Source organism: Dyella lutea (assembly GCF_024158035.1).
Taxonomy (GTDB): Bacteria; Pseudomonadota; Gammaproteobacteria; order Xanthomonadales; family Rhodanobacteraceae; genus Dyella_A; species Dyella_A lutea.
This window is the reverse complement of sequence record NZ_JAMZEK010000002.1, coordinates 340,424-393,272: the sequence shown is the minus strand read 5'-3', so window position 1 is coordinate 393,272 and position 52,849 is coordinate 340,424. Positions and strand designations below refer to the sequence as shown.

Sequence of the window (52,849 nt, the reverse complement as noted above, 5' to 3'; positions counted from 1 at the left end):
CATCAGCCCGAACAGCAAGGCCAGTACGAAGAACGCCACGATCAGCGGCATCGTCAGCTGGCCGGAGATCAGCAGGCCGCCGCAGACCACCGCCGCCAGCAGGATCAGCAGGTTGACTGCGCGCTGGCCGGGAAACACGAAACGCTTGTCCAGCCAGCCCTGCAGCTTGGCGAAGGCGATCAGCGAGCCGGAGAAACTCACCGCGCCGATCAGCGCGCCGATCACCCCCAGCGCGAGCTGGGCCGCGTCCGGCGCCACGGTCGGGTCGGCCGCGAATTTGGCCCCGTCCAGCAGCACCACCGCGCTGCCGGCGAAACCGACCAGCTCGGACGCGCCGATCGCCGCCGCGGCGCCACCGCCCATGCCGTTGTACAGCGCCACCATCTGCGGCATGTCGGTCATCGCCACGCGACGACCGGTCCACCAGGCGGCCGACACTCCCAGCAGCACCGCCACGCCGATCAGCGCGCGGTGATGCAGGCCCGGCAGGGCAAACGTGATGAGCACCGCCAGCAACATGCCGTAGCCGGCCCAGACGATGCCGCCACGCGCGGTGCGTGGCGAACTCATGCGCTTCAGACCGAGGATGAACAGCAGGGCGGCCAGGAAATAGCAGGCCTTGATCAGGGTCGGCAGCCAGTTCATCAGTGGTCTCCCGACTTGCCGCCGCCGGGCTTGCTGGACTTGAACATCTCCAGCATGCGCTCGGTCACCACGTAGCCCCCGGCGGCGTTGCCCGCGCCCAGCAGCACGCCGATGAACCCGATCGCGATACCCAGTGTCGAGTCGGCATGTCCTAGCGCGATCATCGCGCCGACCAGCACAATGCCGTGGACGAAATTGGACCCCGACATCAGCGGCGTGTGCAGGATCACCGGCACCCGGGCGATGATCTCGTAGCCGGTGAACGCGGCCAGCATGAAGATGTACAGCGCCAGGAAACCGTCGATCATGACTCCTCCCCGCCAGCACGATGTGGTTCGGGCATCATACGGGTGGCCGTCAACGTGTGCGAGCGTGCCGCGTTGAGCGGGGAGACCGAACCGATGGAGCCGGACGATGATCTGCCGGGACCCGTGGACGCCGAAGCGATGAGCAGCCTCGCCCAGCCCCTGGCCGACGACCTCCTGGTCGACGGTGCCGACGCCCGTGCCGTGCCCGCCTCGCTGGACGCCTTCCTGGCCCAGGTCGAACGCCGCGCCTTTCGCATGGCCGAGCTGCAGCTGGGTCACCGCGAGGACGCCTTCGACGCGGTGCAGGACGCCATGCTGCGGCTGGTGCGGCACTACCGGGACAAGCCCCCGGGAGAATGGGCCCCGCTGTTCTGGGGCATCCTGCGCCGGCGCATCGTCGACCTGCAGCGTCGTCGCAAGGTGCGCTCGATCGTGGTCGGCTGGCTCGGCGGCGGCCGTGATGGCGACGGCGAGGAACTGCCGGCCTGGGAGCCGGCCGATCGCGCGCCGGGACCACTGGACCGCCTGCAGGACGCGCAGTCCTACCGGGACATGGCCGAAGCGGTGCGCAGGCTGCCGCAGCGCCAGCGCGAAGCCTTCATGCTGCGCGTGCTGGAAGGACTGGACGTCGCCGAGACCGCCCGCGCCATGGGCTGCTCGGAGGGCAGCGTTAAAACCCACCTGTCGCGCGCCATGCACCACCTGCGCGACCAACTGGAGGACTGGCGATGAACTCGCCCGACGATCGCATCGAACAACGCGCCCGTGCGCTGTTCCGGCAGGCCAGCCACTCGCTGGACCCGGCCATGGCCGGTCGCCTCCGCGCCGCACGGCGGGATGCATTGCAGACGGCAACACCCGCACACCGCGCAGCCCGCCTGCTCCTGCTGCCGGCCGGCGCCTTTGCCGCGGTCGCGCTGGCCGCGCTGATGGTCTGGTCGCCGCGCCATCCGGTCCCGGTGGGCGCTCCCGCGACCATGGTCGCTGCGGCGGCGGCGCGGGCACCGGACGACGGTGATTTGCCGCCGGATGCCGACAGTGCCGATCCGGCGCTTTACCAGAACCTCGATTTCTACGGCTGGCTGGCCGCCAACGACCCGTCTCCCGCCAAGCAGCACTGAGCCATGGATTTTCCCCGCCCCCGGTCGCTTGCCGCCTGCCTGCTGGTCGCCATCGGCCTGATCGCCGGGGGACCTCTGACGCTGCACGCCCAGGAGTTTCGCCAGGGCCCCCCGCCCGGCGCACTGGACATGCCGCCACCGTCCCCGCGCCCCTGGCACAGCCTGTCGCCCGAACAACGCGACCTGCTCGCGCCCCTGCACAAGGACTGGAACACGCTGCCGCCGCGCAGGCAGGCGCACCTGCTGGAGAAGAGCGAGCGCTGGCTGACGCTGCCGCCGCAGGAGCGGGAGAAGATCCGCGAGCGGATCGCCCGCTGGCAGGCGATGACGCCGGAGGAACGCCGCCTGGCCCGCGAGAACATGCGCAAGTTCCACGAACTTCCGCCGCAGCAGCGGCGCGAACTCCATGACGCGTTCCGCCAGTTCCAGGCGATGCCGCCGGATCAGCGCGAGGCGCTGTTGCGCCAGTGGCGCTCGCTCTCGATCGAGCAGCGGCAGCAGTGGATCGACCACATGCGCCGTGACGGCATGCGGCATGGTGGCATGCCCCCTCCGCCCCCCCGCCCGGGATCGGGCGGACCGGACCAACCGTTCTGAGCTTCCGCCGACGACTCAGCCGCCGAAGTGGGCCTGGCCGTCGCGGGTCACGCAGCTCTTGGCGACCAGCTCGTCGTCGCAGTCCGGCGCCAGTTCGCCGTCGCGCACCAGCAGCTCGAGGAAGTTGAACACGTTGCGGGCGTACATCTCCGAGGCGTGCAGCGGCGCGCCAGCCGGCAGGTTCAGCGGGCCGAGGATGACCACCCCGCCCTGCTCCACCCGCTCGCCGGGCCGGGTCAGCTCGCAGTTGCCGCCGCCCTCGGCAGCAAGGTCGACGACCAGGGCGCTGGGCTTCATCCCCGCCACCATCGCCGCACTGATGATCTTTGGCGCCGGGCGCCCGGGTACCGCCGCCGTGGTCACGACCACGTCGATGTTCTTCAGGTGGTCGGCCAGGGCCTGCTGCTGCGCCGCGCGCTCCTCGGCCGAAAGCTCTCGCGCATAGCCGCCGCTGCCGGCCGCACTGACGCCAAGGTCGAGGAACCTGGCTCCCAGCGACTCCACCTGTTCGCGCGTTTCCGGGCGCACGTCGTAGCCCTCGGTCTGCGCGCCAAGCCGGCGGGCGGTGGCGATCGCCTGCAGGCCGGCCACGCCGGCGCCGATCACCAGCACGCGCGACGGACGGATGGTGCCGGCCGCCGTGGTGAGCATGGGAAAGAACTTCGGCGCCGCCTCGGCGGCGATCAGCATCGCGCGGTAGCCGGCCACGGCTGCCTGCGAACTGAGCACGTCCATCGACTGGGCCCGCGTGGTCCGCGGCAGCAGCTCCAGCGCGAACGCGGCGAGTCGCCGCGCGCCCATCGCCGCCAGCCGCGCCGCAGCACCGTAGGGACGCAGCTGGCCGACCACCACCGACTGCTCACGCAGCGCCGCCACCGCGGTGTCCGTCGGCGGCAGCACGCAGGCCAGCACGTCGGCTGCGGCACAGACCTCGGTCGCCGGGGCGAATGTCGCCTCCGGATACGCCGCATCGGGGAAGCCCGCCGCAGCACCGGCGCCGTGCTCAAGCAGCACCCGCCAGCCGCGGCCATGCATCTTCTTCGCCATTTCCGGCGTGATCGCCACGCGGCGCTCGCCGGCAGCGGTTTCGCGCAGTGCGGCCACGGTGATCGGCATCGTGCACTCCCCCAGGGAAAGGTCCGGGCATCGTAGTCCGGCGCCAGGCGCTTGGCGACCCTGCCCGCGGATGCCGATCGGCAGGGATGAACCGGTCGCCCCGGGCGCAGTAGACTGGCCCGCCGCCGGTTGCCCGGAAGCGTCCGACGGGGTCACCGCGGAGACCCTGATGGATCCAGACCAGCTGCCTGCCGACGAACTGCTGCAAGACGCCCGCGCCGCCCGCCTGCTTGCCTACGCCCCCTACTCGCGCTTCCGCGTCGGCGCGGTGGTGCTGACCCGCGACGGACGCCGTTTCCGCGGCTGCAACGTGGAGAACGCCGCCTACGGCCTGTGCAACTGCGCCGAACGCACCGCGCTGTTCAGCGCGATCGCCGCCGGTTGCCGCCCCGGCGACTTCGCTGCCCTGGCGGTTGTCGCCGATACGCCCGGGCCGGTCAGCCCCTGCGGCGCCTGCCGCCAGGTGATGGCCGAGCTGTGCGACCAGGCGATGCCGGTACTGCTTGGCCACCTGGGCGAGCGCGTGCAGCGGGCCACCGTGGCCGACCTGCTGCCCGGCTCGTTCAGCCTTCCCCACACCCACGAGTGATGCCATGACCGACACCCCTGCCGACGCGCTCGCCCTGCTGCACCGGCGCCACTCGCCGCCGTCGCGCCAGCTGGGTGAACCGGCGCCCGATCCGGCCACGCTGCATGCCCTGCTGGAGGCGGCCGTGCGCGTGCCGGACCACGGCAAGCTGGTGCCGTTCCGCCTGATCGCCCTGCGCGGCGAACACAAGCTGCGCTTCGGCGAACGGCTGGCTTCGCGGGCGATTGCGCGCAACCCGGAACTGTCCGAGGCCAAGCGCGAAAAGGAACGTACGCGCTACACCTTCGCGCCGCTGGTGCTGGTGGTGGTCTGCCGCATCGACACCACCAGCAGCGTACCGCCGATGGAGCAGCAGCTCAGCGCCGGCTGCGTGGCCTACAACCTGCTGCTCGGCGCCGAGGCGCTGGGTTTCGGCGCACAGTGGCTCACCGGCTGGGCCGCCTACGACAGCGAGGTCGCCGCGTTGCTCGGGCTGGGCGAGCACGAACAGGTCGTCGGCTTCGTGCACATCGGCACGCTGCAGGCCGAAGTCCCCGACCGCGAGCGGCCGCCGGTGGACGACCTGCTCGGCGAATGGCGCGACCCGGTGTGAACGCGCCCGCCGCCCATCCGCCGGCGCAGCTGGTCGACGGTAGCCTCTACGTGTTCCGCGCCTGGCACTCGATGCCGGACGAGTTCCACGACGTCGACGGCCACCCGGTCAACGCTGTGCACGGCTATACCCGGTTTCTGTGCGAACTGCTGGAGAAGACGCGGCCGGAGCGCGTCGCGGTGGCCTTCGACGCCTCGCTCACCAGTTCGTTCCGCAATGCGATCTATCCCCCCTACAAGGCCAACCGCGAGCTGCCGCCGCCGGACCTGGAGCATCAGTTCGTGCTGTGCCGCGAAGTGACCGCGGCGCTGGGCGTAACGGTGCTGATCGACCACAGCTTCGAGGCCGACGACCTGATCGGCAGCGCGCTGTGGCACCTGCGCGGTCACGGCATTCCCAGCGTGATCGTCTCGGCCGACAAGGATTTCGGCCAGCTGCTCGGCGAACACGACCGGCAATGGGACTTCGCCCGCAACCTGCGCTGGGGCCCGGAGGGCGTGCACGAGAAACTGGGCGTGCACCCGCACCAGGTGGCCGACTACCTGGCCCTGTGCGGCGACGCGGTGGACAACATCCCCGGCGTGCCCGGCGTGGGCGCCAAGACCGCCGCCGCGCTGCTGGCGCACTTCGGCAGCCTGGACGCACTGCTGGATCGGGTCGACGAGGTGGCGTTCCTGCGCCTTCGAGGCGCCGCCGCGTGTGCGGCCCGGCTGCGCGAGCACGGCGAGATGGCGCGGCTCTATCGACGGCTCACCCGCATCGCACTGGATGCGCCGGTGGCCGACCACGTGGATGGCCTGCGCCGCGCACCGGTCGACGCAACCACGCTCGACGCCCTGTGCGAGCGCCTGCGCTTCGGCCCACTGACCCGCTCCCGGTTGCGCGCGCTGGCCGACGACTGAGGCTTTCCCGGTGCGCGGCACCGACGGCCGGTATCGGGCTGCTTCACGGTCAAACGGAACTCGTGGGAGGGGCTTCAGCCCCGACGCCCGCCAGCGGAAGCGTCGGGGCTGAAGCCCCTCCCACTGCGGCGCGGCGGTGGTTGAGCGCAGCGCTGGCGCCGGGCACCATGCGCGGATGAATCCCGACACCCTGCCGACGCCACCCGACGCCCACGCTCCCGTGGAAACCCTCTACCAGGGCCGCTGGCTGACCCTGCGCCAGCGCGGCCGCTGGGAGTACGTGGAACGCAACAACCCCGGCGGCGCGGTGATCATCCTGGCGGTGACTCCAGAAGACCGGGTGCTGTTCGTCGAGCAATACCGGGTGCCGATCCTGCAGCGGACCATCGAAATGCCGGCCGGCCTGGTCGGCGACCTTGCCGAGCAGGCCGACGAAGGCGCGCTGATCGCCGCCGCGCGCGAGCTGGAAGAGGAGACCGGCTACCGCTGCGGCCGGATGGAGTTCATCCACGAAGGCCCGTCGTCCTCGGGCATGAGCACCGAGATGATCGCCTTCGCGCGCGCCTGGGAGCTGGAGAAGGTCGGCCCCGGGGGCGGCGACGAGAGCGAGGACATCATCGTCCACGAGGTGCCCAGGGCCGAGGCAGGCGCCTGGCTGTTCGCCCGGGCGGCCGAAGGCTATTCGATCGACCCCAAGCTGTTCGCCGGACTGTGGTTCCTGGAACATGGCGGGCTACCCGAAAGCATCACACGGAAAATGTGATTCGCATCACACAAGTTGCGCGATGGAGGCTAAAGATTTCCCGCGCAGCGCCGATTCCCTCAGCAACTGTCTCCATCCATCCCCGAGGGAATCCCGCTCATGAAGACCCTGCTCGCCTCCGCCGTGCTGCTGCTGGCCCCGCTGGCTGCCCATGCCGCCTGCGCGCCGACCGATTTCGCCATCCAGGACTTCAAGGTCGCCGCCTCCGGCGCCGGGATGGGCACCCGCATGATGATGAAGGGCCAGGTGGTCAACCACTGCGCCGAAGCCGCCGCCGCCCAGATCACCATCGCCGCGAAGGACGCCAACGGCAACGTGATCCAGGAGAAGAAGGGCTGGCCGGCCGGCACCACCAACATCGCCCCGGGCCAGACGGTCGACTTCGACCTGGGCCGCCTGTTCCGCTACTCCTCCGACATGGCCACCTACACGGTGAGCATCGCCTCGGTGCGCACCTGGTAAGACGATCCAGTCAAACCCACTGCCGGAAAACGGGGGCCTCAGGCCCCCGTTTTCTTTTGGCGGAAGGCCACGCGGCCGCCAGCGGGATCCAGGCACACCACGTGGCGGGCGAAGAATCCGGTGCCCAGCACCGCATCCACGTCCGGCGCCGGGAACTGGCGCAACATGAATTCCTGCGGGCCGGCCGGCTGGCCGGCCACGTCGAAACGATCGAAGGTGTAGCGCCTAAGCAGGTCCGCGTCCTTGACCCGACCGGCGATCGCCGACGGCCGCAGCACGTCGGCGGCGGCGCCGGTGTCCCACTGCACCTGCAGCGGCCCGTGGCCGGTCCGCACCTCGGACACCATCACGCCATTCTCCAGGCGCAGCGGGCCGCCGGCGCTGCCGCACTCGGCCTCGAAGACGCCCTTGGCCGATACCGGATAGAGCCGCAGCTCGCCAGCCGACTCGTCGAACACCATCTGATAGCGGTGCAGCAGGCCGAAGCCGATCAGGCCATCCTGCGGGTAACCCGCCTTGCCGGCATCCCCCGCCAGCTCGTTGCCGTCGAACTGCGTCGCCGTGAGCGCGCCGGCCTCCAGATCTGCGGCGCGGAAGATGCGCGACGTGAAGACATGCCCATCGGCATCGCGCCAGGATTCGCTGTCGCCAGTGAACGTCACCGGCAGACGCGCCAGAACGGCGGTCTTCAGGCCCACCACCTGGTAGTTGCCCACATCAATGAACAGGGTCACAGGCTTGCCGCCGATCGTCGCCTGTGTGGTGGGTAGGCCATGCTCCAGCCGTATCGGCACGCGCATGGGGTCGGGCAGCGGCGTGCCCGCCTGGGCGGCACCCAAAACAAAGGCCAGCATGAAGCCGGCCTTGCGGATGGTTGACGGCATCGTGTTCCTCCCTGGACGCGCGTCGCCGGGCGGCAGGCCCTCCCTGCCCCGACCGCGAAGTCCCGGCACGATGCCAGAACCGGCCCGGCGCCACCAGCGCCGGAACCGTCTCAATGCAATACGAACAGCTTGTCGAAGCCGGCGACCTTGAAGGTGTTGCGCAGGTCGCTGCCGGCGTTGACGATGCGGATCTCCGCCTTGTCCGAACCGGCGTGCTCGCGCAGCAGCAGCAACATGCCCAGCGCGGAGCTGTCCATGCTGGTGACGTCGCTCATGTCGACGATATAGCTGCGCGCGCGCACCTGGGCACCCAGGCAGGCGTCATGGAAGTCACGGTGCACGGAGAAGTCGAAACGCTCGCCCAGCTGCAGGGTCAGGCTGTCGTTCTCGCTGTCGTGGTGGACGGTCAGGCTCATGGCTTATTACCTCAGAACAGTTCGATTTCGCCGGCGTCCATCGAGCTCTGCAGCGCCGGGCCGCGCGCACGCAGGCGGGCCTTCTCGCGCTGGATCGCCAGCCGGCTGCGCACCTGCTCGGCGCGCTGGGCGATCGCATCGTCCTCCACGCCGCCGCAGGCCAGGTCCTCGATGTCGCGGGTGCTGTCGGAGATCACCTCCTGCAGCTCGACCAGGCGGGTGCGGGTCTGGTTGATCAGCTGGCTGAGGATGTCCTCGAACTGCAGCGAGCGGATCGTGGTGGACACGTCGCTGCCCAGGCCGCGGTTGATCTCCACCACCTGGTCGGCCACCGCACTGGTGCGCGCGTCGGACTCGGTGACGTGGCTCATCATCGCGTCGATGCCGCCCTTGGCGGACAGCGCCACGTTGAGGTCCTGCGAGGCCATCGTGCCGACCAGGCCGCGCAGCTGCTCCATCGCGCCGCGGGCGCGCTCGACGTGGCTGCCGATCTGGTCGTTGAACTGGTTGGAGTGGCTGGCCAGGTTGCGGATCTCGCCAGCCACCACCGCGAAGCCGCGGCCGGCCTCCCCCGCGCGCGCCGCCTCGATCGAGGCGTTCAGCGCCAGCAGGTTGGTTTCCTCGGCGATGGTGTTGACGTTCTTCAGCAGGCCGAACACCGCGTCCATCTCCTTCGCCATGCCGTCGATGCGGTAGACGATGCGCAGGCTCTCTCGCGACATCTGCACGATCATGCCGACAAAGTGTTCCAGCAGGTCGGAGGTGCGGCCAGCGAAGTCCTGCACCGACACCTCGCCGTTCTGCACGTCGATGATCTGCTTGAGCAGTGACTGCTGCTGGCCGGTCTTGCGCGACAGGCCGTCAAAGCCGCCGCCGAGTTCCAGCACCGCGTCGCGCAGCAGGTCCATCGCCTGGTGCAGCTCGCGGGTGGCGTGGCCGAGCTCGTCGACCAGCGCGCTGCGCACGTCCTCCAGCGCCTCGCGCACCGGCTCGACGTGGGCCGGCGAGGCGGCTTCCACCTCGGGTGCCGGTGGCACGCGACGACTCTCGACGATCCACACCGCGGTCAGCAGTACCACCAGCAGCGGCGCGAGCCAGGCCGGATGCCAGAACAGGCTGACCAGCAGGGCCACGATGCTGGCCGGCAGGCCAACGGCGAGGCGCGAATGGAATAAGCGGAGGATGGCTTGCATGGGATTGGGCTCGATCACGCGCCGACGGCGCTCTTGAGGGGTTGGCGCGCCATCTGCAGCAGGCGCGCGGCGATTTCGTCCAGCGGCAGCGCCTCGCGCGCCGCACCAAGTTTCCAGGCGGCGCCGGGCATACCCCACACCACCGAAGAGGCCTCGTCCTGCACCACGGTGCGGGCGCCGGCCTGGCTGAGCTCAAGCAGGCCACGGGCACCGTCGTCGCCCATGCCGGTGAGCAGCGCGGCCACCGTGGCGGCGCCGGCGCTGGCCGCCATCGAGCGGAACAGCACGTCGACGCTGGGCTTGTGCCGGTTCACCGGCGGGCCGTCGTGCAGGCGGCAGACATACTTGGCACCGTCCCACATCACCAGCAGATGCTGGCCGCCGGGCGCGATGTAGGCGTGGCCGGGCTGGATCGGCTGGCCGTCCTGCGCCTCGCACACGCGCATCGCCGAGCAGTGGTCCATGCGCGTGGCGAACGGGCCGCTGAAGGCGGCTGGAATGTGCTGGGTGATCAGGATCGGCGGCGCGTCCGGCGGCATCTGCTCGAGCACCACGCGGATCGCCTCGGTGCCGCCGGTGGAGGCGCCGATCGCGATCAGCGGGCTGCCGCCACGGGTACCGGCGCCCTGCGCGCGCGGCAGCACCGCATCGGCCGACAGCCGCGGCGGCACGTCGAGCTTGCGCACTTCGGTGCGCACGCGCGGCCTGGCGCCGGCGGCGGCGATCACCTTGGCGCAGATTTCCTGCGCACCCTCGGAGAACGTGCTGGCCAGGTCGCTGTTCGGCTTGGTGAAGAAGTCGACCGCGCCCAGCTCCAGCGCGCGCAGCGTCACCTCCGCGCCCTGCTCGGTCAGCGAGGACACCATCACCACCGGCATCGGCCGCAGCCGCATCAGGTTCTCGAGGAAGGTGATGCCGTCCATGCGCGGCATCTCCACGTCCAGCGTGAGCACGTCGGGGTTGAGCTGCTTGATCTTCTCGCGCGCGATCAGCGGGTCCGGCGCGGTACCGACCACCTCGATGCGCGGATCGCTCGAGAGCATGGTCGACATCAGCTTCCGCACCAGCGCGGAATCATCGACCACCAGGACGCGTACTCTTTCCATTGTGTCCGTTCTCTCTGCCTGCTCGTAAACCTGTCGGTACCGCACAGTGCTTGTAACCGTTTGTTGTTGCGCGCGACGCACGGTCGGTTCCGTTCGAAGCGAGCGTCATTCCCGCGAGGCGCTTCAACAGCCCAAGGCTGGTCAAGCGGAAACCCGCCTTGATCTTGTGGCGCCTCCAGGATGGAATCCCGCTTTCGCCGGAATGGCGTCCCGGATGGGCGAGGTCCTGCCGGCCGGCCAGAAAAACCGGCCTCAGAACAGCTCGACCTCTCCCTTTATCGGATCGTTTGCCAACTGCTTGAGGTACTGCTTCTCGCGATCGACCAGAGCCGCCTCGTCGCGACCGCGCATCTGCCGCACGCGCGCCTTGCCGGTGGTCGGGAAGAACTGCACCTGGCGCGGATAGATGTCGCCCAGGTCGGACGCCGCCACCGGCAGTCCCTCGGTTTCCAGGTAGCGCTTGACGAAGGCGATGTTGCGCTGGCCCACGTCGGTCATCTGGGTCAGCACCCTGCCGCCGCCGAAGATCTTGATTTCCCAGTCCTCGCGCCGGCCACCCGCCTTCAGCAGGGCGTTGATCAGGTGCTCCATCGCGTCGTTGCCGTAGCGGGCGGCGCGGCCGACGGTGGCCGACCAGCTGTCGCGCTCGGCGCTGCGCTCGCCGGTGGGCTCGGGCAGCATGAAGTGGTTCATGCCGCCGAGCCGCAGGCGTCGGTCGTAGATGCACGCCGATACGCACGAGCCGAGCACGGTGGAGATCATCTCGTCCTGCCGGCTGATGTAGTACTCGCCCGGCAGCACCTTCACGTTGTAGCGCGACAGCGACGGGTCCCAGAAACGGCGCATGTGCTCGAAACCCGGCATGACCCAGCCGGGGTCGAAATGACTCAGCGCCGGAACGACGGTGGCGACCTGGGCGACAGCGCTCATGTGCGCTTCCTGTAGACGGTGCGTCCGATCAGTTCGAAATCATTGCTCAGTCCGTGCATCGACTCGGAGTGGCCCAGGAACAGATAGCCACCGGACGGCAACATGCGTGCGTACCTGGTGAACAGCTTTTCCTTGGTCGGCTTGTCGAAATAGATCACCACGTTGCGGCAGAAGATCGCGTCGAACGGCCCCTGCATCGGCCAGTCGTGCAACAGGTTCAACGGCAGGATAGTGACCAGCTCGCGCAGGCGCGGGTGCACCGAAGCCAGCCCGTCGTACTCGCCCTGCCCGCGCAGGAACCAGCGCTTGCGGCGCTCGTCGCTGACCCCGCCCAGGCGATCGAAGGCGTACACGCCCCGGCGCGCCTGCTCCAGCGCCTGCGGCGACAGGTCGGTGGCGAGGATCTTCGCGTCGATCTTGGCGCCGGTGCGCTCGAGCGCCTCGGCCAGCACCATGGCGATGGCGTAGGGCTCCTCGCCGGTGGAACAGCCTGCGGACCAGATCCGCAGCCGCCCGCCGTCGCGACGCTTCTGCTCGATCCACTCCGGCAGCAGCTTCTCGATCAGCAGGTCGTAGTGATGCATCTCGCGGAAGAACGCGGTGACGTTGGTGCTGATCGCGCTGGCCAGCTCGCCCAGCTCGGAGGCCGGGTCGTGCTTGAGCAGCTCGCAGTACTCGCTGAAATCGCGCAGGCGCAGGGCGCGCAGGCGCCGCTGCAGGCGCCCCTGCACCAGTTGCCGCTTCTGGTCGCTCAGTGCGATGCCGCACTGGTCGTAGACGAACTGGCGCAGGAAGGCGAACTCGGCATCCTGCAGCGTCGGCCCGTTCAGGCCCGCCGCCGAGGAGCCCGCCGAGGCGACGCGATCATCGGTCATGACGGGCGCGGCCATCGATCAGAACTCCTTCCAGGCGCCGGAGTCGGCCGCCTCGGGCGAGCGCGGGGCGGCCTTCGGGGCGGCCGGCGTGCTGCGCACCGCCGCGAACACCGCCTCGGCCTCGGCCGCCACGGCCTTGGCACGGCTGGTCACCGACGGCGCCACCTGGCCGATCGACTCGTCGAGCTGGAAGAAGCCCACCTGCTGCGACAGCTCGCCGGCCTGCTCCTGCATGGCGCGGGCGGCGGCAGCGGCCTGCTCCACCAGGGCAGCGTTCTGCTGGGTCATTTCGTCCATCTGCATCACGGCGTGGTTCACCTGGTCGATGCCGGCGGACTGTTCGGCGCTGGCCGCGGCGATCTCGGCGACGATGTCGGTCACCTTCTTCACACTGTCGACGATCTCGGCCAGCGACTTGCCGGTCTGGTCGACCAGCGTGGTGCCGTTGTGCACCTTCTCGGCGCTGTCCTTGATCAGGCCCTTGATCTCCTTGGCCGCATTCGCGCTGCGCTGGGCCAGGTTGCGCACCTCGGTGGCCACCACCGCGAAGCCGCGGCCCTGCTCGCCGGCGCGGGCCGCCTCGACGGCCGCGTTGAGCGCCAGCAGGTTGGTCTGGAACGCGATCTCGTCGATCAGGCTGACGATGTCGGAGATCTTGCGACTGGACTCGTTGATCGCCTTCATCGCGACCACCGCCTGGGTCACCACCTCGCCGCCGCGCTCGGCCTGCTCGCGGGCCCCGCGGGCCAGTTGGTTGGCGTGGCTGGCGTTCTCGGCATTCTGCTTCACGGTGGAGGTCATCTCCTCCATCGACGAGGCGGTCTCCTCCAGCGAGGAGGCCTGCTCCTGCGTGCGCTGGCTGAGGTCGTCGTTGCCGCGGGCGATCTGCTGCGCGGCCGTGCTCACCTCACCCGATCCGCTGCGCACTTCGCTGACGATCGAGGACAGGCGCAGGTCCATCGTGCGGAACGCGTCGAGCAGTTCGCCCAGCTCGTCCTTGCGGTTGACCTGGATGTTGTGGCCCAGCTTGCCCTGCGCGATCTCGCGGGCGATCTTGCCGGCGTAGGCCAGGGTGCCGATGATCGAGCGACTCAGCGCCAGCGCCAGGACCGCCGCGAAGGCCATGCCCAGGGCCAGGGCCGCCAGGCTGAACGCGCGCACCATCTTCACGCGGGACAGCTGCGCCTCGTAGATGCCCTGGGCCTCGTTGCGCTGCAGGTCGATCAGCTTGCTGAGCTGCTCCTGGCGGTCCATCAGGAACGGGCGTACCTCCATGTCCAGCACGTCGCCGGCGCCGGTATCGCCGTGGTTGAGCGCATCGATGATGTCCTTGATGCCGCTCTGGTAGTCCGAGTCGCTGGACTTGTACTTGGCGTACTGCTTCTTGATCGCGTCGCTCTTGGGCAGCGCATCGAACGCCTTCTCGTCGGCGGCGATCATCTCCTGCTGCTTCTGGTAGTCGGCCACCTTCTGCTTGACCTGGTCCGGCTTGCTCACGTTGCTGACCGCCTCACCGAGGGTGATGAACGACAGCAGGGAATGCCGGTTGAGCGAGCTGATCAGGTTGGCCGGGACCAGCTCATCCTGGTACGTGCGGCGCAGCGCCTCGTTCTGCAGCTGCATCGAACCGAAGCCGATGACGGCGCCGATGACCAGCATCAGCATCAGCAGGCCGAGCACCAGTCGCAGGCGCCAGCGCAGGTTGAGGGAGGGGAGCTTGAACGAGAGCTTGGGCAGTTTCATGGAATTTCCTGTCAGGCAACGGCTTTGACTTCAGCGGCCGGAGGAAGCGCGGCCTCGAGCATCTGCGCGTCCTGCGGCTGCAACAGCTTGTCCACGTCCAGGAGCAGCACCATGCGGTCCTCGACCGCGGTGAGGCCCTTGAGGTACTCGGTGTCCACGGTGGTGCCCATGTCGGGCACCGGGCGCAGTTCGGAGGTCTTCACGTCCAGCACGTCGGACACGGCGTCGACCACCACGCCGAAGTTGCGCCCGCTCACCGCGACGATCACGGTGACCGTATTGGGGGTGTACTCCTCGCGCGGCAGGCCGAAGCGCAGGCGCATGTCGATCACCGGCACGATCGCGCCGCGCAGGTTCAGCACGCCCAGCACGTAGGGCGGCGCCTGGGGAATGCGCGTCACCGGCGTCCAGCCGCGGATCTCGCGCACGGCGAGGATGTCCACGCCGTATTCCTCCTGCGCGAGGTTCAGGGTGAGGTATTGCGACGTCGGGGCGTCGTGGGATGCAGCGTCAGACATGGAAGGACCTCGTGCGGGGGAGCGCGCAGGGCGCTTGGCGCTTGTTGCTATCAGGAAGCAGATCGGCCGCAGGGCGAGGAACTTGAGTGGCCGCGACCGGCCACTCGGGGCGGAAAAATCAGGCCGCGCGGGCCTGGTCGGCCGCAATCGCAGCATCCACCGCCGCACGGTCGGCCGGCGCGACCAGCTGGTCGACATCGAGCATCAGCACCATCCGCTCGGCGGCCGCCGCGACACCGCGCAGCCACGCCAGGTCGGCACGGGCATCCGGCCCCTCGGTTGTGGCCGGCTCATCGGGAATGCCCAGGTCGACCACGTCGGCCACCGCGTCGGCGCGCACCACCAGCGGGCGCTTGCCGCGCTCGAGCAGCACATGCACCGACGGAGCACCGGCCTGCGCCTGCGGCATGTCGAGCCGGCGGCGCAGGTCGACCACCGGGGCGGCCACGCCGGGCTGGTCGAGTCGACCGACGACGTAGGGCGGCACGCCCTCCAGCGCCACGCTGGCGCAGTTGCCGCGGATCTCCTTCACCGCACCCAGCGGCACGGCGTACAGGTCGTCGCCCAGGATCAGGGTGAGGTACCGGGTGCGCAGGGTGTCGGGGGTGTCGGTCATGAGCTGTCCTCCTTGGGGCCGAAAAGCGGCACCGCCGGACCCGGCCGGCGGTGCTTGAAGCGGATTCAGAATTCCTGCCAGGCGCCGGCGGCGACCGGCTGCGTGACCGGTGCCCGGGGGGCCGCGGGCACCCGGGCCGCTCGTGTCACCGGCGGGGCCGGCGCCCGGACGGGGATGTCCTCCCGCATGGCCGGGACGTCGGCCTCGCGGGTGCGGAAGTAGCGCATCTGCTCGGCCAGCGCGGCTGACTGTTCCTGCATCGCCCGCGCCGCAGCGGAAGCCTCCTCCACCAGCGCCGCGTTCTGCTGGGTCACCTCGTCCATCTGCGTCACCGCGTGGTTCACCTGGTCGATGCCGGTGGACTGCTCCTGCGCCGCCGCGGCGATCTCCGCCACGATGTCGGTCACCCGCTTCACGCTGCCGATGATCTCGCCCAGCGACGCCGCCGATTCGTCCACCAGCGCGCTGCCGGCGTGCACCTTGTCCACCGTGGTGTTGATCAGCGCCTTGATGTCCTTCGCCGCCGCCGCGCTGCGCTGGGCCAGGTTGCGCACCTCGGTGGCGACCACCGCGAAGCCGCGGCCCTGCTCGCCCGCACGCGCGGCCTCGACCGCCGCGTTCAGCGCCAGCAGGTTGGTCTGGAAGGCCACCTCGTCGATCAGCTGCACGATGTCGGTGATCTGCCGGCTGGCCGCCTCGATCTCGCGCATCGCCTCGCTGGCCCGGCCGGCCACCTCGCCGCCGTGCTCGGCCTGCTTGCGCGCACTTGCAGCGAGCTGGTTGGCGTGGCTGGCGTTTTCCGCGCTCTGCTTCACGGTGGAGGTCATTTCCTCCATCGAGGCGGCGGTCTCCTCCAGCGAGGAGGCCTGCTCCTGCGTGCGCTGGCTCAGGTCGTCGTTACCGCTGGCGATCTGCTGCGCGGCGGTGGACACCACCTGCGAGCCGCGCTGCACCTCGTGCACGATGCCGGTGAGCTTGTCGCGCATGCGCTGCAATGCGCCAAGCAGGCTGTCCGCGCCGAACGCCGGCTCGTCCGCCGGGCGCTGCAAGTCGCCGTCGGCGATGCGCGAGGCCATGGCCACCGCGAAGCGCGGCTCGCCGCCGATGTTGTTGCGGATCGAGCGCATCGACTGCCACACCACCAGGATCACCAGCAGGCCGATCACCCCGGCACGCAGCAGCTGCGAGGCCAGGTTGGCGCGGTAGGCCGCGTCGATGTTCACGTAGTACGCGCCGGTGGCGAAATGCAGGTCCCACGGCTTGTACCACTGGCTGTAGGAAATCTTCGGCTCGATCTTCTTGGTGCCCGGCATCGGCCATACGTAATTGGTCAGGCCGTGGCCGTCCCTCTGGTCGGCCTCCACCATCAGCCGGTACTGCGGCGTGCCGTTGCGATCGTGCTCGTCGCCGACGTACTTGCCGATGTCCTTGCTGCGCATCGGATGCATGCGCAGCACCAGCTTCGAATCCACGGCAAACAGGTAGCCGGTGCCGTTGTCCCAGCGCATCGCCTGGATCGCGGCCAGCGCGCGCTTCTGCGCCTCGGCCTGATCGAACTCGCCGGCCGCGGCACGCTGGCGGAACGACTCGGCGATCGCCATCGCACTGTCCACGTGGTTGGCCAGGTCGACCTCCAGCGCCGCCATCTGCTGCTTGCGGGTTTCCAGCGCCGTGACCACGGTGAGGGTTGCCAGGCCGGCGATCACCAGCACGATGACCAGCCAGACACGTGCGTTGAGGCTGAGATGGTCGAAGAAGCGGGACAGACTACGCATGAGGTTCTACCGATTCGATACGGGGGACGCGCGGGCCCCGGGAGGTTTGCTGCGCGAGTGCCGGTCGACCCGGCGGCCACCACGATCCCGTGACGGCCGACTCCCCCTCGTACCGGCGGCACCCCCGTGCCGCGCGGTGCCGTCAGGCCGCCTTGCGACGGCTCTGCAGACGCACCAGTCCTGCGATGTCCACGATCAGCGCCACCGAGCCATCAGCCAGGATGGTGGCACCCGAAACGCCCTGCACGCGCCGATAGTTGGCCTCCAGCGACTTCACCACCGCCTGCTGCTGGCCGTTGAGTCCGTCGACGAACAGGCCCACGCGGGTGCCCTCGCCCTCGACCACGATCATCAGGCCGTCCTCGATCTTGCGGACCGCGCCGGCACAACCGAACACCTCGTGCAGGCGGATCACCGGCAGGTACTCGCCGCGGAAGCGGAACAGCTCGCCGCCGCCGGCCACGCTGCGGATCGCCTCGGTCTTCAACTGGACCGATTCGACGATCGACACCAGCGGCACGATGTAGCTCTCCTCGCCCACCGCGGCGCTGAGGCCGTCGATGATCGCCAGGGTGAGCGGCAGCACGATGGTGAACACGCTGCCCTTGCCCGGGGTGGAGCGGATGGTCACCGAACCGCCGAGGTCGGACACGTTGCGGCGGACCACGTCCATGCCCACGCCGCGGCCGGAGAGGTCGGTGGTGACGGCGGCGGTGGAGAAGCCGGGCTGGAAGATCAGCTCCGCCACCGCCTCGTCGCTCATGCCCTCACCCGAGGAAATCAGTCCGCGCTGGACCGCCTTGGCGACGATCGCCTCGCGGTTCAGGCCGGCGCCGTCGTCGGCCACTTCCACCACGATGGAGCCACCGCGATGGAACGCCTCCAGGCGCAGCGTGCCCTGCTCGACCTTGCCGGCCGCGCGCCGCTTGTCGGGCATTTCCAGGCCGTGGTCGATCGCGTTGCGCACGAGGTGGACCAGCGGGTCGCCGATCTTTTCCAGCACCGTCTTGTCCAGCTCGGTGTGCTCGCCGTGCATGTCCAGGCGCACGTTCTTGCCCAGCTTGGCGCTGAGGTCGCGCACCAGGCGCGGGAAGCGGTTGAACACCGAGCCGATGGGCAACATGCGGATGCCCATCACGCTCTCCTGCAGCTCGCGCGTGTGGCGCGCCAGCTGGGTGAGCCCTTCCTGCAGCATCGCCAGCTTGGCGATGTCGAAATTCTCGCGGAACTGATCGAGCATCGACTGGGTGATCACCAGCTCGCCGACCAGGTCGATCATGCTGTCGATCTTGTCGATCGACACGCGCACCGAACTGGACTCGGCGCTGGCCGCCGGGGCGCCCTCGCGCGCGGCACGCGCGGTCGCCACGTCGGCCACGGCCGCCTTCGGCGCCTCGGCGGCGGCCGGCGGGGCCACCACGTGCAGCGGCTCGATGCTCAGGTCGCATTCGTCCTCGACCCAGTCGAACACCCCTTTGATGGTGTCGCGCTTGACCTGGCCGCGCAGCTCGATGGTCCAGCCGATGTGGCATTCGCCCGGCTCGAGCTTGTCCAGCGCCGGCAGCTTGTCGAGATCGGCGGTGACCTTCATCTCGCCCAGCGCCTTCAACTCGCGCATCAGGCGCAGCGGGTCGTTGCCGCTGGCTGCCATGCCCGGATGGGGGCGGAAGCGGACCGTCCAGGCATCGGCCCGGTCGCCGGAGCGACGCGCCTTCACCTCGGTGGTCGCCTCGCGCCCCATCGCCGCTGCCAGCTCCCCGCGCAGGGCCTCGGCTGCCTCGTCATTCAGCGGCTGCCCGGCCTGCGCCCGCGCGAACATGCCGCGCAGGCAGTCCACGCTGCGCAGCAGCAGCTCGATGATCGGTTTGTCGATCGGGCGACGCCCATCGCGCAGCTCGTCCAGCAGCGATTCGGCCTCATGGGTGAAGGCCGACATCTCCGGAAAGCCGAACGTGGCCGCACCGCCCTTGATCGAGTGGGCGGCGCGGAAGATGGTGTGCACCAGCTCCTTGTCGCCGCCCTCGTCCAGCGCCAGCAGCGCCGTTTCCATGTTGTCGAGTCCTTCCAGGCTCTCCTCGAAGAACACCTGGTGGAACTGCGCCATGCTGACATTGGCCATCGGTTTTCTCCGGATCAGCCCAGGACGCGGTTGACGGTGGCCAGCAGCTGTTCGGGATCGAACGGCTTGACCAGCCAGCCGGTAGCACCGGCGGCCTTGCCTTCCATCTTCTTGTCGGTATGCGACTCGGTGGTCAGCATCAGGATCGGCACGCCCTTGTACTCGGGCAGCGTGCGCAGCTCGCGCACCATGGAGATGCCATCCATCACGGGCATGTTCACGTCGGCCAGCACCAGGTCGTACTTGCCGCCCTTGGCCTGGTCCAGCGCGAGCTGGCCGTTCTCGGCCTCGCTCACCTCGTGGCCGGCGCCACGCAGGGTAAAGGCCACCATGCCGCGCATCGACGCCGAATCATCCACTGCAAGAATCTTTGCCATCTTCCACCTCGTTTCAGGCCGACCGCACGGCCGGCAGATCCAGTTCCGCGCCCAGCCCCAGCAGGCTGGCCGCCTCGTGCAACACGTCGCTCGCCCCGGCCCAGGCCACACTGCCGCCGGCGGCCAGCGCCGCCCGGCGGAACGCCACCAGCAGCTGCATCGCCGCGCCGTCGACCTTTTCCACCGCCGCGCCGTCCAGCGTCGCGGCACTGCCGTCGGCGGCCTCGCGCAACTGCGGCGCCAGGGTGTCGAGCGCGCCCAGCCGGCAATCCGCCGGAAGCACGATGCCCGTCGCGGCCGTGGCCGTCTTGCCCTTGGATGACGCCTTGCTGCCCATGCCCTTGCCCCGTTGGCCGGTGTGGCCGGTGATTTCGCTCGGGGGGCTTATCGGCGGCTGCGGCCGGGGCTTTAGGGCCGGGTTTCGTGCGGTTGCGCACACGGGGCTAAAGTTCCCGCGCGCGCGGCCGTTAGCCCTCGACAAGCCGCCGTCCGACGGCCCGATCTCCGCCGTGGGGCGAAGGAGCCTCGCTTGATCATCCAACCCACCAGCCTTGCCGCACTGACCTGGCTCGGCGCCGCCTCCGGCACCACCGCCGAGAGCTGGCGCATCGGGGTGGTGCTGTCCGCGCGACCGCTGGGCACGACCGACCAGGGCAAGATCCTGCTGCAGGTGGGCGGGATGACCGTGGAGGCGGACCTGTCCGGCCAGTCCAGCGGCGGCCATGCAGCGGACCCGCGCTCGATGCTGCAGCCCGGCCAGGCCCAGGGGCCTTTGCCGGCGCAGTTCCAGGTGCGCGTACTCAGCCTGGGCAGCCAGCCCACGCTGGAGGTGATGCTGCCGCAGGTGGCCGAGTCCACCGCGCAGATCGCCATGCGCGAACGGCTACCCCAGCAGAACGGCTTCGCCCCGCTGCTGGCCTCGGTGCAGGCGCTGTCGCAGCGACCGGTGATGCGGCAGATCCCGGCCGAGCTGCGCCCGGTGCTGGCCCAACTGGAGCAGGCGATCCGCACGCCGGCCGACGTCACCACCGGCGCCGGCCTGCGCGAGGCGATCGTGCGCAGCGGCCTGTTCATGGAATCCAGCCTCACCCAGGGGCCGCTGCTGGCCGCCCACGTGGGCGAGGAGGACTGGAAAGCGGTGCTGCTGAAGCTGTCCAACCTGCTCGCCAGCTACGCCCCGCCGCGTGGCAGTGCCAGCGCCGGTGGCAGCACGCAGACCCCGCGGCCGGCGCTGCCCGGATCCGAGCTGGACACCCCGCCGCCGCTGCTCCAGCGCGGCGTGCAGCCGCAGGCGCGCGCGGCCGAGCTGACCCACCAGCTGATCCGGCTCGGCAGCGAGGACGATCCGGCGCCGCTGCTGTCGCAACTGCACACCGCCGTGCGCGCCGCACTGGCGCGGGTGGAGGTGGCGCAGCTCGAAGCCACCACCGTGCCGGCCTGGATGACCGAAATCCCGATCAAGGGCCGCGACGGCAAGGACGTGCTGCAGATGCAGCTGGACTACGTGCCCGGCCCGGAAGGCGAGCCGCCACGGCAATGGACGCTCGGCTTCGCCATCGACCTGCCCACGCTGGGGCCGGTGCAGGGCGAGCTGCACCTGCACGACCTGCGCCTGTCGGTGCGGCTGTGGGCCGAGCGCGCCAACACCACCGACCGGCTGGAGCAACAGTTCACCGCCCTGCGCCAGCGGCTGGCCGCCTGCGGCCTGCTGCTCGACCAGCTCACCTGCCAGACCGGCCTGCCGCGCGGCACCGGCCGACAGACCGCCAACCTGCTGAAGGCCCAGGCATGACCCAGTCGCTACCGAACCCGCAACGCCGCGTCACCCTGCGCCTGGGCACCGGCGGCAAGGACGCACCAGCCGCGCCGCGCGTCCCGGCCGAAACCCTCGACCTGCTGCTGGCCCGCGCCCGCGACCAGGGCATTCCGCTGCATCCGGACCCGCAGATCGCCGCCCTGCTCGCCTCGCTGCGCCTGCGCGACGACGTACCCGGCACGCTCTACGCCGCCGCCGCCTCGGTGCTGGCCTGCGTGTACGAGGCCTCCGGCGAAAAGCTCTAGGCCACATCGCCCCCGTAGGAGCCCGCTCGCGGGCGATGCTCTTTTGTTTCGATGTGGATCAGGAGCAGGAGCATCGCCCGCCAGCGGGCTCCTACAACACCCGCGAAGACTGCGCAGGGCCGCCCGCGCCAGCGCGTTCCTCTGCCGGACCGCGCGCGGCGATCCCTTGTGGGAGGGGCTTCAGCCCCGACACCCTTTTCATCACACCCCATCGCCCAGACCGCCACCCTCACCGATCCAGCGGACTGACCACGCCCATCCCACCCCGGTTGAGCACATGGGTGTAGATCTGCGTAGTCGCCACATCCTTGTGACCGAGCAGCTCCTGGATGGTGCGGATGTCCTGCCCCGCTTCCAGCAGGTGGGTGGCGAAGGAGTGGCGCAAGGTGTGACAGGTGGCCGGCTTGACGATGCCCGCCCGGTCACGCGCCCGCTTGATCGCTCGCTGCAGGCTCGATTCATCTATATGGTGGCGACGCTCCACGCCATCGCGCGGATCGATGCTGCGCGCTGACGCCGGAAACACATACTGCCACCCCCAGTCCGCCCCCGCGCCGCGAAACTTGCGATCCAGCGCGTCCGGCAACCAGACCCGTCCGAAGCCGGATGCCAGATCACGCTCGTGCACACGCCGCGCCTCCGCCAGTTGAGTGCGCAGCGGCTCCACCAGCATCCGCGGCAGCATCGTGCGGCGATCCTTGGCCCCCTTGCCCTGTCGCACCACGATCTCGTGGCGCTCGAAATCCACGTCCTTCACTCGCAGGCGCACGCACTCCATCAGGCGCATGCCGGTGCCGTACAGCAGGCTGCCCATCAGCCAGTGCACGCCGCGCAGCTCGGCCAGCAAGGCTTGCGTCTCTGCACGCGTCAGCACCGTGGGCACGCGTTGGGGGCGCTTCGCCCGCTCCATTCCATCCAGCCATGGCAACTCCAGACCGAGCACCTGCTTGTATAGAAAAAGCAGCGCAGACAACGCCTGGTTCTGGGTGGACGCCGACACGCGCCCGTGCACCGCCAGTCCGGTCAGGAACCGCTCGATCTCGGTGGCGCCAAGATCGCGCGGATGCCGTTTGCCGTTGGCCAGAATGAAACGCCGTACCCAGCCGACATAGACCTCTTCGCTGCGGCGGGCCATATGCAACCGCCGCATGCGGTCGCGCACCTGGTCGAGCAACTTCGGCGGCTTTTCGGCCGCCTTGCTTGCCCCCGCCCCCTTCCCGTGGAACGATGCCATCCGTGCCACCCTCCGCCGATGTGAGCGGCAAGATTAGGTTGCAGGATTAGGCTGCACGAAGCGGGGCAAGTCGTTGAATGTTGTAAGGGAGTCCCGCGGCAACGGGTGGATGTTCCGGGGATAGGTCGCAGGATTAGACTGCGTTTTGCAATCTACATAGCGTTAGGCATTTTCCGTCGCAAAGGACGCGCCCATGAAAAAACCCATGATTATTGTTGGCTTGATGTCACTTTTAGTGGGCCTGGGGAGGTGTTTCGCCCTAGTGCGTGACTTCTCCGCGTCTAGCATCACTTCGGCTTATTCGGCTGGCATTTTTTCCGGGCGAGCCTTTGTCGTGCTCGTATTCATTGCTGCCGGAGTCACCCTCATCAGGCGTGCAATGTCGGTCGGTATGGCAAAGTCCTCCGAGCCTAACCAGTCGTCCGAGGCGGACGGCTCCGCCGCCGCTCAACTCCAGCGTTAGGCCATGAAACAAAAGTCAGCATTTCTAGCGCTCGTTGCCGTCAACGTGGCCGCCCTTTTTGCCGGCGCCCAGCGCTTCTTTGTCACCTTCGCCCAACTCCCGATCGCCGGGCCTTGTAACCCCAAAGCCTTGGGTGCCGTACAGGCTGCCGGAGTCGAGTCGATGCGGAACTACCTATTTCCCTCGCTCATGTGGCTTGCTGGCATCTCGTTGGTCAACCTCGCCTTTGCTGGCATAGTCGTTCTTCGCAGGCGCTCCGCGGGTGCCTAACAACTCGTTCAAGGCGGACGGCTTCGCCGCCGCTTAACTCAGGCGTTAGGGATTGCATGAAAGTAATCGGTCTACTTGTGGCTTCCGCGATGGCCCTGAGTGGTTGCGCTCGGCCGATCCACTTCTCTCTTCCGAGCGGCCAGCTCAGCCTGTCGCTTACGGTGAACGGCGTGCGAACCAAGCAGTGCGCTATCAGCCAAGACTCAGAGCAATACAAGGCCCTTTCCGCTTGGCTCCGCACGCATCAAGATGGCTGGCATAGCAGCGTTGTCACGTATGTGCCAGGCGTCGTGGTCACCGGCGATGGCTTCAATCTCAATTTTTTGCACTCGGCAGCCATACTCAACCATGCAGGCAGCCAGTTCGTTCATCAGGTGTCGCCACGCGATTACGCGTTTCTTGTCTGCGCTGGCAACCCCTAACCACTCGTCCAAGCGGACGGCTACGCCGCCGCTTAACTCAAGCGTTAGGTTTGCCCATGGAATTTGTCGCGACATTGATGGAAACCGCCGCAGCCGACACCGATGTTCTTCGGTCACTTGATCGCAATGGCGACCACTTCTCTAGGTTCCGCGACGTAGACTTTCTTCTCGTAGCATCGGACGCAGAAAAGGCTGCTCTCGTCGCGTCCTTTGTCAACGATCACAGCTACGGCAAAGCCATCCTGCAAGAGCCTTCCTCCGTTCTCGTCACTATCAACATGCCTGTCGAGCAACCGGTAGCTCTGTGTGTGTCGGGCTTTTTTACTTGTCTCGCACAGCTATTCGGCGTCGAGTACGATGGCTGGGGTTGTGTGGCGCAGGCGCAAACCTAACATCTCGTTCAAGGCGGACGGCTTCGCCGCCGCTTAACTCAAGCGTTAGCCGGTCAAGGACGGCATATGGCGGAACTCGACACAGATCTAGAGCAACTCTTTGGCGCCTACTTCCATCAGGACTGGGTGGTTGAGCACGCCTCATGGCAGGCTGTTGCTGAGCAATTCGTCGCGGACTCCAGCGCACCTCTGCCAGAGCACGTCGCTACCAAATTGAGGGAGCTTTCCCAGTCTCCCTTTTCGGACCACGAGCTAGGTCAAGCCGTGCAGGCTATGGGCTGCTACTACTGGCCTGGCTCAGTACTAGGGTACCGTTCTTGGCTTCAGCAACTAGCCGCGCACTTGCAAGTCGCTGCGGCTAACCACTCGTCCAAGCGGACGCGCTGACGCGCGCCGCTTAACTCCAGCGTTAGGTCTCAGCCACAGAATATGGCGACTCGTTACGAACTCTGGGAAGACAATGACAGCCTCAGCTTCTTTCCTGAAGACGGCGAGTCATTTCGCAAGCTTCTTTCACCAGAAGCAAAGCTAATCTGGAGCTGCTGCGCCGAGTCGTGGGAGGAGGCTCAGTCGCTCAAGCACCAACATCTTGGCTGGGGACCATATGTGCCATACGCTGAGACCTAACAATTCATTCAAGCCGACGCCGCTTCGCGGCGCGGCTTAACTCAGGTGTTAGGCGTCCTAGTGGGAGCATCGGAATGGTTGGTGTTGGAGGTACTAGCCCGAAGACAAGGACGCAGCGCGTTGTATGGTGGATCGCTTTTTCCGTTTTCGTAGCTTTCGTCGTATATGTCGTGCTTCACAACCTGTAGTTCGCAACGCACAGGCATAGCTAGTTGTTTTGCATCTTGTAAATCAATGGGCCACCGCTGCCGCGGATGCCTAACATTTCGTTCAAGGCGGACGGCTTCGCCGCCGCTTAACTCCAGCGTTAGGCTCCAAATTGAAACTAAAGGTAGCGATTGCAGAGTTGGGAGAAATTCCGCGGCCACTTGGCGTGGCTGCGGCAGCTTCGATCGTTCTCAGTGTGGTTTTGCTACTCACTGCCATCATTCCAGACGCCGACTTCAACCTCGCAGGTACGCTCATGTCTCACGAGGCCATGTGGTCGTCAGGTGAGGCAGTTGCCATCTTGGTGTCAGTTCCGCTCATGTTGGCGGTAGGCATAGGCATCGTGTTCCGCCACGGTTGGGTGCGCCCTTTGCTCGTTGTCTTACCCGTGCTGCAATACTTGCCATTCCAAGTGGTGCACTGGTTGTTTGGCGCGCCAAACCCGACCCCATCGCTTCTGCAATATGCGCTAGGCTGCGGCAGCTGGGCCGCGATTGCCCTTGTCTATTTGTCTGTTAACGTCCGCGCAAAAGGGTACTTCCAAAGTGTGCGCGCCTAACAGTTCGTTCGAGGCGGACGGCCCCGCCGCCGCTCAACTCCAGCGTTAGGCCCCCGAGGGACGTATGGAAATACCTGATGCGACGCACGCTGAGATTCAAGAGCTCTGCGCCGAGGGCGACGTTTTCCTTGAAATGCGCGACTTTCAAGCTGCCTACAAAAACTACATCTCCGCCCTTGAGCTCGTTCCGGAGCCAAAGGAATCCTTCGAGGCAACTACGTGGATCATGGCTGCCCTTGGCGACTTGTATTTCCAAGCCAAAGACTACCGCCAGGCAGCTCAGGTACTTTCCGATGCCATGCATTGCACAGGTGCCGTCGGGAATCCGTTCCTGCATCTTCGCTTGGGCCAAGCTCAATTTGAGCTCGGCAACCATGAGCAAGCCGCAGATGAGCTTTGCCGTGCCTACATGGGGGCAGGCAGCGAAATCTTCGCCAAGGAAGACGCGAAATATTTCAACTTCCTCAAGACCAAGGTCGCCCCGCCCGTAGGTGGCATATGGTAGGGCCTAACCATTCGTTCAAGGCGGACGCGCTGACGCGCGCCGCTTAACTCCAGCGTTAGGGGGCAATGGATGCATCCTGAAGACCTCAAGTACTTTTCCGAGTTTCTTCAGGAGTTCCAGAAGGAAACGGATCGTGGAGCTGCTCTCGTTGGAGCGGCGCTCATAGACAGTCGGTTGGAGCGGCTTCTTTGCGCCCACTTTGCGGAGCCGAAGGTCGCGGCCGAGCTCGTAACTTCAGGCAACGCACCCCTGGGCGCGTTCAGTTCACGCATCAAGGCTGCCTTCGCGCTTGGCCTCATCACGTCACTGGAGTTCGGCGAGGCAGAAGTTATCCGCAAAATACGCAACGACTTCGCGCACGGTGTACACGGCCTCAGTTTCACGAGCCAGCGCCTCAATGACCTATGCAACAATCTCAAAGCAAATACGCCAGATGGGGCTAGGTTCAATGGAAACCCTCGCCAGCTCTTCATCAACTCGGTTGTGTTGCTGTCAATGGCACTCTGGTATCGGCCTGAGCACGCAGCTTCTATCAAAGCAAAAGCGCGCGGGTGGCCTAGCCAGCTTGCCCCCTAACCACTCGTTCGAGGCGGACGGCTCCGCCGCCGCTCAACTCGAGCGTTAGGCCGGATGAAAAAAGTTCTCGCAAACTTGGCCATAGTTTTGGGCGCGGCGCTCGCAGCCTGCGGGCTCATGGACACTCAAGCAGTTCAGGATCTGCTACCAGCTAACTTGATGCTACCCGCTGAGTATCACGGCCCCCACCAGCACTTTCGGGCGGCCCCCACTGCGTCACAGGGTCATCACTACCTTGCCTATGCATTGCTGCTCACTGGCCTTACTGTTCTCGTAACAGCCATAGTCGTTCGCCGTAGGCTGCGCAACACTGGCGCCTAACATCTCGTCCAAGGCGGACGCGCTGACGCGCGCCGCTTAACTCCAGCGTTAGGAGGCTGCATGAGCAACGATCAAGATGACCCCTTGTGCCTCGTATTCATTCCGGCGCTGGTTACACTTCTCTACAAGGCGGAGCAAACCAAAGGCGTTCCGCTCACAGAAAGCGAGGTCATAGCAATACGAGACCATGCTAATTGCGTAGCTCTTCCTCGCAGCATGGCCGCAGTAGGTGAAAAGGCACGGGGTTATCCTGATATCGTTGCAGAGCATTGTTGGGATGAATGGCAATCGGCGCGTCAGCAACTGTGCGGCCAAGCCTCCTAATTCGTTCAAGGCGGACGGCTTCGCCGCCGCTTAACTCAGGCGTTAGGCCGCAAGGAGCGCCTTCGTGCGATACCGAATCGAACAGCAATCCGGGCGTGACGCTTCCGGCAACTACGTCTTCCGCATCTATAGCAACGACCGACTCGTCGCTCATTACTGGCACGACTATCGCGGTGACGAGCACGGCATCGAGTTCGTCAGCGGCAAAAAAGCAAGCCTGCCCGGTCAAGCAGCTAGTTTCATCACAGGCGGTGGGCCGCAGCCACTCACTCTCTCGGAGCAGGCTGCTTCGTACCTCGACCGGGAGTTGGTCTAAGTGCTTAGGGGCCGTCTCGTGTTGTGCGGCCTAACATCTCGTTCAAGGCGGACGCGCGTACCGCGCGCCGATTAACTCCGGCGTTAGGCCTATGAACAGCATGCTAAAGCGACGCATCGTGTGGACTGCAGTTCTCAGCGGGGTCCATTTGCTCCTTTATCAGTGGGCTCATTTTCTGCCCGACACTTTCGCCGGAGTCATCGGATTCCTCAGCTGGCTTCCTTGGTTGCCTCTCGCCTGGGCACACGTTGCCGTCGCATCACAACTGCTTCCTATGCCCACCGCTTTGGGTCTTCTATGGTGTGCAGCGGTTTGGCTAGTCATCTATTGGCTTCTGGCCGGCAAGCTCGCAAAGTTGCCTAACAGTTCGTTCAAGGCGGACGGCTCCGCCGCCGCTTAACTCCAGCGTTAGGCCCTATGTCGACCAATACGGCATCCGAAGAACAGCAGCTCGTTGATCTACTCGGTAGCGCGGCTAGCTACAACGACAAAGGCATCGAATGGTGTGGTCATTCGCCTGCCAAGGTCGCAGAGATGCGCTCGGGCTTCCAGCGAGACCAGCTTGCCCTCGCTCAACAGGTTGGCCTCCCGCGGCTGGGCACCGAACTACTGTCGGCCATCGAGAGCGGCGCTGCGTCTCGGGACTGGTCTGGCCAGTACGCCACTCTTGCAGAGCAGGTACTCGGGGTCCGCCGGTCTAGGCCCTAACCATTCGTCCAAGCGGACGCGCGTACCGCGCGCCGCTTAACTCCGGCGTTAGGCACAAGGAGGTCAGTATGCGTTTCATGCTTGCAGCCAGCAAAGCATTCTCGGGTGCGTTGGTTACCGTGCTTCTGGTTATGCTCATCTTCCAGTGGCTTGGGCTCGCCGGGCTTCAGCCATGGGTTGCCGTTGGCATTGCAGCCGGTACAGCCTTAGGCTTCGGGTCTAAAGAGCAGTGGCAGCTGTCGCAAGGCACCAGCAGTCTACTAGTTGGCTTATTTGTCGGGCTGGGCTCAATGGTCGGCCACTGGTTGTCGGCTCATGCCTAACTGTTCGTCCAAGCGGACGCGCGTACCGCGCGCCGCTTAACTCCAGCGTTAGGCGTAAAGATGAGCCCAAGCGACTTCGATCTAGAGCTAGAAGAGATTTACAACCGCTCTGTTGGTCAACTTCTCACAGATCACTTCGATGCGGCAGCCTTCGATGCCCTTTATCTGCGGCTTTGCGAGAAAGCCGAGCTCATCAAGGCCGAGCATGTTGTGTCAAAGCAAGTCCTTCATTACTTGCTCTCGGCACAGCAGGCTGTCCAGAGTAGAGCCCCATACGTTCATGCAGCACAGCAGCACATTTCGCTCGTTAGCAAATTCGCCATGTTGCTTGGGCTCATTGCCATCGGCGAGGCCCCAAGCGACAGGCTCCCTGGCGTACCCAGAATCGTCTAGGCTTGCCTAACATTTCGTTCAAGGCGGACGCGCGTACCGCGCGCCGCTTAACTCCAGCGTTAGGCCTCAAATGCCGCATTTCGCGCTCACCAAGCAGGGCTACGAGCAACTCATCGAAGCATGTGGCGGTAGCCCACCATCGCCGCTGTGGGTCAACGCTGGCATCCTCTCTTCCTCTGAGCTAGCTACGCTGCGCGCTCAAGGCCTCAACGTCACCGAGTTCGCACGGTCAGTTCCTTTGCAGGGTCAGGGCTTGTGTGCTGCTATCGACACCATCGAGGAGCATCATCCTGGTTCGTCCATCTGGGTTGAGCACGTCGCGCAGCCCTAACTATTCGTTCAAGGCGGACGGCTTCGCCGCCGCTTAACTCCAGCGTTAGGCATCAAAAGCCATGCTCAAGCGCGTCCTCTTGGCATTTGCCGTTGGCCTTTTCGCCACAGGGCTGCTTATCGGCTTGTCATTCGCAGCCGATTCCCTCGGCTTCCCCACAATCGCTAGCGTCTTGTCCTGGCAAAACACGCTGCTTCAATGTTACGTTCCTCTAGGCAACATCGGCACCGCAGCGCATCCGGTCTACGAGGGTTCACCCCTCAACTTCCTCGCCTTCCTTGCTAGCATCCCCCTCGGGGTCGTCATCTACGGCTTGTTGGCGTATGCGGCACTCACTTGGGTGCGTCGGCGTGCCTAACAACTCGTTCAAGGCGGACGGCTTCGCCGCCGCTTAACTCCAGCGTTAGAGGGAACTATGGGTTACTCGCTGCACATTGAGCGCAAAGATCCGATTGAGCTTAGCGAATGGCAAGACGCTGTTGAGGCAACGTCGGCCGTCCGCCTAGATGAGTCCTCAATTTCCGCAACAAATCCCGGCACGGGCGAGGTAATTTCAATGCCTGCGCAAGCTGGCTCAGCTTCGGTCAATGTAGGCGGCACATGGTCGCCTGTTTTTCGTTGGCGCAAAGGCAAAGTGAGTTTCAATGCCCCCTCAAACACCACGAAGGCCGATCCGGTCATGGCGGCAGCACTTGCCCTCGCCGAGGCGCTCGCTGCTTCAGTCTGCGGCGACGAGGGTGAGGCTTACGATGGTTCCCTCTAACCCGTCGTCCAAGCGGACGCGCGTACCGCGCGCCGCTTAACTCCAGCGTTAGGCCTTCATGAATCATCCTCTCTACAATCTGTTGAGCGAGCTAGAGGCGGCACGCATCCACTTTTCGCTCGCGCGTTACAGGCCCGACTCGGTGTTGGTAACGCTGACGTTGGTGGGAGAAAGAGTCGAGGTGGACGTCTTCGAAGATGGCCACTTGGAAGTCTCCCGCTTTCTCGGCAACGAGGACATCATCGGGGGTCAAGAGCTCGTATCGCAGATCATCGCGCGCAATGCAGAGCCCGCGGCCTAACCACTCATTCAAGCGGACGCGCGTACCGCGCGCCGCTTAACTCTAGCGTTAGGTGCAATGGACACTGCGCAGCAAATCGAATGGGCAGCAAAGCAGGTTGAGGCGCTCCCGCACGAGCTGTCTTGGCGTGCCTCAGTCCTGCGCCAGCTTCAGTACTGTCAGGCGGTGCTCTCTGGCACTGAGCCGCCCGAGCGCCTCGAAGAGCTCACCATGGGCTTCATCGCCGTGCGTGAACTCGAGGGGTGGCAGCCAGAAGAGCTGCCGAGAACAATTTCAGCAGTCCAGTACGAACTTCAGCAAAGGTATCTTCCGTACGCAGCAAAGGTGCGCCTGGGCATCCATCGCCGCACCTAACAACTCGTTCAAGGCGGACGGCTTCGCCGCCGCTTAACTCCAGCGTTAGAGCGCATGAACCCTTTAAAGGCGGCAAACTGGGCATTGGCCTTAGTCATCATTGGATGGCCTTTGTCTTACTACGGCGCCATGCCTAATCAGCTCGGCGATCCCGCGCCTCATCGGCTCGGCGAGCCCGCGCCGATGATTACGCAAGCGATGTATGAGGCTTACCAGCTACGTTCGTTTGCCTTCCTTACCGTGGGGATCCTTTGCCTTCTTGGTTCGGTCTGGCTCTCTGGCCACAGTTTCACAACGGCAAAGGTGCGCTCTACTGTGTCAGCGCTGGCCGTAGTGTTGCCTTCAATCGCTGTTGTCTTGAGCTTGGTGTTGTAGGTTACGGTAGGCTCTAACCACTCGTTCAAGGCGGACGGCTTCGCCGCCGCTTAACTCCAGCGTTAGCACTAAAACCCAAGGAGGTTCCACGCCATGAAAGCACTCTTCGTTCGTACACTTGTAGCCTCTCTCATCGTCGCCGCCGCGACTTCAGCAAGCGCTTCTAGTGTCGCTGCTCAACCCGCATCTTCCACCGACCCGGTTGCTCAAGCAGTGCTCGATTGCCATGCGCAATACGCGAAAAAGTTTGCCCTTTCGTCTACAGCTGCCTCGGCTTCAGAGATAGCCACCGGGTCAGAGGCAAGCTGCAAACCCGAGATGGACGCATACATCAGGAACGCGATGAAAATCTCCAACAGCAACCCGGATACGATGGCGTTTGCCAAGACACACCAAGCCGAGATGGTTCGTGCACTGAAAGACTACGCATTCAGTTATACGGTTGACGCCGTCATTCGGGCCAGGTCGTTGCCCTGAGGCGCGCTAACCATTCGTCCAAGCGGACGCGCGAAAAGCCGCGCGCCGCTTAACTCCAGCGTTAGCGCGCAAGATGAACTTTCCCGAATACTGGCAGGCCTTCCTTAGTGCCAACGAGCTTGTTGGAGCATCGGCTTGCGTCGATGAGGAGCGCGATCTCTCGGGTTTAGGTGTAGAGCTCACATTCCTAACTGAGGCGCAAGCACACGAAGAGCTCACTCTTTACTGGCCTGGTATCGGCGTGGCGGCTGACGGTTACATACCCGTTGCGTCGTGTTCAGTGGGTAGTGGCGACTACTACTACATCAACGGCAACGACGGTGCCAAAGGACCGCTTTTCCGCATCTACCATGACTCGGTTGGACCGCAAGGCTATGATCCGAGTGAGGCTATAGCCAAGATCTTCGAGAACTACGAGGCGATTCTTAACTACGTTGAGCGCTAACAATTCCGTAAGAGACTTCCGATCAACCCCGGGCGCATGACGCTTTTGCCCCAGGCTTTCGGGCCACTGCCCATCATCATGTTGTCCTCCGGTAACGCGTGAAGCGGTTCGATGCGATGCGGCTTCAACGGACGCCAGACTGCATTTCCGTCCCGAGATGGGGACTTCCTTTGGTCGTAAACGGTCTTGTGGAGCCGATGCTGCCAGCCCGGACCAGGGTATGAACCGCGCCCGGCGACCTCATTCATTCATCGGACTGACCGGCGTGCGGGGATCGGCCGCAACGCAGGATGGACGTCCAAACGGCTAGTCAGATTCTCGCCGGATCGGTTTGACCCGATGTCCACCGCGTCGCACGGCCGCTGGCTGCACGCCTGCCTTGACTCCCCTCCAAGGCAGTAGCAGACTCGATCGCAAGGAGCGTAGAAACTCCTCTAACAGCGGTCCCCACCTCCGTCAAACCGGTGGGTTTTTTGTGCCCGCGAAGTTGCGGGCGCAGACCGACGTGACGCTTGCGTCGGGAGGGCGGCTAATACAACACCCGCAAGGGGAATACGCCCGCCGACTGTTAGCGGTTTCTAACCTCCCGACTTCCCGTCGCCGTCCCGGCGTGCGGGTACTTCATGGAATGAGGAGACGAGCATGTCGACGATCGATACGAACGATTCGCAAGCGACGGACGAGGCATTGTCCAGGGACAGTCTGCGGCGGCTGGTGAAGCTGCGTTTGGATGTGGCACTGCTGGCCCGCGTGGCGCGAACGCACGGGGCGGATGCGCTGCCGGACGACACCACGGGCATGCGCCTGGCCGAGATGGCGCGCAGCCTTGCATGGCTGGAAGCGCGGATCGGGCAGATACTGGACAGCTACGCCATGGCAGCGGAGGGCCGCGACTGCGCCGAAGCAGCCCCTCCAGCACCGGAGGCCGCGACTTCCGACGCCGCCGAACCGACCATGGACGACGCGGCCACGCGCTACATGTCCGGTATCACGCTGGACCAGATCGACGCGATTCACGCCCTGCTCGACAGCCTGCGCGCCCATGGCGACGCGGTGAACTGCAGCCAGCAGGCGGAATTCGCCGATGCCACACTGGCGGTGATGGGCGACGCCATCTATCGCGACGCCGGCACGCTGCGCGACCTCATCGACGCTATCGAAGCGCAGCGACTACGACCGCCGCAGAACGCGCGCGCCGGCGTGGCTGAAGCAGGCGCCAGCTATCTCATCCCACCCATGCGTTCACCCACCAGGAAAGCGCCGATCACCGTGCACCAGCATCCGACGTACCAGTAAGCGGCACGGGGCGCGGAGAAACGCCGTTGACCGGCTCCGCGCCCCTCCCGCGATGTTCTTCCGTTGCGGATTCGCCGAGCAAACCGCCGAGCGCGGTATGCCAGGGCGCATGGGATGGCTGCCGGAATGCTGCCCCGCTGCGATGGCCGAGCCCGTACGACGCGCCCGAGCGCTCCCCACTCATCCGCCGTCGCTTCACGCTAATGCAGCGGTGCGGGTCATGGAGGTTACGCGTTACCTCAAAGCCGCCCTCTGCCTGCTCGCCGCCGCTGGATCAGGCGCCATGGCAGTGCTCGGCTGGGTCCATCATGCGGTGCCGGGAGTGGAGCATGCCTCGGTTGCCGTCGTCTCGTACAACATCGCCGCCATGAAAACCAGGGAGCCGGCCGGTCTCAGCCCGCCGTGGGCAAGCGGCACAGCCGCCCGACATCCAGCAGCGCCACGAACCCCTGCGCGGCAGACACCACGCCGCTGACGGGCTCGTCGGCACGCGAGGTGCGGCCGGCCGGTGGCGGCTCGATGGCCTCGGCCGCGGGGTGGATCAATTCACCGATGGCGTCCACCCGGAGGCCGACCGTCTGCCCGGCCACCTGCAGCATCACCACGCGCACGCGCGATGGGTCGGCCGCCGGCTGCTGGGGCAGATCGAGTCGACGACGGCCATCCATCACCGGCACGATCTGGCCGCGCAAATGGCGGATGCCGAGCAGGTCCGGCGCAGCGCCGGGCACGGGGGTGAGTTCGCCATCGCGCAGCACCTCTCCCACCTGCGCCAGCGGCGCGGCATAGTGCTGGCCGGCCAGCGCGAAGACCAGCCAGGAGCGTGCGGTGGCCTCGACCGGCGGCGTACGGGTGCGGAGCGATGCGGTATTCATCGGGGGGACTCACGGTTGGGCGGATGGCCGGCCACCACAGCAGTCGTAGCGGTGCCGTCGCCATGCACGGTAATCGCAGGTTCGACGGTCGCCGGCCCGGTGGCCGGCGGCAAGGCTGCTGCCTGGGCGGAGGCGACGGCACCACCGGGAGCGGCGACCGCCGTCGGCGCAGGCGTCGCCTCGGCTGACTGGCCCTTGGCGTCGTCGGTGAAACGACTGGGACCGTCGCGATCGCTCAGCACCACCACCAGCACGCGGCGGTTGCGGTTGCGACCTTCCTCGGTGCTGTTGTCGGCGATCGGGCGCACCTCGCCCCAGCCCATGATGCCGAGCCGGTCGAGCGCCACGCCACGGTCGGCGAACAGCCGTGCCACGCTGGCTGCACGGGCCGCGGAAAGCTCCCAGTTGGAGGGAAACTGCGGCGTGCTGATCGGCTTGTTGTCGGTGTAGCCCTCGATACGCAGCGGATTGGGAAACGGCGCAAGGATGCCGCCCAGGTTGTCCAGCACGCCCTGCGCCTGCGGCGCGATGCGGGCCACGCCACTGGGGAACAGGATGTCGGTGCGGATCTCGATTTCCAGCCAGTTCGGTGCGCGACGCAGGGCCACCAGGTTCTTCTCGATCAGCGGCTTGAGCGCGTCTTCCACGCTGTGCTGGATGGCGGAGAGATTCTTCTGCTCGTCCGAATGCGCCGGCTGGGCGGCCGAGCCGGGCAACGGGATCGGGGTGAGCGCCGAACCGTGGCCGCTGGCCTGCGGATCCACGGCGGGCGCCACGGTGGCCGGCGCCTCGGGCGCCAGGTTGCTGGGGGCGATCACGCGACTGGAGCCGTGGAAGGCCTCCATCATCGACTGCGACAGCACGCGATACTTGCCCTCGTTCACCGCGGACATCGCGTACATCACCACGAAGAATGCCAGCAGCAGGGTGATCAGGTCGCCGTAGGGGATCGCCCAGCGCTCGTGGTTCACGTGCTCTTCGTGGCGTTTGCGCCTCATGGCAGGTAGCCCTGCAGCTTGCTCTCGATCTGCCGCGGGTTGTCGCCCTGGGCGATCGATACCAGCCCCTCGATGAGGATCTCGCGCATCTCGCTCTGCTTGTGGATGGTGCCCTTCAGCCGCGAGGCGATCGGCAGCATCAGCAGGTTGGCCAGGCCGATGCCGTAGATGGTGGCGACGAAGGCCGCGGCGATGCCGTGGCCGAGCTTGCTGGGGTCGGCCAGGTTCTGCATCACCGCCATCAGGCCCATCACGGCGCCGATGATGCCCATGGTTGGCGAGTAGGTGCCGGCGTTCTCGAACACCTTGGCCGCGTCGATGTCGCTCTGTTCGCGCGTACCCAGCTCCACTTCCAGCACGCTGCGGATGGCTTCCGGTTCGCCGCCGTCGATGAGCAGTTGCAGGCCCTTGCGGGCGAAGCCGTCCTCGAGGCTGCCCAGCTGCGGCTCCAGCCCGAGCAGGCCCTGGCGGCGGGAGATCTCGCTCCAGCCGATGATCTGGCTGATCAGGTCCTGCGGAAAATGCACCGGTGGCCGGTACACCATCGGCAGCAGCGCCGCGGCACGCTTGAGCACCTTGCCCGGGGTCTGCACCATCAGCGCGGCAAAGGTGCCGGCGAATACGATCAGGAAGGCCGCCGGATTCCACAGCGACTCCAGGGTGGACCCCTTGAGCACCGTGCCGACGGCCACGACCACGAAGGCCAGGATCGTACCGATGATGCTGACCAGATCCATCAGGCGGTCATCCTCATCGAAGGCAACAGTTCGCCGCTGTCGTCGGCCAGCCCGGCCAGGTCGAGTACCAGCGCCAGCCGGCCGTCGCCGGTGACGGTGGCGCCGGCCACGCCGGCGACGCCCTCGAACAGGTGGCCGAGCGGCTTGACCATCACGTCCTCGCGGCCGAGCACCTCGTGCACCAGGCAGCCCAGGCGCAGGTGGCCGATGTGCAGCACCACCACGTGCCGCCCAGACGCGCCGCTGACGCCGGCCCAGCCGGACAGATCGCCCAGCACCAGCGCACGCCCGCGATGCGAGGCGACCATGCGGCCGTCGAGCAGGCTGTCCTGCCCCGGGCGCAGTTCGAACACTTCGTCGACGTTGCTCAGCGGCAGGGCCAGCAGGCGATCGCCCACGCGCACCATCAGCACGCGCAGGATCGCCAGGGTCAGCGGCACCGCCAGTTCCAGCGTGCTGCCACGACCCAGCTTGGAGGTCACCTGGAGGGTGCCGCCCAGCTCGGTGATGCGGGTCTTGACCACGTCCATGCCGACGCCGCGGCCAGAGATGTCCGACACCGTCGCCGCCGTGCTGAAGCCGGCGCGGAAGATCAGCTCGTAGCACTCGTTCTCGGTCAGGCGCGCGGCCTGGGCCTCCTCGATGACGCCCTTCTCCACCGCCTTGCGCCTGAGCACGTCGGGGTTCATGCCGCGGCCGTCGTCGCTCACCGAGATGACGATGCGCTCGCCGCGCTGGGCGGCGCCCAGCCGGACGGTACCGCGCCGCGGCTTGCCGGCGCGCTCGCGGTCTTCCGGCCCTTCCAGGCCGTGGTCGAGCGCGTTGCGGATCAGGTGCACCATCGGGTCGGCCAGCGCCTCGACCAGGCTGCGGTCCAGGTCGGTGCCCTCGCCTTCGGTGACCAGGTCCACGTCCTTGCCGAGCTGGCGGGCCAGGTCGCGGACGATGCGCGGGAAACGCTGGAACAGCCGGCCGACCGGCTGCATGCGCATGCCGAGCACGGCGTTCTGCAGGTCGTCGGCGACGCGGTTGAGTTCGTCCACGGTGGACGACAGGGTGTTGTCGCCGTTGCGCGAGGCCAGCGTGAGCAGGCGGTTGCGCAGCAGCAGCAGCTCGCCGGCCTGGTTGACCAGGGCATCGAGCCGGTGGGTGTCCACGCGCACCGTGGTCTCGGCCGCCGGCGCCGCGGCGCGGGCCGGTGCAGCGGCGGGCGCCGCCGGTGCGGGAGTCGGCGCCGGCGGGGGCGCAGCGGCCGGTGCAGATGCCGCCGCAACCTGGCCGGGAGCACCGGTGCCATGAATCGAATCGAGCAGCGCCTCGAACTCGTCGTCGTTGATCGCGCCGGAGGTGGTCGCCGGGGCCGCGGCAGCGGCGGGCGGTTGCCCCCCCGGGACGGCGCCACCGTGCAACTGGTCCAGCAGGGCTTCGAACTCGTCATCGCCGATGCTGCCGGACGGCGCGGCAGCGACCGGTTCGGGCGTCACCGCGCCGGGCGCGGCAGTGCCATAAAGCGAATCGAGCAGAGCCTCGAACTCGCTGTCGTCGATGGTGCCGTCGCCCGCCTGCGGCGACGGCGCCACCGGCTTGGGCGTGGGCGCCGGAGCGGGCTTCGCGGTGCCGGGCGTCAGACGCGCCAGCAGGTCGGCCGGCGGCATGTCCATCGATTGGCCCGCGGCCAGCGCGGCCATCATCGCCTGCAGCAGGTCCAGCGCCTCGAGCAGCGCGTCCATCCGCGGCGGATCGATCAGCAGCGCGCCATTGCGGGCGGCGTTGAGCAGATCCTCGGCGTGGTGGCACAGCTGCACCATCGGCTCGACGCTGAGGAAGCCGGCGCCGCCCTTGACGGTGTGGAACGCGCGGAACACCGCGTTGAGCAGCTCGGCATCCTGCGGCGTCGACTCCAGGTCCACCAGCTGCTCGCCGAGACGCTCGACCAGCTCGCCGGCTTCGACCAGGAAGTCGTCGCGCAATTCGGCATCGAAAGAGGGATCCATCTAGATCTCCCTCCCCGACGGGCGCATCGCTTCGCCCCCCGCCGTGGCGGCGGTCGGACGTCGCGGCAGGGGCGGCATCGGCATCATGCGCGCCTCAGAAACCGAATTCGCTGAGCAGGCGGTCGGCCTCGTCCTGGCTGTTGATCTTCTCGACCGCTTCTTCGGTTTCGCGACCGGACAGCGCGCCGGTGAGCCGCACCAGTTCGATCATGGCCGACTCCACCGAGCTGATGAATCCGACCACTTTCTTGATGCGCTGGCCGGAAAGATCCTGCCAGGACTGCGCCAGCACCATGTCGTTGAGACCGGCGGTGCAGTGCTCGGCAAACTCGGTGGCCTGCTGCGCCAGTGCCTTCACCGGCGCCGGCGAGATCTCGCCGGAGGCGTCAAGCATGACCTTGGCGTCGTTGGCCAGCGACTCGGCTTCCGGACGCATGCGCTCGGCGAAGTCGATGGTGCGGTGGGCCGCCTGCGAGCTCATCTCCAGCACGTCCTGCAGGTGCTTGCGCGCGTCGGTGACGTTGTCCGGATAGCCGTCCTGCACCAGGTCGCCGCCGAGGCGGCTGACCGCGTCGTGCAGGTCGCGGGCGAGCACGCCCAGCGCGCGGAACAGTTTCTGCTCGCGCTGGCGCACGAGGGAGTCGAGCGCGTGTTCGAAGGCCGGGCCGTCCGGACTGGTCAGCAACTGGTGCAGCTCGTCCGGCAGGGTCTCGCGGGTCAGGGAGAGTTGGGCGCTCATGCGGCGGCTCCCGCGGCAGCCAGCCGCTCGAAGATCTTGGTGAGTTTTTCCTCCAGCGTGGCGGCGGTGAACGGCTTGACGATGTAGCCGTTCACGCCGGCCTGCGCAGCGGCGATGATCTGGTCGCGGTTGTTCTCCGCCGTGACCATCAGCACCGGCATGGTCTTGAGCGCCGGTTCGGCGCGGATCGCTCGCAGCAGGTCGATGCCGGTCATGTTCGGCATGTTCCAGTCGGTCACCACCATGTCGAATGGCTGGGCCTTGAGCATCGCGATGGCCGCTTCGCCGTCGTCGGCTTCCTGGATGAGGTTGCCGGCGAAGCCGAGTTCCACGAGGAGGTTCCTCACGATGCGCCGCATGGTGGAAAAGTCGTCCACCACCAGGATTTTCATGTTCTTGTTCAAGCCCGTCTCCACTTGCACGCCTCGCGGTCGTGCGCCAGCCCTAGTGTTTCCGTGCGCTGCTCAGTCGTCGTCCCGCCACCCGGTCATGCGCGCGCGCAACCGGATGATGGCCTGGCCGTGGATCTGGCAGACCCGCGACTCGGTGACGCCAAGCACCGCGCCAATCTCTTTCAGGTTGAGTTCCTGCTCGTAGTACAGCGACATCACCAGTTGCTCGCGTTCCGGCAGGGTAGTGATCGCATCGATCAGCGCCTGGCGCAGGCCCTGCTGCTCCAGTCCCTCCGCCGGACCGAGACCGCTGGCATCGGCCACGTCCATCGCCGGGCTTCCGTCGCCGTCGTCCGGCGCCGTGAGGCTCAGCAACCGGGCGCTGGCGGCATCGGCCAACACCTGGTGGTACTCGTCGGCGGTCATGCCCAATCGCTTCATGACCTCCGCATCGTCGGCGTCCGCACCGGTCTCGATCTCGACCTGGCGCACCACGTCGGCGACTTCCCGCGCCTTGCGGTGGACCGAGCGCGGGGTCCAGTCGGTTCGTCGCAACTCGTCGAGCATCGCGCCACGGATGCGGATGCCCGCATACGTCTCGAAGCTGGCCGAGCGATCGGTGGCGTAGTTACGCGCCGCCTCCAGCAGGCCGATCATGCCTGCCTGGATGAGATCGCCCACGTCGACGCTCGGGGGTAGTCGCCCCATCAGGTGATAGGCGATGCGCCTGACCAGCGGCGCATGCGTTTTCACCAGTTCGTCGGCGCTTTGCCGTTGAAGTTGCAGATATTCCGTTGCCACGCTCATCTCACCACCCCGTCGCCGGTGCAGCCTGACCACTGAAGAAAGCGATGCGGCCGAGCCCCCGACGATCGGGTTCTGCCCATGTATCGGCCGCACCTGCCAATTGCTTGAATGCCTGTGACGAGCGACTGCCCGGGGCCATGTCCACCACCGCGTTCTGGCGGCGGATGGCCTGGCGCAGACGCTCGTCCTGCGGCACCCAACCCATGAAATCCAGCATCACGTCGAGGAAGCGGTCGGTCACCCGGGCCAGCTTCTGGTGCAGGGCCCGGGCCTCGCCCAGGTTGCGCACCATGTTGGCCACCATGTGCAGCCGCTTCACGCCGAAATCCCGGCTGAGCACCTTGGCCATCGCGTAGGCATCGGTGATCGAGGCCGGCTCGTCGCACACCACCAGCAGCACGTCGTCGGCCGCGGCGGCGAACATCGACACCGAATCGGAGATGCCGGCGGCGGTATCCACCAGCAGGAAATCCGGTGCCTGCGGCAGCTCGTCGAAGGCGCGGATCACCGCCGCCTGCTCGCCCGAGCCCATCTGTGCCAGCCGGCGCGCGCCGGAACCGGCGGGAATCACCTTCAGCCCGTGCGGCGCCTCCATCACCAGGTCCTGCAGGCTGCACTGGCCGTCGAGCATGTGGCCGAGGTGGCGCGAGGGCGCCAGGCCGAGCAGCACGTCGACGTTGGCCAGGCCCACGTCGGCATCCAGCAGCATCGTGTCGCGCCCCATCATCGCCAGGGTCATGCCCAGGTTCACCGCCACCGTGGTCTTGCCCACGCCGCCCTTGCCGCCGCACACGGCGATGGTGCGGCAGCGGTGGCCGGAGATGCGCCGATCGAGATTGGCCGCCTGCGTCCCGACGCCATGGTCGGGGGTGACGATGCCGGTGTCGGTGATCGACGAAACCATCTGCTTGAGTCCCCAGGCCTGATTCATGGAAGGCGCATGCGCATCCGCCGCAGCGCCGGAAAAGTCGTAGAGGGTGGACAACGCATTCATGCGTGGGCCGCCTGGAAGCCGAAGCGCTCGGCCAGCATGCCGTCGTCCAGCGGCGGTGCGGCGGTCTTCAGCGCGTGCGCGGCGCGCAGCACCAGCACGCGGGCGTCGGCCACGGCGAGGTCTTCGGGCACGCGCTGGCCGTCGGTGGTGTAGTCCAGCGGCAGCCTGTGGCGGATCAGCACCGACAGCGCGCCACCGAGGTTCGGCGCCTCGTCGAGCTTGGTCAGCACCACGCTGGCCGGCTCCAGCGGCATGTAGGCGCGTACCGATTCCTCCAGCGACTGCGACTGCGAGTTGGCCGCCAGCACCAGCGAGATGCGCAGCGCGATGCCGTCGCTGTGGGCGACCTCGTTGAGCACGTCCATCTGCTGCTCCAGCCGCGGATCGGTGCCGGACACGCCGGCGGTGTCGATCAGCACGGTGTGCTTGCCCTTCAACATCTCCAGCACCTGGCGCAGGCTCGCCGCGTCGTCGGCCGGATACACGCGCACGCCCATCAGGCGGCCGTAGTGCTCCAGCTGGGCGGCGGCGCCGATGCGGTAGTGGTCGGTGCTGACCAGCGCCACGTTGGCGGCACCGTGGCGCACCACCGCCCTGGCGGCGAGTTTGGCAATCGTTGTGGTCTTGCCCACGCCGGTCGGGCCGACCAGGGCGGTCATCCCGCCGTCGCTGTCGCCGCGACCGCTGATCGCCACGCTGCGGCTGAGCATGCCCAGCGGCAGGTAGCGCGCCTGTTCGGCACTGATCTGCTCGGGCAGGTCGTCGGCCAGCTTGCGGGCGACGTCGGCGTCGATACCGAGGCGGGTGAGTTCGCGCAGCACGCGGGCGCGCAGCGGGTGGCGGCGCTCCATGTCGTTCCAGGCCAGGCTGGACAGCTGCATTTCCAGCATCTCGCGCAGGAAGCCCAACTCGGCGCGCATGCGCGCGGTGTCCTGCATGGCGCGCTCGATCGCCGGGTGCACGGTCGGGGCCTCGTTCGCGGCGACCTTCGCCTCGGCCGGCGCCGGGGCGGGGACCGGAGCCGGGGCCGACGGGATCGCCGCGGCAGGCTTCGGCGCCGGCGCGGCCTCCGCGGCCACCGGGGCGGCGCTGCGACGCGCCACCGGCATGGCGATGCGCGCCGGGGCGTTCGAGGCGTTCGATGTGGGCGCGGCGGGCGGGACCGGGGCGCGACGGACCGTCGGCGACGACAGGGCCACGGTATCCTCCGCCAGATCCTCACCATAGGGACGCGCCGGTGCCACCGGCCGGGATGCCGGCTGCAGCCGATCGGCCGGCGCAGCGGCGGCGGCGGGCGTTGCCTCGGTGGTCGGCTCCGGGGTGTCCTGCAGCAGGCGACGGCCGAGGCGACCGTGACGGGCGGCCGGCACGTGTTCGGCCGGCGTCGGCGCTTTGACTTCCGGCGTCGGCGCCACGTCACCGGCAGCCGGGGCGCCGTGGCGGGCGGCCTCGCGCACCAGCGCCTCGTCGTAGTCCAGCGCGGCGATGATCTCGATGCCTTCGGGCAGTCGACGGGTGGACAGGATCACCGCATCCGGACCCTGCTCCTCGCGCACCAGGCGCATGGCCTGGCGCATGTCCGCGGCGACGAAACGTTTGATCTTCATGCGTGCTTGCTCCGCGGCGAAGTGCGGGAAACCGGGACGGATGGACGTGCGGTGGCGCGGCGGACCGGGGTGTCGGTCAACACGAGGATGCCGGCCGGATGGCCCGCCACGCGGTGCCAGTCCGCCGCGGCTTGCGGCCGCACGGCCTGCGGCTGCTCGTTCGTGACATGTCGGTCAGTGCTCATTGCGGATTCCTCGCTCAGCGTCCCAGCGCCTGCACCAGCCGCACCCGGCGGTTGTCAGGCACCTCGTTGTAGGCGAGTACGTGCAGGTTCTGTGCCACGTGGCGGGTGAAGCGCGCGAGCCATGGCCGCAGCGGCGGCGAAACGAGCAGCACGGCCGGTTCGCCGCTCATCTCCTGCTTGCGCGCGGCGTCGGCCACGCCCTGCTGCAGGCGGTCGGCCAGGCCCGGCTCCACCGCGGCACCGGTGCCGCCGTTGCCGGTGAGCGACTGGGTGAGGATCTGCTCCAGTTCGGGCGCCAGCGTGATGACCGGCACCTCGGTGCCCAGTCCCGTGATCTCCTGCACGATCTGCCGGCCCAGGGCGACCCGGACGGCCGAGGTGAGGACGCCGGGATCCTGACTCTGGCTGGCGTGCTCCGCCAACGATTCGACGATCGAGCGCATGTTGCGGATCGGCACCCGCTCGGCCAGCAGGTTCTGCAGCACCTTGACCACCGTGCCCAGCGGCAGGCGCTTGGGCACCAGGTCCTCGACCAGCTTCGGCGCGCTCTGCGCCAGGCGGTCGAGCAGCTGCTGCACGTCCTGGTGGCTGAGCAGCTCGTGGGCATGGTTGCCCAGGATGTGCGAGAGGTGGGTGGCGACCACGGTGGCCGGATCGACCACGGTGTAGCCGAGCGACTGCGCGTTGTCGCGCTGGCCCTGCTCGATCCACACCGCCTCCAGCCCGAACGCCGGGTCGCGCGTGGCGATGCCCGGCACCTGGCCGTGCACCTGGCCGGGATTGATCGCCAGCAGGCGCTCGGTGTGCACCTCGGCCTCGCCCATCGGCACGCCCATCAGGGTGATGCGGTAGGTGTTGGGACCTAAGTCCAGGTTGTCGCGGATGTGCACCGGCGGCACCAGGAAGCCCAGCTCCTGCGACAGCTTGCGGCGCACCGACTTGATCCGCCCCATCAGCTCGCCGCCCTGGTGGGTGTCCACCAGCGGGATCAGCCGGTAGCCGACCTCCAGGCCCAGCGGGTCGACGCTGGCCACGTCCTCCCAGCCCAGCTCCAGGCGCTCGGTCGGCGCGGCCGGTGCCGGCACGTCGGCGGCCTGCTGCGCCACGCGCGCGGCGGCATCGCGCTCGCGCCGGAGCATCAGCCAGGCGGCCGCACCACAGGTGCAGGCGAGCAGCAGGAAAGCGATGTTCGGCATGCCCGGCACCAGGCCCATGACGCCCAGCACGGCACCGGCTACCGCCAGCGCGCGCGGCTGGCCGAAGATCTGCGACACCAGCTGCTTGCCCATGTCCTGCGCCTTGGACACGCGGGTGACGATCACCGCGGCGGCGATGGACAGCATCAGCGAGGGCACCTGCGCGACCAGGCCGTCGCCGATGGTGAGCAGGGTGTAGGTGCGGGCCGCCTCGCTGGCGGACAGGCCGTGCTGCAGCACGCCGACGAAGAAGCCGCCGACGATGTTGATGATGAGGATGAGGATGCCGGCGGTGGCGTCGCCGCGGACGAACTTCGACGCACCGTCCATCGAGCCGTAGAAGTCCGCCTCCTCGCGCACTTCCTGGCGGCGCTCGCGCGCCTGCTCCTGGGTCAGCAGGCCGGCATTGAGGTCGGCGTCGATCGCCATCTGCTTGCCGGGCATCGCGTCCAGGGTGAAACGGGCAGTCACTTCCGACACGCGGGTGGCGCCCTTGGTGACCACCACGAAGTTGATGATGGTGAGGATCGCGAACACCACCAGGCCGACCGCGAAGTTGCCGCCGATGACGAACTCGCCGAACGCCTCGATCACCTTGCCGGCGGCGCCGGGGCCGTCGTGGCCGTGCATCAGCACCACGCGGGTGGAGGCGATGTTCAGCGCCAGCCGCAGCAGGGTGGCCATCAGCACCACGGTCGGGAAGGCGGCGAACTCCAGCGGCCGCATCACGTAGATCACCGCCAGCAGGATCACCAGCGACAGCGCGATGTTGAAGCTGAACAGCATGTCCAGCAGGAACGGCGGCAGCGGCAGCATGATCATCGCCAGCGCCGCCAGCAGGATCACCGGTGCCCCTATGCCACGTCGTCCGATCTGCTTGAGGTTGTTCAGTGCACCGACAGCGGCCATGGCTTGTTTCCCTTGGGTGGCGCGGTGCCGGGACGCCCTCTCCGTCATTCCGGCGAAAGCCGGAATCCAGTGACTGTCGGGACATCCCGAGGCACTGGATCCCAGCCTGCGCTGGGATGACGGGCAAAAGCCCTCTCCATCACCGCTACAACTTGTATGGACCCATCAGGTCCGGATCGACATCCGGCTGGGGCGGCTTCGGCGGGGCGTCGCCCCGGGCGGTGGCCGTCTTCAGCTGGAAGACGTAGGCCAGGATCTGCGCCACCGCGACATACAGCGACGCGGGGATTTCCCGACCCAGCTCGGTCGTTGCATACAAAGCGCGTGCCAACGGCGGCGCCTCGACCAGGGGAATGCGGTGGCCGCTCGCCACGGCGCGGATCTGCTGGGCCATCACGTCCACGCCCTTGGCGATCACGCGCGGCGCGCCGAAGCGGTTTTCGTCGTATTTCAGGGCCACCGCGAAGTGGGTCGGGTTGGTCACCACGACGTCGGCGGTGGGCAGGTCCTGCATCATCCGGCGCTGCGCCATCTGGTACTGCACCTGGCGGATGCGGCCCTTGAGCTCGGGGTTGCCCTCGGTCTCCTTGGCCTCGTCCTTGAGCTCCTGCTTGGTCATGCGCAAGCGCTTGTTGTGGTCGAAGCGCTGGTACAGCGCGTCGAAGCCGCCGATCAGTCCCAGGATCACCCCGAAGGTGAGCGCGGCGCGGCCGAGCAGGCCGATCGACGAGGCGATGCCGAACTCGACGTCGCCGCGGCCGGTCGTCAATAAATCGGCTTCCCAGTGACGTAAAAGCAGCACCAGTGCAAAGCCGATCAGCGCCAGCTTGACCAGCGCCTTGCCCAGCTCCACCAGGCCACGCATGGCGAAGATCCGGCCCAGGCCGGCGATCGGATCCATCCGCTCGAACTTCGGCTGCAGCGCCTCGGCGCTGAAGTTCAGGCCACCGAGCAGGATCGGGCCGGCCAGGGTGGCCAGCACGGTGGCGATGGCCACCGGCGCGAACATCGCCAGCGCCTCGCTCAATGCCTCGTGCAGCACCCGCCCCGGCAAGGCCTCGGAGAACAGCGCGTCGCGGCTGTAATGCAGGCCCAGCCCGTAGATGGCACGGGCGTGCTCCATCGCCGAGGGCGCGGTGGCCATCAGGGCGGCCACCCCGGCCAGCACCACCAGGGCGCCGGCGAGGTCGCGCGATCGCGGGACGTCGCCTTTCTCGCGCGCTTCCTTGAGGCGTTTTTCGGAAGGTTGTTCGGTGCGGTCTTCGGCGCTGCTTTCCTCGCTCATGGCGCGCCTCCTAGTGAACCAGGTCGCCCATCAGCGACCAGGCCTTGTCGGTCAACGATTCGAACGCACCGGGCAGGCTGCGCAGCGACAGCCACAGCACCACCATGCCCAGGGTGACGGTGATCGGGAAGCCGACCGCGAACAGATTCATCGACGGCGCGGCGCGGCTGATCGCGGCAAAGCCGATATTCACCACCAGCAGCGAGGTCACCGCCGGCAGCGCCACGCGCACGGCACCGGCGAACAGCTGGGTGCCGAACATCACCACCGCATGCAGCGCGTCGGGCCCCAGCGTGCCGTGCCCCGGCGGCAGCGTGCGGAAGCTCTCGGCCAGCAACGCAACCAGCTGCAGATGACCGTTCATCGCCAGGAAGATCAGCGTCACCAGGATCATGTAGAGCTGGCTCAGCGACGGCGTGCTGCCGCCGCCTTCGGGGTTGACCACCTCGGAGAAGCCCAGGCTCATGCTCTGCGCCACCAGCTGGCCGCCGAAGGCGACCGCCTCGAACACCAGCCGCAGCACGAAGCCGATCGCCGCACCGATCAGTACCTGGCCGACCATGGTGCCCACGCCGGCGGCCGACAGCGGGTCGACGGCGGCCGGCGACAGTGGCGCCAGCACCACGGTGAGCAGCACGGTGACGCCGACGCGGATGCGCGCCGGCAGCATCGGATTGCCGAACACCGGCGCCACCAGCACCAGCCCGCCGACCCGACCCAGCGCCCACAGCAGCGAGCCGACCCACTGCTGCAGCTGGGCCAGGTCGACCTCGGTCACTTGATCGCCCCGGGCAGGCCGGTGATCAGGTCGTGGGTGAAGCGCACCAGGGTGCGCAGCATCCACGGGCCGGTGATCAGCGCCACCGCGGCCATCGCGATCAGCTTGGGGATGAAGCTCAGCGTCATCTCGTTGATCTGGGTAGCCGCCTGGATCACGCCGATCAGCAGGCCCACGGCCAGCGCGGTGAGCAGCAGCGGCGCGGCGACCAGCATGGCGACGTACAGCGCGTGCTGGCCGAACTGGATAACGGATTCGGGCGTCATGGCAGCTTCGCTCCCTCTCCCCTGGCCACGCCGGGGGAGAGGGTTGGGGGGAGGGGGAGGCCTTTGGAAAGCATCGCCCGCGAGCGGGCTCCTACAGGGCATCGATGGGGGGCGGGGATCATGTGTAGAAGCTCCCGGCCAGGGTGCCGATCAGCAGGGTCCAGCCGTCGACCAACACGAACAGCATGATCTTGAACGGCAGCGAGATGATCATCGGCGAGACCATCATCATGCCCATCGACATCAGCACGCTGGCCACCACCAGGTCGATGATCAGGAACGGGATGAACAGCAGGAAGCCCATCTGGAACGCGGTCTTGAGCTCCGAGGTGACGAAGGCCGGCATCGCCACGCGCAGCGGCACGGCGTCCTTGCTGGCGTAGGGCTGGTCGCCGGCCAGATGCGTGAACATCTGCAGGTCGGCGTCACGGGTCTGGTCGAGCATGAAGCGCTTGAACGGCGCGGTGGCCGCCGGCAGCGCCTGCTCGGCGCTGAGCTGGCCGTCCATGTACGGCTTGACGCCATCGGTGTACGCCTTGTTCATGACCGGCGACATCACGAACAGGGTCAGGAACAGCGCCAGCCCCAGCAGCACCTGGTTCGGCGGCGTGGACTGCGTGCCCAGCGCCTGGCGCAGGAAGCCGAGCACGATGATGATCCGGGTGAACGAGGTCATCATCAGCAGCACCGCCGGCAGCAGGGTCAGCACCGTCATCAGGGCCAGTACCTGCAGCGACAGCGTCCAGTTCTGGCCGCCGCCCGGCGCGCTCTTCACGGTGAGCACGGGGATGCCGGCGCCCGTGGCGGACGGCAGGGTCGGCATGCTGATCGCCGACGTCGAGGGGGCCGCGGCCGGTGCGGACTGCGGCGTGGCGTGGCCGACCAGCGGCAGCAGGGCCAGGACCAGCAGCAGCACCAACTGCGCGAGACGGAGGGAGATGCGCGAGGCGATCATGGCGTGCGCTTCCAGCGGTTGAGCAGCTCGGCGAAGCCCGGTACCGGCGCGGCCGGCGGAGCGGCTTCCTCCGGCGGCGGCAGTTCGCCGTCGAACACGTGCAGAGTGCGCAGCCCGCCCGGGCCGGCACCGACCAGCAGGCGCTTGCCGTGGGCCTCGAGCAGCAGCACGCGGTCGCGCGCGCCGACTGCCAGCGTCTCCACGCAGCGGATGCGCCGGCCGCCGGGCACGGTGCGCGCCTGCAGGCGCTTGCTGAGCCAGCCGGCGGCGAAGATCAGGCCGATGATGCCGGCCAGGCTGAGCACCACACGCAGCAGCTCGGCACCGACGTTGAAGTCGGTCGCCGTGTTGGCGGCGGCAGCCGCGGCCGGCGCGGCCTGGGCAAGGAGGGCGAGCACGATGCGGTCCGCCTCAGCGCAGCTTGCGCACGCGCTCGGCGGGGCTGATCACGTCGGTCAGGCGGATGCCGAACTTCTCGTTGATCACCACCACTTCGCCGTGGGCCACCAGGGTGCCGTTGACGAACACGTCCAGCGGCTCGCCGGCGGCGCGGTCCAGCTCCACCACCGAGCCCTGGTTGAGCTGCAGCAGGTTGCGGATGCTGATGCGGGTACGGCCGACCTCCATCGCCAACGTGACCGGCACGTCGAGGATCATGTCGAGGTTGACGTCGTGGTGGTCCATGTTTTCCAGCGGAACGCGCTCGGCGGCGGCCTGGGCGGCTTCGGGCGTGGTGCTCATGACGGGTTCTGCTCCATGGAGAAATCACTGGTCTGGCGCGCCTCGCGGCGGCCGGCGGGGGCTTGGAATCGCACGGCCTTGTGGCCGTTGGTCTGGCCGTAGCGGCCGCGGAAGATCGGCACGTCCTCGGCGAATACGGTGGTCAGGTCGGGCATCGGCACCGGGATCACGTCGCCCGGGCGCAGTTGCAGGAAGTCGCCGATGGCCAGCTCGGTCTCCAGCAGCAGCGAGGTGATCTCGACCTCGGCGTCGAGGATTTCCTCGTGCAGGGTCTCGCTCCAGCGGTCGTCGCGGTCGACGCGGTCGCTCTGCACGCCGGCGTCGAGCAGGGTGCGGATCGGCTCGACCATCGCGTACGGCAGGGTCAGGTGGATCTCGCCGCCGCCGCCGTCCAGCTCGACGTGGAAGCGCGACACCACCACCGTCTCGGTCGGGCTGACGATGTTGGCGAACTGCGGGTTGATCTCGGAATTGAGGTACTCGAACTCCAGCGGCAGCACCGGCGCCCAGGCCTCGACCATGGCGGCGAACAGCTCGACCAGCATGATCTGGATCACCCGGTTCTCGGTGGCGGTGAAATCGCGACCCTCGATGCGGGCATGGAAGCGGCCGTCGCCGCCGAAGAAGTTGTCGATCACGGTGAACACCAGGCGTGGCTCCATCACCACCAGGGCGGTGCCGCGCAACGGCTTGATCTTCACCAGGTTGAGGTTGCTGGGCACGGCCAGGCCGTGCACGTACTCGGCGAACTTGACCATCTTCACGCCCAGCACCGAGACCTCGGCGGTCTTGCGCAGCACGTTGAACACGCCGGTGCGGAAGTAGCGCGCGAAGCGGTCGTTGACCATCTCCAGCGTGGGCAGGCGACCGCGCACGATGCGGTCCTGCTGGGTGAAGTCGTACTGGATGACGGCATCGCGCGGCATCGGCTCGTCGGTCTCGGTCTCGACCGCGCCGCCCTCCACGCCATTGAGGAGGGCATCGATTTCGTCCTGGGAAAGCAGGTCGCTCATCGCCGGTCTCCGTCGATCACTGCATCACGAAACTGGTGAAGTACAGGGCGTCGATGCCGGGCTTGCCGGTGCGCTCCTGCATGATCTTCTGCACCGCGGCCAGCGCCTGCGCCTGCAGCTTCTCCTTGCCGGCCGCGTCGATCAGGTTCTGGTAGCTCTGCCCGCTGAACAGCAGCAGCAGTTGGTTGCGGATCACCGGCTGGGCTTCCTTGGCGACATCCAGCGAGGCCTGCTCGTGGCTCATCAGCGTGACGCCCACCTGCAGGTAGCGCGCGGACTGGTCGTCGCGGAAATTGACCACGAAGGCCGGATCCAGCGGCAGGAACAGCTCTGGCTTCTTCTTCTCGGCGGCCAGCTCGGCGGCCTTGTCCGCCGGCGCATGCTTCGGCCCGAAGGCGGCATACAGCCCGGCGCCCGCACCACCGAGCACCAGCAGGGCGACGATGATGAGGATGATCAGCCGGCCGCGCTTCGGCTTGGGCGGAGCGATGGCGGCGGATTCGGGTGCGTCGTTGTCCATGTAACCCTCGGATGGATGCTGGCATGACAGGTCCCGCGCCGGGCGGGACATTCCGAGGGGGATTTAGCAAACGGCGTGCCATGCAGGCCGAGCCGCTTGGGAATGCGGGCTGGCGAGTGTTGCGGCAGTTTCTTGACGCGCGCCGGGAAGCCCGCGCGTCGGGTTCGCGACGGCATCACGTGGCGGCCGGAGGGCCGGCGTCAGCGTTCCGTCAGCGCAGCGCTTCGGGCGCCGGCGGCAGGATCAGCATGGCGTCGCCGTAGGAGAAGAACCGATAGCGCTCGGCCACCGCATGACGGTACGCCGCCAGCATGAACTCGCGCCCGGCCAGCGCCGACACCAGCATCAGCAGGGTCGACTGCGGCAGGTGGAAGTTGGTGATCAGCCCGTCGATGCTGGAGAAGCGGTAGCCGGGGAAGATGAAGATCTGGGTCTCGCCGGCGAACGGGTGCAGCTGGCCGTCCACGCTGGCGCTTTCCAGTGCCCGCACCACGGTGGTGCCCACCGCGATCACGCGCCCGCCGGCCGCCCGCGTGCGGCGCACCTGTTCCACCAGGTGGGCGCCGACGTTGAGCCACTCGCGGTGCATGTGGTGGTCCTTGATGTCGTCGGCCCGCACCGGCTGAAAGGTGCCGGCGCCCACGTGCAGGGTGACGTAGCCGCACTGCACGCCCTTCTGGCGCAGGCGCGCGAGGATCTCCTCGTCGAAGTGCAGGCCGGCGGTGGGTGCGGCCACCGCGCCGGGCTCGCGGGCGTAGACGGTCTGGTAGCGCTCCAGGTCGCTGGCCTCGGCGCCGCGCTCGATGTACGGCGGCAGCGGCATCTCGCCGAGCTTGTGCAGCAGCTTCTCCAGCGGCTCGTGCGACTCGAAGCGCAGGCGGAAGAATGCGTCTTCGCGACCCAGCACCACCGCGTGGCTGCCGTCGCCCAGCTCGATCCGCCCGCCCTCCTTCGGCTTCTTGCTCACGCCCAGCTGCACCACCGCCTCGTGCGCACCGGTGACCCGCTCGATCAGGATCTCCACCGCACCGCCGGTGTCCTTGCGTCCGTACAGCCGCGCCGGCAACACCCGGGTGTCGTTGAACACCAGCAGATCGCCCGGACGCAGGAAGTCGGGCAGCTCGCGGAACATCCGGTCCGTCATCGTGCCGACGGCCGCGTCCAGGTGCAGCAGGCGGCTGGCCGAACGCTCGGGCAGCGGCGCCTGGGCGATCAGCGCATTGGGCAGGTCGAAATCGAAATCGGACTTCTTCACGGGCTTGTGTCACCAACGACCCCGCCGGGCGCGGGAAAGCGGCGATTATCCTGCACGACGCCGTGAGCGGCACGTCCGTGTGGAACAATGCCCGCTCCGTCCCCCCCGTTCGCTGCATGCCACGACTGCTCGCCGACTGGCGTGACCGCACGACCCACCAACAGGTGTGGGCGCTGGCCGCTCCGATGATCGCCTCCAACCTCACCGTGCCGCTGGTGGCACTGGTGGACAGCACCGTGGCCGGCCACCTCGCCCACGCCGGCCAGCTCGGCGCGGTGGCAGTGGGCAGCGCCGTGTACACGCTGCCGATCTGGATCTTCGGCTTCCTGCGGATGGGGACGATCGGCTTCGCCGCGCAGGCCAGCGGACGTCGCGATGGCGATGCGCTGCGCCGGCTGCTGGTGCAGGCGCTGGGGCTGGCGGCCGGGCTGGCACTGCTGACGATCGGGCTTGCCCTGCCCCTGCTCGGCCCGTTGCTGCAGCTGATGAAGCCCTCGGCGACGCTGGACGCACTGACCCGCGACTATCTGCAGATCCGCCTGCTCGGCCTGCCCGCCGCACTGATGAACGCGGCGCTGGCCGGCTGGTTCCTCGGCATGCACCGTGCGCGGCTGGCACTGCGGGTGACCGTGCTGACCAACCTGGCGAACATCGCACTGAACCTGCTGTTCGTGCTGGGACTGCGCTGGGGCGTACCCGGCATCGCGGCGGCCTCGGCCTGCGGCGAGTGGCTGGGCGCGCTGGCCGGGCTGGCCGCGATCCGCGGCCAGCTGCGACGCTTCCAGGGACACCTGCATCCGTCGGCGCTGCGCCGCTGGTCAGCCTGGCGGCCGCTGCTCGGGGTCAACCGCGACATCCTGATCCGCAGCCTGGCGTTGCAGGGCGTGTTCTTCGCCGTCACCGTGCTGGGCAC

At 67.4% G+C, this 52,849-nt stretch carries 66 protein-coding genes (2 of these 66 cut by a window edge); 29 read left to right on the top strand and 37 right to left on the bottom strand.

Translation table 11 applies throughout. The features are described from left to right. On the bottom strand, positions 1-645 hold the beginning of the coding sequence (locus NC595_RS09075) for an NAD(P)(+) transhydrogenase (Re/Si-specific) subunit beta (RefSeq protein ID WP_253566033.1). 789 nt of this gene lie to the left of the window's left edge; 645 of the gene's 1,434 nt are visible here — the first part of the coding sequence; the start codon lies at positions 643-645; its stop codon lies off the left edge, out of view. Further along, entirely contained in the window at positions 645-953 is a 309-nt protein-coding gene (locus NC595_RS09070; protein ID WP_253566032.1) for an NAD(P) transhydrogenase subunit alpha part 2, read from the bottom strand. The genes NC595_RS09075 and NC595_RS09070 overlap by 1 nt, the downstream gene beginning before the upstream one ends. A 138-nt stretch (positions 954-1,091) precedes the next feature. On the opposite strand from NC595_RS09070, the gene NC595_RS09065 reads away from it, so the two are divergent. From NC595_RS09065 to NC595_RS09055, 3 genes are read left to right on the top strand one after another with little or no spacing between them, the layout of a single operon-like run. Continuing rightward, positions 1,092-1,685 carry an RNA polymerase sigma factor gene (locus NC595_RS09065; RefSeq protein ID WP_253566805.1) on the top strand — a complete coding sequence of 198 codons (594 nt, stop codon included), beginning with the start codon at positions 1,092-1,094 and terminating at the stop codon, positions 1,683-1,685. After that, on the top strand, positions 1,682-2,074 hold the full coding sequence (locus NC595_RS09060) for a hypothetical protein (protein WP_253566031.1): 393 nt from the start codon (positions 1,682-1,684) through the stop codon (positions 2,072-2,074). The genes NC595_RS09065 and NC595_RS09060 overlap by 4 nt, the downstream gene beginning before the upstream one ends. Before the next feature lie 3 nt (positions 2,075-2,077). After that, positions 2,078-2,671: a DUF3106 domain-containing protein gene (locus NC595_RS09055; RefSeq protein ID WP_253566030.1), complete on the top strand. Its 594-nt coding sequence runs from the start codon at positions 2,078-2,080 to the stop codon at positions 2,669-2,671. Positions 2,672-2,686: 15 nt separating this feature from the next. Here NC595_RS09055 and NC595_RS09050 read toward each other — a convergent pair whose 3' ends face one another. Next, positions 2,687-3,787: an NAD(P) transhydrogenase subunit alpha gene (locus tag NC595_RS09050; RefSeq protein ID WP_253566029.1), complete on the bottom strand. Its 1,101-nt coding sequence runs from the start codon at positions 3,785-3,787 to the stop codon at positions 2,687-2,689. A 169-nt stretch (positions 3,788-3,956) separates the two neighbouring features. On the opposite strand from NC595_RS09050, the gene cdd reads away from it, so the two are divergent. From cdd to NC595_RS09025, 5 genes are all read left to right on the top strand, one after another. Next, positions 3,957-4,376: a cytidine deaminase gene (gene cdd, locus NC595_RS09045; RefSeq protein ID WP_253566028.1), complete on the top strand. Its 420-nt coding sequence runs from the start codon at positions 3,957-3,959 to the stop codon at positions 4,374-4,376. A 4-nt stretch (positions 4,377-4,380) separates the two neighbouring features. Then, a complete protein-coding gene (locus NC595_RS09040; RefSeq protein WP_253566027.1) occupies positions 4,381-4,968 on the top strand; it encodes a nitroreductase family protein in 588 nt (195 codons plus the stop codon). Beyond that, complete coding sequence (locus NC595_RS09035; protein ID WP_253566026.1) at positions 4,950-5,870, top strand: 5'-3' exonuclease; 921 nt, start codon at positions 4,950-4,952, stop codon at positions 5,868-5,870. Before NC595_RS09040 ends, NC595_RS09035 begins: the two co-directional genes overlap by 19 nt. A 175-nt stretch (positions 5,871-6,045) precedes the next feature. Beyond that, the gene (locus NC595_RS09030; RefSeq protein WP_253566025.1) at positions 6,046-6,633 is read left to right on the top strand and encodes an NUDIX hydrolase; all 588 of its coding nucleotides are present in this window, start codon (positions 6,046-6,048) and stop codon (positions 6,631-6,633) included. 99 nt (positions 6,634-6,732) lie between these two features. Beyond that, positions 6,733-7,095, top strand: coding sequence for a hypothetical protein (locus NC595_RS09025; protein ID WP_253566024.1), 363 nt, complete (start codon positions 6,733-6,735; stop codon positions 7,093-7,095). Between the two features lie 38 nt (positions 7,096-7,133). Here the strand turns inward: NC595_RS09025 and NC595_RS09020 are convergent, their stop codons facing one another. The 13 genes from NC595_RS09020 to NC595_RS08960 form a co-directional block, all read right to left on the bottom strand. After that, positions 7,134-7,979, bottom strand: coding sequence for a hypothetical protein (locus NC595_RS09020; protein ID WP_253566023.1), 846 nt, complete (start codon positions 7,977-7,979; stop codon positions 7,134-7,136). Between the two features lie 110 nt (positions 7,980-8,089). Next, a complete protein-coding gene (locus NC595_RS09015) occupies positions 8,090-8,395 on the bottom strand; it encodes an STAS domain-containing protein (RefSeq protein WP_253566022.1) in 306 nt (101 codons plus the stop codon). Between the two features lie 11 nt (positions 8,396-8,406). After that, positions 8,407-9,588, bottom strand: a complete 1,182-nt coding sequence (locus tag NC595_RS09010; protein WP_253566021.1) for a methyl-accepting chemotaxis protein — start codon at positions 9,586-9,588, stop codon at positions 8,407-8,409. A 14-nt stretch (positions 9,589-9,602) separates the two neighbouring features. Beyond that, positions 9,603-10,694, bottom strand: a complete 1,092-nt coding sequence (locus NC595_RS09005) for a protein-glutamate methylesterase/protein-glutamine glutaminase (protein WP_253566020.1) — start codon at positions 10,692-10,694, stop codon at positions 9,603-9,605. 252 nt (positions 10,695-10,946) lie between these two features. Continuing rightward, the gene (gene cheD, locus NC595_RS09000; protein WP_253566019.1) at positions 10,947-11,624 is read right to left on the bottom strand and encodes a chemoreceptor glutamine deamidase CheD; all 678 of its coding nucleotides are present in this window, start codon (positions 11,622-11,624) and stop codon (positions 10,947-10,949) included. Next, positions 11,621-12,514 (bottom strand): CheR family methyltransferase, encoded by an 894-nt coding sequence (locus tag NC595_RS08995; RefSeq protein WP_253566018.1) that lies wholly within the window; start codon positions 12,512-12,514, stop codon positions 11,621-11,623. The genes cheD and NC595_RS08995 overlap by 4 nt, the downstream gene beginning before the upstream one ends. A 3-nt stretch (positions 12,515-12,517) precedes the next feature. After that, a complete protein-coding gene (locus NC595_RS08990; RefSeq protein WP_253566017.1) occupies positions 12,518-14,242 on the bottom strand; it encodes a methyl-accepting chemotaxis protein in 1,725 nt (574 codons plus the stop codon). 11 nt (positions 14,243-14,253) lie between these two features. Beyond that, the gene (locus NC595_RS08985) at positions 14,254-14,760 is read right to left on the bottom strand and encodes a chemotaxis protein CheW (protein WP_063672395.1); all 507 of its coding nucleotides are present in this window, start codon (positions 14,758-14,760) and stop codon (positions 14,254-14,256) included. Positions 14,761-14,878: 118 nt separating this feature from the next. Further along, positions 14,879-15,376, bottom strand: coding sequence for a chemotaxis protein CheW (locus tag NC595_RS08980; protein WP_253566016.1), 498 nt, complete (start codon positions 15,374-15,376; stop codon positions 14,879-14,881). 65 nt (positions 15,377-15,441) lie between these two features. Further along, the gene (locus tag NC595_RS08975; RefSeq protein WP_253566015.1) at positions 15,442-17,151 is read right to left on the bottom strand and encodes a methyl-accepting chemotaxis protein; all 1,710 of its coding nucleotides are present in this window, start codon (positions 17,149-17,151) and stop codon (positions 15,442-15,444) included. A gap of 142 nt (positions 17,152-17,293) precedes the next feature. Then, entirely contained in the window at positions 17,294-19,270 is a 1,977-nt protein-coding gene (locus tag NC595_RS08970; protein ID WP_253566014.1) for a chemotaxis protein CheA, read from the bottom strand. 14 nt (positions 19,271-19,284) lie between these two features. After that, complete coding sequence (locus tag NC595_RS08965) at positions 19,285-19,647, bottom strand: response regulator (protein ID WP_017463760.1); 363 nt, start codon at positions 19,645-19,647, stop codon at positions 19,285-19,287. Positions 19,648-19,660: 13 nt separating this feature from the next. Next, the gene (locus NC595_RS08960; protein ID WP_253566013.1) at positions 19,661-19,984 is read right to left on the bottom strand and encodes an STAS domain-containing protein; all 324 of its coding nucleotides are present in this window, start codon (positions 19,982-19,984) and stop codon (positions 19,661-19,663) included. 192 nt (positions 19,985-20,176) lie between these two features. On the opposite strand from NC595_RS08960, the gene fliK reads away from it, so the two are divergent. Beyond that, positions 20,177-21,439 (top strand): flagellar hook-length control protein FliK, encoded by a 1,263-nt coding sequence (gene fliK / locus NC595_RS08955; RefSeq protein WP_253566012.1) that lies wholly within the window; start codon positions 20,177-20,179, stop codon positions 21,437-21,439. Then, on the top strand, positions 21,436-21,708 hold the full coding sequence (locus NC595_RS08950; RefSeq protein WP_017463757.1) for a hypothetical protein: 273 nt from the start codon (positions 21,436-21,438) through the stop codon (positions 21,706-21,708). The genes fliK and NC595_RS08950 overlap by 4 nt, the downstream gene beginning before the upstream one ends. Positions 21,709-21,937: 229 nt before the next feature. On the opposite strand, the gene NC595_RS08945 is transcribed toward NC595_RS08950, so the two are convergent. Beyond that, positions 21,938-22,942, bottom strand: a complete 1,005-nt coding sequence (locus NC595_RS08945; RefSeq protein WP_253566011.1) for an integron integrase — start codon at positions 22,940-22,942, stop codon at positions 21,938-21,940. 193 nt (positions 22,943-23,135) lie between these two features. Between NC595_RS08945 and NC595_RS08940 the strand changes: the two genes are divergently transcribed. After that, entirely contained in the window at positions 23,136-23,405 is a 270-nt protein-coding gene (locus NC595_RS08940; protein WP_253566010.1) for a hypothetical protein, read from the top strand. Positions 23,406-23,878: 473 nt separating this feature from the next. On the opposite strand, the gene NC595_RS08935 is transcribed toward NC595_RS08940, so the two are convergent. Continuing rightward, complete coding sequence (locus NC595_RS08935; RefSeq protein ID WP_253566009.1) at positions 23,879-24,046, bottom strand: hypothetical protein; 168 nt, start codon at positions 24,044-24,046, stop codon at positions 23,879-23,881. Between the two features lie 107 nt (positions 24,047-24,153). Between NC595_RS08935 and NC595_RS08930 the strand changes: the two genes are divergently transcribed. From NC595_RS08930 to NC595_RS08855, 17 genes are all read left to right on the top strand, one after another. After that, positions 24,154-24,489, top strand: coding sequence for a ribonuclease E inhibitor RraB (locus NC595_RS08930; RefSeq protein WP_253566008.1), 336 nt, complete (start codon positions 24,154-24,156; stop codon positions 24,487-24,489). 66 nt (positions 24,490-24,555) lie between these two features. Next, positions 24,556-24,876, top strand: a complete 321-nt coding sequence (locus NC595_RS20560) for a contact-dependent growth inhibition system immunity protein (RefSeq protein WP_425493098.1) — start codon at positions 24,556-24,558, stop codon at positions 24,874-24,876. Between the two features lie 559 nt (positions 24,877-25,435). Continuing rightward, positions 25,436-25,882 (top strand): hypothetical protein, encoded by a 447-nt coding sequence (locus tag NC595_RS08925; protein ID WP_253566007.1) that lies wholly within the window; start codon positions 25,436-25,438, stop codon positions 25,880-25,882. Between the two features lie 64 nt (positions 25,883-25,946). Continuing rightward, on the top strand, positions 25,947-26,387 hold the full coding sequence (locus tag NC595_RS08920; RefSeq protein WP_253566006.1) for a tetratricopeptide repeat protein: 441 nt from the start codon (positions 25,947-25,949) through the stop codon (positions 26,385-26,387). A 69-nt stretch (positions 26,388-26,456) separates the two neighbouring features. Then, complete coding sequence (locus tag NC595_RS08915) at positions 26,457-26,963, top strand: MltR family transcriptional regulator (RefSeq protein WP_253566005.1); 507 nt, start codon at positions 26,457-26,459, stop codon at positions 26,961-26,963. Positions 26,964-27,344: 381 nt separating this feature from the next. Then, positions 27,345-27,608, top strand: a complete 264-nt coding sequence (locus NC595_RS08910) for a hypothetical protein (RefSeq protein ID WP_253566004.1) — start codon at positions 27,345-27,347, stop codon at positions 27,606-27,608. Between the two features lie 64 nt (positions 27,609-27,672). Continuing rightward, positions 27,673-27,924: a hypothetical protein gene (locus NC595_RS08905; protein WP_253566003.1), complete on the top strand. Its 252-nt coding sequence runs from the start codon at positions 27,673-27,675 to the stop codon at positions 27,922-27,924. A 776-nt stretch (positions 27,925-28,700) separates the two neighbouring features. Next, positions 28,701-28,955, top strand: a complete 255-nt coding sequence (locus NC595_RS08900; protein WP_253566002.1) for a hypothetical protein — start codon at positions 28,701-28,703, stop codon at positions 28,953-28,955. A 60-nt stretch (positions 28,956-29,015) separates the two neighbouring features. Beyond that, positions 29,016-29,348, top strand: coding sequence for a hypothetical protein (locus NC595_RS08895; protein ID WP_253566001.1), 333 nt, complete (start codon positions 29,016-29,018; stop codon positions 29,346-29,348). Between the two features lie 70 nt (positions 29,349-29,418). Further along, complete coding sequence (locus tag NC595_RS08890; protein WP_253566000.1) at positions 29,419-29,679, top strand: hypothetical protein; 261 nt, start codon at positions 29,419-29,421, stop codon at positions 29,677-29,679. 415 nt (positions 29,680-30,094) lie between these two features. Then, the gene (locus tag NC595_RS08885) at positions 30,095-30,442 is read left to right on the top strand and encodes a hypothetical protein (RefSeq protein WP_253565999.1); all 348 of its coding nucleotides are present in this window, start codon (positions 30,095-30,097) and stop codon (positions 30,440-30,442) included. A gap of 58 nt (positions 30,443-30,500) precedes the next feature. Further along, positions 30,501-30,743: a hypothetical protein gene (locus NC595_RS08880; RefSeq protein ID WP_253565998.1), complete on the top strand. Its 243-nt coding sequence runs from the start codon at positions 30,501-30,503 to the stop codon at positions 30,741-30,743. A gap of 57 nt (positions 30,744-30,800) precedes the next feature. After that, positions 30,801-31,097: an immunity protein Tsi6 family protein gene (locus NC595_RS08875; protein WP_253565997.1), complete on the top strand. Its 297-nt coding sequence runs from the start codon at positions 30,801-30,803 to the stop codon at positions 31,095-31,097. 54 nt (positions 31,098-31,151) lie between these two features. Continuing rightward, positions 31,152-31,472, top strand: coding sequence for a hypothetical protein (locus NC595_RS08870; RefSeq protein WP_253565996.1), 321 nt, complete (start codon positions 31,152-31,154; stop codon positions 31,470-31,472). Positions 31,473-31,565: 93 nt separating this feature from the next. After that, the gene (locus NC595_RS08865) at positions 31,566-31,949 is read left to right on the top strand and encodes a hypothetical protein (RefSeq protein WP_253565995.1); all 384 of its coding nucleotides are present in this window, start codon (positions 31,566-31,568) and stop codon (positions 31,947-31,949) included. A gap of 73 nt (positions 31,950-32,022) precedes the next feature. Continuing rightward, the gene (locus tag NC595_RS08860) at positions 32,023-32,394 is read left to right on the top strand and encodes a hypothetical protein (protein WP_253565994.1); all 372 of its coding nucleotides are present in this window, start codon (positions 32,023-32,025) and stop codon (positions 32,392-32,394) included. A gap of 642 nt (positions 32,395-33,036) precedes the next feature. Beyond that, positions 33,037-33,690, top strand: coding sequence for an XAC0095 family protein (locus NC595_RS08855; RefSeq protein WP_253565993.1), 654 nt, complete (start codon positions 33,037-33,039; stop codon positions 33,688-33,690). A 392-nt stretch (positions 33,691-34,082) separates the two neighbouring features. On the opposite strand, the gene NC595_RS08850 is transcribed toward NC595_RS08855, so the two are convergent. The 19 genes from NC595_RS08850 to queA form a co-directional block, all read right to left on the bottom strand. Beyond that, entirely contained in the window at positions 34,083-34,565 is a 483-nt protein-coding gene (locus NC595_RS08850; protein ID WP_253565992.1) for a chemotaxis protein CheW, read from the bottom strand. After that, the gene (gene motD, locus NC595_RS08845) at positions 34,562-35,563 is read right to left on the bottom strand and encodes a flagellar motor protein MotD (RefSeq protein WP_253565991.1); all 1,002 of its coding nucleotides are present in this window, start codon (positions 35,561-35,563) and stop codon (positions 34,562-34,564) included. Before motD ends, NC595_RS08850 begins: the two co-directional genes overlap by 4 nt. After that, a complete protein-coding gene (locus NC595_RS08840; protein WP_017460463.1) occupies positions 35,560-36,300 on the bottom strand; it encodes a flagellar motor protein in 741 nt (246 codons plus the stop codon). The genes motD and NC595_RS08840 overlap by 4 nt, the downstream gene beginning before the upstream one ends. Then, positions 36,300-38,294 carry a chemotaxis protein CheA gene (locus tag NC595_RS08835; RefSeq protein WP_253565990.1) on the bottom strand — a complete coding sequence of 665 codons (1,995 nt, stop codon included), beginning with the start codon at positions 38,292-38,294 and terminating at the stop codon, positions 36,300-36,302. The genes NC595_RS08840 and NC595_RS08835 overlap by 1 nt, the downstream gene beginning before the upstream one ends. Positions 38,295-38,388: 94 nt before the next feature. Further along, positions 38,389-39,033, bottom strand: coding sequence for a protein phosphatase CheZ (locus tag NC595_RS08830; RefSeq protein ID WP_253565989.1), 645 nt, complete (start codon positions 39,031-39,033; stop codon positions 38,389-38,391). Continuing rightward, complete coding sequence (gene cheY / locus NC595_RS08825; protein ID WP_253565988.1) at positions 39,030-39,437, bottom strand: chemotaxis response regulator CheY; 408 nt, start codon at positions 39,435-39,437, stop codon at positions 39,030-39,032. The genes NC595_RS08830 and cheY overlap by 4 nt, the downstream gene beginning before the upstream one ends. 60 nt (positions 39,438-39,497) lie before the next feature. Then, a complete protein-coding gene (locus NC595_RS08820) occupies positions 39,498-40,232 on the bottom strand; it encodes an RNA polymerase sigma factor FliA (protein ID WP_063672423.1) in 735 nt (244 codons plus the stop codon). 1 nt (position 40,233) lies between these two features. Continuing rightward, positions 40,234-41,226, bottom strand: coding sequence for a MinD/ParA family protein (locus tag NC595_RS08815; RefSeq protein ID WP_343214898.1), 993 nt, complete (start codon positions 41,224-41,226; stop codon positions 40,234-40,236). Continuing rightward, positions 41,223-42,833 carry a flagellar biosynthesis GTPase FlhF gene (gene flhF / locus NC595_RS08810; RefSeq protein WP_253565987.1) on the bottom strand — a complete coding sequence of 537 codons (1,611 nt, stop codon included), beginning with the start codon at positions 42,831-42,833 and terminating at the stop codon, positions 41,223-41,225. The genes NC595_RS08815 and flhF overlap by 4 nt, the downstream gene beginning before the upstream one ends. A 199-nt stretch (positions 42,834-43,032) precedes the next feature. Next, positions 43,033-45,123, bottom strand: a complete 2,091-nt coding sequence (gene flhA / locus NC595_RS08805) for a flagellar biosynthesis protein FlhA (RefSeq protein WP_253565986.1) — start codon at positions 45,121-45,123, stop codon at positions 43,033-43,035. 145 nt (positions 45,124-45,268) lie between these two features. Continuing rightward, positions 45,269-46,408 (bottom strand): flagellar biosynthesis protein FlhB, encoded by a 1,140-nt coding sequence (flhB, locus tag NC595_RS08800; RefSeq protein ID WP_253565985.1) that lies wholly within the window; start codon positions 46,406-46,408, stop codon positions 45,269-45,271. 10 nt (positions 46,409-46,418) lie between these two features. Further along, a complete protein-coding gene (gene fliR, locus NC595_RS08795; RefSeq protein WP_253565984.1) occupies positions 46,419-47,186 on the bottom strand; it encodes a flagellar biosynthetic protein FliR in 768 nt (255 codons plus the stop codon). Next, complete coding sequence (fliQ, locus tag NC595_RS08790) at positions 47,183-47,452, bottom strand: flagellar biosynthesis protein FliQ (protein WP_017463600.1); 270 nt, start codon at positions 47,450-47,452, stop codon at positions 47,183-47,185. Before fliQ ends, fliR begins: the two co-directional genes overlap by 4 nt. Positions 47,453-47,570: 118 nt before the next feature. Beyond that, entirely contained in the window at positions 47,571-48,407 is an 837-nt protein-coding gene (fliP, locus tag NC595_RS08785; protein ID WP_253565983.1) for a flagellar type III secretion system pore protein FliP, read from the bottom strand. Beyond that, on the bottom strand, positions 48,404-48,805 hold the full coding sequence (gene fliO, locus NC595_RS08780) for a flagellar biosynthetic protein FliO (RefSeq protein WP_253565982.1): 402 nt from the start codon (positions 48,803-48,805) through the stop codon (positions 48,404-48,406). The genes fliP and fliO overlap by 4 nt, the downstream gene beginning before the upstream one ends. Positions 48,806-48,818: 13 nt before the next feature. After that, the gene (fliN, locus tag NC595_RS08775) at positions 48,819-49,091 is read right to left on the bottom strand and encodes a flagellar motor switch protein FliN (RefSeq protein WP_236886551.1); all 273 of its coding nucleotides are present in this window, start codon (positions 49,089-49,091) and stop codon (positions 48,819-48,821) included. A gap of 53 nt (positions 49,092-49,144) precedes the next feature. After that, on the bottom strand, positions 49,145-50,161 hold the full coding sequence (gene fliM, locus NC595_RS08770) for a flagellar motor switch protein FliM (protein ID WP_253565981.1): 1,017 nt from the start codon (positions 50,159-50,161) through the stop codon (positions 49,145-49,147). A 16-nt stretch (positions 50,162-50,177) separates the two neighbouring features. Further along, positions 50,178-50,681, bottom strand: coding sequence for a flagellar basal body-associated FliL family protein (locus NC595_RS08765; RefSeq protein WP_253565980.1), 504 nt, complete (start codon positions 50,679-50,681; stop codon positions 50,178-50,180). A gap of 211 nt (positions 50,682-50,892) precedes the next feature. Further along, on the bottom strand, positions 50,893-51,936 hold the full coding sequence (queA, locus tag NC595_RS08760) for a tRNA preQ1(34) S-adenosylmethionine ribosyltransferase-isomerase QueA (protein WP_253565979.1): 1,044 nt from the start codon (positions 51,934-51,936) through the stop codon (positions 50,893-50,895). A gap of 116 nt (positions 51,937-52,052) precedes the next feature. Between queA and NC595_RS08755 the strand changes: the two genes are divergently transcribed. Next, positions 52,053-52,849: the 5' portion of an MATE family efflux transporter gene (locus NC595_RS08755; RefSeq protein WP_253565978.1), read on the top strand. Its footprint extends 550 nt past the window's final position; the window shows 797 of its 1,347 coding nt (coding positions 1-797); its start codon is at positions 52,053-52,055; the stop codon falls past the right edge of the window.

What these genes read in the sequence shown, in the direction of transcription:
- NC595_RS08885 (WP_253565999.1), top strand. Translation starts at nt 30,095, where the DNA reads ATGGGTTACTCGCTGCACATTGAGCGCAAAGATCCGATTGAGCTTAGC.
- NC595_RS09060 (WP_253566031.1), top strand. Translation starts at nt 1,682, where the DNA reads ATGAACTCGCCCGACGATCGCATCGAACAACGCGCCCGTGCGCTGTTC.
- cdd (WP_253566028.1), top strand. Translation starts at nt 3,957, where the DNA reads ATGGATCCAGACCAGCTGCCTGCCGACGAACTGCTGCAAGACGCCCGC.
- NC595_RS09025 (WP_253566024.1), top strand. Translation starts at nt 6,733, where the DNA reads ATGAAGACCCTGCTCGCCTCCGCCGTGCTGCTGCTGGCCCCGCTGGCT.
- NC595_RS09010 (WP_253566021.1), bottom strand. Translation starts at nt 9,588, where the DNA reads ATGCAAGCCATCCTCCGCTTATTCCATTCGCGCCTCGCCGTTGGCCTG.
- NC595_RS09035 (WP_253566026.1), top strand. Translation starts at nt 4,950, where the DNA reads ATGGCGCGACCCGGTGTGAACGCGCCCGCCGCCCATCCGCCGGCGCAG.
- NC595_RS08990 (WP_253566017.1), bottom strand. Translation starts at nt 14,242, where the DNA reads ATGAAACTGCCCAAGCTCTCGTTCAAGCTCCCCTCCCTCAACCTGCGC.
- motD (WP_253565991.1), bottom strand. Translation starts at nt 35,563, where the DNA reads ATGAGGCGCAAACGCCACGAAGAGCACGTGAACCACGAGCGCTGGGCG.
- fliQ (WP_017463600.1), bottom strand. Translation starts at nt 47,452, where the DNA reads ATGACGCCCGAATCCGTTATCCAGTTCGGCCAGCACGCGCTGTACGTC.
- NC595_RS08950 (WP_017463757.1), top strand. Translation starts at nt 21,436, where the DNA reads ATGACCCAGTCGCTACCGAACCCGCAACGCCGCGTCACCCTGCGCCTG.
- NC595_RS08815 (WP_343214898.1), bottom strand. Translation starts at nt 41,226, where the DNA reads ATGAATGCGTTGTCCACCCTCTACGACTTTTCCGGCGCTGCGGCGGAT.
- NC595_RS08850 (WP_253565992.1), bottom strand. Translation starts at nt 34,565, where the DNA reads ATGAATACCGCATCGCTCCGCACCCGTACGCCGCCGGTCGAGGCCACC.
- flhF (WP_253565987.1), bottom strand. Translation starts at nt 42,833, where the DNA reads ATGAAGATCAAACGTTTCGTCGCCGCGGACATGCGCCAGGCCATGCGC.
- flhA (WP_253565986.1), bottom strand. Translation starts at nt 45,123, where the DNA reads ATGGCCGCTGTCGGTGCACTGAACAACCTCAAGCAGATCGGACGACGT.
- NC595_RS08870 (WP_253565996.1), top strand. Translation starts at nt 31,152, where the DNA reads ATGAACCCTTTAAAGGCGGCAAACTGGGCATTGGCCTTAGTCATCATT.
- NC595_RS08855 (WP_253565993.1), top strand. Translation starts at nt 33,037, where the DNA reads ATGTCGACGATCGATACGAACGATTCGCAAGCGACGGACGAGGCATTG.
- NC595_RS08920 (WP_253566006.1), top strand. Translation starts at nt 25,947, where the DNA reads ATGGAAATACCTGATGCGACGCACGCTGAGATTCAAGAGCTCTGCGCC.
- NC595_RS08960 (WP_253566013.1), bottom strand. Translation starts at nt 19,984, where the DNA reads ATGGGCAGCAAGGCGTCATCCAAGGGCAAGACGGCCACGGCCGCGACG.
- NC595_RS09030 (WP_253566025.1), top strand. Translation starts at nt 6,046, where the DNA reads ATGAATCCCGACACCCTGCCGACGCCACCCGACGCCCACGCTCCCGTG.
- NC595_RS08830 (WP_253565989.1), bottom strand. Translation starts at nt 39,033, where the DNA reads ATGAGCGCCCAACTCTCCCTGACCCGCGAGACCCTGCCGGACGAGCTG.
- NC595_RS08980 (WP_253566016.1), bottom strand. Translation starts at nt 15,376, where the DNA reads ATGACCGACACCCCCGACACCCTGCGCACCCGGTACCTCACCCTGATC.
- NC595_RS09065 (WP_253566805.1), top strand. Translation starts at nt 1,092, where the DNA reads ATGAGCAGCCTCGCCCAGCCCCTGGCCGACGACCTCCTGGTCGACGGT.
- NC595_RS08895 (WP_253566001.1), top strand. Translation starts at nt 29,016, where the DNA reads ATGAGCCCAAGCGACTTCGATCTAGAGCTAGAAGAGATTTACAACCGC.
- NC595_RS08930 (WP_253566008.1), top strand. Translation starts at nt 24,154, where the DNA reads ATGGAATTTGTCGCGACATTGATGGAAACCGCCGCAGCCGACACCGAT.
- NC595_RS08765 (WP_253565980.1), bottom strand. Translation starts at nt 50,681, where the DNA reads ATGGACAACGACGCACCCGAATCCGCCGCCATCGCTCCGCCCAAGCCG.
- NC595_RS08945 (WP_253566011.1), bottom strand. Translation starts at nt 22,942, where the DNA reads ATGGCATCGTTCCACGGGAAGGGGGCGGGGGCAAGCAAGGCGGCCGAA.
- NC595_RS08860 (WP_253565994.1), top strand. Translation starts at nt 32,023, where the DNA reads ATGAACTTTCCCGAATACTGGCAGGCCTTCCTTAGTGCCAACGAGCTT.
- NC595_RS08835 (WP_253565990.1), bottom strand. Translation starts at nt 38,294, where the DNA reads ATGGATCCCTCTTTCGATGCCGAATTGCGCGACGACTTCCTGGTCGAA.
- NC595_RS09050 (WP_253566029.1), bottom strand. Translation starts at nt 3,787, where the DNA reads ATGCCGATCACCGTGGCCGCACTGCGCGAAACCGCTGCCGGCGAGCGC.
- NC595_RS20560 (WP_425493098.1), top strand. Translation starts at nt 24,556, where the DNA reads ATGGCGGAACTCGACACAGATCTAGAGCAACTCTTTGGCGCCTACTTC.
- NC595_RS08995 (WP_253566018.1), bottom strand. Translation starts at nt 12,514, where the DNA reads ATGGCCGCGCCCGTCATGACCGATGATCGCGTCGCCTCGGCGGGCTCC.
- NC595_RS09040 (WP_253566027.1), top strand. Translation starts at nt 4,381, where the DNA reads ATGACCGACACCCCTGCCGACGCGCTCGCCCTGCTGCACCGGCGCCAC.
- NC595_RS08840 (WP_017460463.1), bottom strand. Translation starts at nt 36,300, where the DNA reads ATGGATCTGGTCAGCATCATCGGTACGATCCTGGCCTTCGTGGTCGTG.
- fliP (WP_253565983.1), bottom strand. Translation starts at nt 48,407, where the DNA reads ATGATCGCCTCGCGCATCTCCCTCCGTCTCGCGCAGTTGGTGCTGCTG.
- NC595_RS09005 (WP_253566020.1), bottom strand. Translation starts at nt 10,694, where the DNA reads ATGGAAAGAGTACGCGTCCTGGTGGTCGATGATTCCGCGCTGGTGCGG.
- NC595_RS08975 (WP_253566015.1), bottom strand. Translation starts at nt 17,151, where the DNA reads ATGCGTAGTCTGTCCCGCTTCTTCGACCATCTCAGCCTCAACGCACGT.
- NC595_RS09070 (WP_253566032.1), bottom strand. Translation starts at nt 953, where the DNA reads ATGATCGACGGTTTCCTGGCGCTGTACATCTTCATGCTGGCCGCGTTC.
- NC595_RS08900 (WP_253566002.1), top strand. Translation starts at nt 28,701, where the DNA reads ATGCGTTTCATGCTTGCAGCCAGCAAAGCATTCTCGGGTGCGTTGGTT.
- NC595_RS08970 (WP_253566014.1), bottom strand. Translation starts at nt 19,270, where the DNA reads ATGGCCAATGTCAGCATGGCGCAGTTCCACCAGGTGTTCTTCGAGGAG.
- NC595_RS09020 (WP_253566023.1), bottom strand. Translation starts at nt 7,979, where the DNA reads ATGCCGTCAACCATCCGCAAGGCCGGCTTCATGCTGGCCTTTGTTTTG.
- NC595_RS08965 (WP_017463760.1), bottom strand. Translation starts at nt 19,647, where the DNA reads ATGGCAAAGATTCTTGCAGTGGATGATTCGGCGTCGATGCGCGGCATG.
- NC595_RS08890 (WP_253566000.1), top strand. Translation starts at nt 29,419, where the DNA reads ATGCCGCATTTCGCGCTCACCAAGCAGGGCTACGAGCAACTCATCGAA.
- fliM (WP_253565981.1), bottom strand. Translation starts at nt 50,161, where the DNA reads ATGAGCGACCTGCTTTCCCAGGACGAAATCGATGCCCTCCTCAATGGC.
- NC595_RS09055 (WP_253566030.1), top strand. Translation starts at nt 2,078, where the DNA reads ATGGATTTTCCCCGCCCCCGGTCGCTTGCCGCCTGCCTGCTGGTCGCC.
- NC595_RS08915 (WP_253566005.1), top strand. Translation starts at nt 26,457, where the DNA reads ATGCATCCTGAAGACCTCAAGTACTTTTCCGAGTTTCTTCAGGAGTTC.
- fliN (WP_236886551.1), bottom strand. Translation starts at nt 49,091, where the DNA reads ATGGACCACCACGACGTCAACCTCGACATGATCCTCGACGTGCCGGTC.
- NC595_RS09015 (WP_253566022.1), bottom strand. Translation starts at nt 8,395, where the DNA reads ATGAGCCTGACCGTCCACCACGACAGCGAGAACGACAGCCTGACCCTG.
- NC595_RS08940 (WP_253566010.1), top strand. Translation starts at nt 23,136, where the DNA reads ATGAAAAAACCCATGATTATTGTTGGCTTGATGTCACTTTTAGTGGGC.
- flhB (WP_253565985.1), bottom strand. Translation starts at nt 46,408, where the DNA reads ATGAGCGAGGAAAGCAGCGCCGAAGACCGCACCGAACAACCTTCCGAA.
- NC595_RS08935 (WP_253566009.1), bottom strand. Translation starts at nt 24,046, where the DNA reads ATGAACGAACTGGCTGCCTGCATGGTTGAGTATGGCTGCCGAGTGCAA.
- cheD (WP_253566019.1), bottom strand. Translation starts at nt 11,624, where the DNA reads ATGAGCGCTGTCGCCCAGGTCGCCACCGTCGTTCCGGCGCTGAGTCAT.
- NC595_RS08910 (WP_253566004.1), top strand. Translation starts at nt 27,345, where the DNA reads ATGAGCAACGATCAAGATGACCCCTTGTGCCTCGTATTCATTCCGGCG.
- NC595_RS08865 (WP_253565995.1), top strand. Translation starts at nt 31,566, where the DNA reads ATGAAAGCACTCTTCGTTCGTACACTTGTAGCCTCTCTCATCGTCGCC.
- NC595_RS08875 (WP_253565997.1), top strand. Translation starts at nt 30,801, where the DNA reads ATGGACACTGCGCAGCAAATCGAATGGGCAGCAAAGCAGGTTGAGGCG.
- NC595_RS08985 (WP_063672395.1), bottom strand. Translation starts at nt 14,760, where the DNA reads ATGTCTGACGCTGCATCCCACGACGCCCCGACGTCGCAATACCTCACC.
- NC595_RS08880 (WP_253565998.1), top strand. Translation starts at nt 30,501, where the DNA reads ATGAATCATCCTCTCTACAATCTGTTGAGCGAGCTAGAGGCGGCACGC.
- NC595_RS08820 (WP_063672423.1), bottom strand. Translation starts at nt 40,232, where the DNA reads ATGAGCGTGGCAACGGAATATCTGCAACTTCAACGGCAAAGCGCCGAC.